We start from the raw sequence: 57,671 nt of genomic DNA, 5'->3' as shown, positions 1-57,671 counted from the left end.
GCGAAAGTGAGCTTGATGTCATTTTCCTGGTGGCGCCAACCACCACCGACAAGAGGCTCAGTGGCATTTGCGAGCATAGCTCAGGCTACATTTACTATGTTTCCCTGAAAGGGGTAACCGGTGCCGCGTTAAGTGATCATGGTGATATCGAACAGCGCGTTACCAGTCTTCGTGGCAACACAGAGCTGCCAGTTGTGGTCGGCTTTGGCATTAAAGATCCTGACAGTGCCTGTGCCATGGCAGCGATTTCCGATGGTGTGATCGTTGGCAGTGCCCTGGTTGAGCGGATCGCCGGGTTGAGCAAGAGCGGGCAGACACTCCCCACATACGCAGAATGTACGGCGTTGATCGCTGATATCAGGGCTGGTCTGGATCAGACAGCCCGTTGACGAACATGTTATAGTGACGCAGCAATAGCGTCGATCAGACAGGAATAGATTATGAGCTGGATTAACAAGATCCTTCCTTCCATCCGTAGTAACAGCGCTGCCGACGAGGGCAACAAGCAGAAGTCCAGTGTCCCGGAAGGGCTGTGGAAGAAGTGTCCGCGCTGTGAGGCCGTGCTGTATCGCCCGGACCTGGAGCGTAACCTGGAAGTATGTCCCAAGTGTGACCACCACATGCGAATCACGGCACGTCGTCGCCTTGAGCTGTTTTTGGATACCGATGAGCAGCAGGAACTGTTCAGCGATATTGAGCCAGTGGACATCCTCAAATTCAAGGACCTGAAGAAATACAAGGACCGGCTTGCAGCCGCTCAACGCTCTACCGGCGAGAAAGATGCGTTGATTGTGATGCAGGGCAAGGTAAACACAGTGGACCTGGTGGTTGCCGCATTTGAGTTTGGCTTCATTGGTGGCTCAATGGGTGCTGTGGTGGGTGAAAAGTTTGTTCAGGCGATCAATACCTGTATTGAACACCGTCAGCCTTTTGTCTGCTTCTCCACCAGTGGTGGTGCGCGTATGCAGGAAGCGCTGGTGTCCCTGATGCAAATGGCAAAAACCTCAGCCGCACTGGAGCGTCTGCGCAGTGAAGGCCTGCCGTTTATCTCGGTCATGGTTGATCCGGTTTACGGTGGTGTGTCTGCCAGTCTGGCCATGCTGGGTGATATCAACATTGCCGAGCCGCGCGCTCTGGTCGGATTTACCGGTCCGGATGTGATTCGTCAGACCGTACGGGTCAAATTGCCGGAAGGTTTCCAGCGCAGCGAGTTCCTGCTGGAGCATGGTGCTATCGATATGATTGTTCATCGTAAGGAAATGCGCGACACGGTTACCAGACTGGTTTCCAAGCTGTTGCAAAATAAACCGGCAGCATAACCTGATGGCACAACCTGCCAACCTGGCGCAGTGGCTTGATTACATTCAGCAACTGCATCCCAGGGAAATTGACATGGGACTGGATCGGCTGCGTCAGGTAGCTGATCGCCTGTCATTGGACAGGCCTGCCCCGATTGTCATTACCGTCAGCGGTACGAACGGCAAAGGCAGTCACGTTGCGATTCTGGACAAGCTGTTTCGTGAACTTGGCTACCGATGTGCCAGCTACACCTCACCTCACTTGCTGCAATTCAATGAACGGATTTCCCTGGATGGTCAGCCAGCCAGCGATGAAGCCATTTGTGAAGCCCTGTCTGTGGTCGAGGCTGCCCGTCAGGGCACTTCCCTCAGTTTTTTTGAGTTCACCACACTGGCTGCTTTCTGGCTCATGGCCCGTCAGCCGCTGGATGTGGCTGTGCTCGAAGTAGGGCTGGGTGGCAGGCTGGATGCTGTCAATCTGATTGATGCCGATGTCGCGGTAATCTCAAGCATTGAGCTGGATCATCAGGAATGGCTGGGAGATACGCGCGATGCAGTGGCCAGGGAAAAAGCCGGTATCTTCAGGGCAGGCAAACCTGCGGTTTGTGCTGACCGCGATCCTCCGGTTGCGTTAATAGTGACTGCTGATGAACTATCCGTGCCCCTGTACCGGATTGGCCAGGATTTTCATTGCCAGGCACATCCCGGGGCGCCTGGTCAGAGCCGAATCTGGCAGGGCAGAGCCATTGCCCGCCAGGTCATGGCTGCGGGGCAGGACAACAATAGCTCGCATGGCCAGGCCCTGCCGGGAGCATTGAGCCCGCAGGCGCTGGAATCCTGGCAGGTTGAAGTGCCGCCTTGTTCGCTACACCCGGATAATGTCGCTTCGGCTATCCAGGCTGCCTGCCTGAGTGGACTTGTGCCCAGCCAGGCTACGCTGGCGGAAGCGTTGCTACGCTGTCTGCCCGCGATAACATTGCCTGGTCGTTTGCAAAAGGCGGTGGCGAGTAAATCTGACATGAACATTGCAGTACTGCTGGATGTATCGCACAATCCGCATGCAGCAGCTGTATTGGCTGACGAAATCCGGACTTGGCGAGAAAGAGGTCGGCGAGAAAAACTAAGCCACCCGGGCTCTCAGCATACCGGCCAGCCGTTCACAGGGCAGGTTAGAGTCGTCCTGGCCATGATGGCAGATAAAGATCACCTGGGTTATGTTTCCTGCTTAGAAAACCAGGTGGATTTCTGGTATATTGGCGATCTCGAAATGCAGCGTTGCATGAAGGCTAGCGAGTTGTCCGACAAGCTCAAATCCAGGCTGGAAAATATTGTTCCAGCTGTTCCATCAGACAGGCCTGATACAGGTTGTGATGTTTCTGACAGGTTCGGACAGGCACTCAGTGATGCTGGTGCTGAAGATTTGATTGTCGTTTGTGGCTCATTTTTTACCGTTGCACGCATACTGCCAGAGGCCTGCTTGCATTGAACCAGAATACCCGCCAACGCATTATCGGCACTGTCGTCCTTGCGATTGTCGCCATCATTTTGCTGCCCGCCATCTTTGATGGTGAGAGCAGTTATCAATCCTCTCTGCAAACCAATATACCGGATCGCCCTGAGCGCCCGTTAGCGAATCGCGAATTACCGCAACGCCCGACGATCCAGGCCGATAGTGAAGCTATCCAGGTCAGAGACCCGCTGTCGGATGATTCCCCGGACAGTGATAACTTAGCACCTGGGGCTCAGAATCCAACGTCTGTGGCCTCTGATGCATCCTCCGATTCGGTGGATGCTGATAACAATGCAGAAACGACATCCGAGCCAGTCGTCGAAACGGTCAGTTCTGCTGAGCAACCCGCAGCCCCCTCTGAGTCAGCTTCGGGCAGCTCGGCGGCAAATGATTCCGCTGAACCTGACACTGAAGTGGCTGATGCCGCTAGCAATGACGAACCAGGTCTGGATGTCAGTGGCTTACCCGAAGCGTGGAGTGTTCGGGTCGGCGCTTTCGGTAATGCCAGCAATGCAGCCAACCTGTTGCAGCGTCTGACAGACGGCGGACACCGCGCTTATACCCGGCCGGTCAGTTCTTCCGGCCGACAGCTGACAGCAGTTTTCGTAGGTCCCCTGATTTCCCGTCAGGAAGCACAGGGTGTACTGGCACAGGTTAAAACAGATTACGACCTCAGTGGCATGATTGTTCGTTACGAGATCGAGGGACCCTAAGTGTTGAACTTCGTCGATATCGCGATATTGGCAGTTATTGCCCTGTCCTCGCTTTTTGGTATCGCCCGTGGTTTGGTCAAGGAAGTATTGTCACTGCTGGTATGGATAGCAGCCATCGTTATCGCTTACCAGTACAGTGATTCGCTTAGCCCAATGTTGGGTTCAGTCACCAGTAATGCAACGGCGCAATATGCACTGGCATTCGCAATCATAGTGATTGCAGTACTGATAGGTGGCTCAATCGTTAATGCGTTTATGAGCAGACTGGTGAACTTTGCCGGTTTGCAGGCCTCTGACAGAATTCTTGGGGCCGCTTTTGGTATGGTCCGAGGTGTGGTTATTTGTGCCATCGTCGTTTATTTCGCCGCCAGCGTTTATTCACAGGAACCCTGGTGGCAGGAATCCCTAACCCTCCCTTATATAGAAGGGGTGATTGATTGGGTACAGGTCAAATCTGGTACGCAACCCGTATCCGCTGCGACCTGATCGTTCGCTAGTCTTTTGGAGTTATTTGCATGTGTGGTTTAGTTGGCGTTGTTGCCAAATCTGATGTTGCTGTCACGCTTTACGATACGTTGACCGTGTTACAGCACCGGGGACAGGATGCTGCCGGTATCGCGACTTCCGATCAAGGAAAGTTGAATCTTCGCAAGGATAACGGTCTGGTCAAGGATGTATTCCGTACCCGGCACATGCGCCGCCTGACGGGTAATATGGGAATAGGTCATGTTCGTTATCCAACTGCAGGCAGTTCCAGTCCCGCACTGGCCCAGCCTTTCTATGTTAACTCCCCCTACGGTCTGTCCCTGGCTCATAATGGCAACCTGACCAACTCGGCGCAACTTGCCAAAGAACTCTACTCCGAAGATCTTCGTCACATTAATACCGACTCCGACTCTGAAGTGTTGCTTAACATTTTTGCTCATGAGCTGGTGCAGGTAGGCCGGGAAGTTCCGACGCCGGATGATGTCTTCAAAGCTATGGAGGGGCTGCATCGACGCTGTCGCGGTGGTTATGTCGCGCTGGTGATGATCAGCGGGTATGGTATTGTCGGTTTTCGTGACCCCCATGGTATTCGTCCGCTGGTTTATGGCAAGCGCATAAACAAACAGGGCGACGCCGAGTATATGCTGGCTTCGGAAAGCGTTGCACTTGATTCGCAGGGCTTCACTGTTGTACGCGACGTGGCGCCTGGTGAAGCTGTCTTTATTGATGTCAATGGTGGTTTGCATACCCGTGTCTGCGCGGAACCGAAAACGATCACGCCGTGTATTTTTGAACATGTTTATTTTGCGCGACCTGACTCCATGATGGACAGTATCTCTGTTTACAAAGCGCGTTTGCGTATGGGGGAGCGTCTGGCTGATAAGGTAAAACGTCTTCGGCCTGACCATGATATTGATGTGGTTATCCCGATTCCTGATACCAGTCGGACCTCAGCGCTGGAACTGGCCAATTGCCTGGGCGTGAAGTACCGCGAAGGCTTCGTAAAAAACCGTTATATTGGCCGGACATTTATCATGCCTGGGCAAAGTGAACGACGAAAATCCGTGCGCCAGAAACTTAACGCCATTGAGCTGGAGTTCCGGGGCAAGAACGTACTGCTGGTTGATGACTCTATTGTGCGCGGCACTACCTGTAAGCAGATTATTCAGATGGCCCGTGATGTGGGTGCCAAGAATGTCTATTTTGCATCAGCATCACCGCCTGTGCGCTACCCTAATGTTTACGGTATTGATATGCCGTCGGCCAATGAACTGATTGCCCACGGACGCACGGAAGAGGAAGTTCAGACGCTGATTGGCGCTGACTGGCTGATTTTTCAGGACCTGGAGGATCTGGTGGCAGCGGCGCGTGAAGGTAACCCGGAAATCTCTCAGTTCGACTGTGCGGTTTTTGATGGTCACTACATCACGGGTGATGTTGATGAGGCTTACCTGAAAGCGTTGGAAGAAGCGCGTAATGATGCGGCCAAAAAACAGCGCGAGAAGAGCCGTAAACAGAAACATGATGACGATGAGCGTGATAGCGACGCGGCCTGATTCTGTTGCTGGCGAAAGGGCAGGTGGTTGATCTAGCCACCTGCCAGCTTGGCCTTGATACCGCGCTGGGCCAGAAAGGCTTGTGCAGCTTCGCGCTTATCACCCTGAATTTCAATAACGCCTGCTTTTACCGCACCGCCACAGCCGCAGTGTGTTTTCAGGGCCTTGGCCAGCGTTTTCAATTCATCTGCATTCATGGCCAGCCCTTCTACCAGGGTCACACCTTTGCCTTTACGGCCTTTGCTTTCGCGGCGTATTTTTACGTTGCCATCACCCAGGACTGTCTCCGCTTTGCGCTGCTGACAGACACACTCAGACTCACCACATTCCGGGCAAAGTCGTCCCTTTTCGGTGCTGTATACCAGACTGGAAAGTTGATCTTTTAAGGATTGGCTCATGGTATTGGTTGGGTTGCTGCCACTGAATCGCTATCAGTGGCGATACAGTGGCGGTAACGAATATTTGGCATTGTACTGTTGCTGTTTACTGCGCTGGCTGTCACGCAGGGCGATTAATGCTTCCTGCAAAGCCAGCCATTGATTGGCGCTGCTGGCAGCATTGTCTTCTCCACCTTTCGCGCTGAGGTCATCTGTTGCCTTCGGACTGGCGTAGAGGCTGGCCTGCAACTTTCTGAACTCGCGTTGTAAGGTCTCGGAATTCAACCGCTGTGAAAGCGCATCAAGGTTGTACAGACCAGGATCCTGGTAATACTGGCGCCCCCAGGCAATCAGACGAATACGGATTTGCTGTGCATCCCCTTGTTTGATCGCCGTGAGTAGCTCATTAAAGGCTTCGCTTTCGGCTTCAATGTCAATCTGGCGCTGGTATGCAGGCTGGCGTGGCGGCTCCGGATTGGCTGCCAGCATCGCCAGCTGTTGCAGGCGTCGACGCCATAGCCACCACATGCCGAGCAAAATAGCAGCGATAACAGCGGTCAAGCTGTACAGAATCCAGCCCTCAGTCTGTCGTGGCGTGATGAGCGGGTCGATCGCGTTGGCGTTACCTTGTCGTCCCATTTGCGACAGCAATTCTTCCGGGTCAGTGGCTTCAGGGCTGCCTGTCGCATGCACACGGAACGTCGTTGATGGCAGGGTGGCATATTGCATGGAATCTGTGTCCGTATCCCACCAGGGGATTTCCAGGGCAGGAACAGTCACCTGGCCGGCTTCTGTTACGACCATTTCGTAGCTTTCCACACGGGTACCGACCACATTGCCATCCTGTATACGTCGGTCGACATCGCCGGGGTTGGGGTAGACATTAACGGTGTCAATTTCACCGATATTAAAGGGAGGCAAAGCGGGGCCATCCAGGCCATTGGCGGTTACCGTGACTTCGCGCTGGATGGAATCGCCCGGCTCCAGTGAATCAATATCGCCGTCCCAGGTTTCTTCGACAATCAGGTTGCTGGCTGGCAACCAGGTCGTATCCGCAGGGAATGCTGCCGGACGTTCCTTGACATCAATATTATAGCCAGTGGCAAAGGCAGTGACCGGGCGCACATTTCGCTGCCGGAAGACAAAGCTGCTGGAACCGTCGGTTATTTCGCCACGGAAGACAATATCAGGGATGCTCAGGCTGCCGCTGCGCTGGGGAAAGATCACGTAATTCTTTTCATAAACACCGTAACGCACACCGTCTATCAGGCGCTCATACTGGTGGGGCTGGCCGAGTTGCTGAATAACCGCATTTTCAGGGTCAATTTCTGTAAAGTGCGGGTTTCTGATACCGGCAATGGTGTAGTAGAGCCGAATGGTAAACAGTACCTGTTCCTGCACATATACCGATTCTTTATTGACCACGGCTTCCAGGTAGACTTCCTGGCCAGGCTCTAGGCCATTGTTGGGCATCTCGCCAACATTAATGGCAAACGAAGGGGTTTGCTGGTTGCCGACTGAAACGGAAGGCACTTCCAGTTCACCAAGTTCGCGCGGAAACAGTATCAGGATATAGTCCGTCCAGGACTCGATCTGACCATTAACCGAACGCAGGTGGCTGGATGAGCGACTGGAAATGATATCAAACTGTTCACGCAAAGGATCCAGGTCAATGGTGACACCGCTTTGCTGACCAAATGAACGGATGGTCAGCGTGGTGGTTTCGCCACGGACCAATTCTTTGGGGGTCAGGGTGGCTTCAATATCACCCGTCTGGGCCAGGGCGACTGGGCTGACAACACTGACGATCAAAGCAGTGGCGCTAAGCAGCAGGGCAAGCACACTTTGTCTGGTTTTTTGCCCGGGCCGTTTGCTGACCAATGCCTGTCCCATACGCGTGAAGATCCTGTTGAAGCTGACAGTATTCAGGCAATCCATTAGCGTGCCCCCTGTTCTGCAGCACGACGTTCCATCATGCGACGACGCGATTCAAATTGGAATTTGCGTTGCAAGAGCTCACCGGGCTCATCTTCGATGCGGCGCAGGAATTGCTCAAGTGTTTCCTGGTCTTCTTCAAATTCAGAGTTCTGGCTGCGCTGGTTTTTCTGGGAGTTGTCAGTCTCCGCATCTTGCTGTTCTTCCTGTTCAGGCGCTTCCTGATCCTGTGGATCCTGGTCCTGATCCTGTTCCTGCTGCTCTTGATCCTGTTCCAGCTGCGGCTCGTTTTCGTCCTGGTTCTCTTCGCTTTCAGCTTCGGCGGATTCCTGCTGTTCCTGTTCTTCCTGCTGCTCTTGTTCTTCCTGCTCCTGTTGCTCCTGCTGTTCCAGCAGGTCCTCAACAATGGCTTTGTTGTGAGCCGCGTCCTGGTGTTGCGGGTTCAGTTCCAGCACACGGGTATAAGCGGCGATGGATTCCTGCAGGCGTTCAGCAAAGGCGAGCGCGTTGCCCAGGTTATAGAGTGAGTCAATGTCGTTCGACTCACTGAAATCAGCAATGGCCGCGGCATAGTTGCCTGCCCGGTAGTGAGCCGTACCGCGCCATTCAGGGTCTTCAAACAATTGGGAGGCCTGAACCGGGCGCTCTTCCTGCAATGCTTCCATGGCACGTTGCTCACGGTTCAGAAACAGGTCGCGCAAACGGAAGCCAGGATCAGTTTCCTCAGCGCCGCCTTGTGCTTCAGGCGTGTTACCGATGGTCTGTATCTGCATGCCTTCGCCAGCTTCCAGGTTGTTCGGTGAATACTGTTCGCGCAGTTCCGGGTTAGCCAGGGGGTCAGTCAGGTCAATCTCTTCTGGACTGCCATCCTGTGACTGCTGGGCACTGTTTTCATTGCTGGCTTCCTGGGCATGGAGTGGTTGGCCAGGTAACACGGCCATGGCCAGCCAGGTAGCGCCGCAGGTCAGGGCCAACTGCATCACCCAGCCACGGCGGAAGCACAGCGCTGCCAGCGGCAGTACGAGCAGAATCAGCCAGGGGCCGGCATCTTCCCAGAGTGCGACCTCATCATCAGCGGCCTGGTAGTCGTCCGCGGAATCAGTCATGCGGTTTTCCGCCAGCACATGGTTGAGGTCTTCGTCATCCAGGGTAATATCGTGATACAGGCCGCGAGCTGACTCAGCAATGCGTTGCAGGTTGTCGCGGTTCATCTGAACAATCACGGGCTGACCGCTGTTATTGCGCAGTACCTGCCCGTTTGATGTTGGAATGGTGGCGCCTTCCTCGGTGCCAACACCGATGACGTGCAGCGGGTAGGGGACGCCATTCATGACATCGTTGATAGCCTGGTTGCCATCTGCCGGAATACCTGAAGAGAGCAGCAGGATACGACCATAATTGACACTGGACTCATTCAGCAGGTTAACGGCCATTTGTAATGCCTGGGCCGGATTATTGCCGCGTACTGGCATGATGTTGGGGGTCAGGGCCGGCACCATGGCGCGAATGCTGACACTGTCATCGGTCAACGGCGTTACCATGTGAGCTTCACCGGCATAGACCACCAGTCCGGTTTGACCTTCAACCCGCTGGTTAAGCAGATCAAGCACCTTGCGCCTGGCGACCGTGATACGGTTGGGTTCTTCATCGGTGGCAAACATTGGTACTGACAGGTCCAGCACGATAACCAGCGCATCCTGGCGCTGCTGCACAGGTGCTGGCTGCTGTTTCCAGGTCGGACCGGCCAGTGCAATGATGCTGGCCACCCATACGCCTAATAACAGATAAAGAGGAAGTCGTTTGCTCGCCTGTCGACTGGCTTTCAGCAGGTAAGGCAGCAGGGACTGGTCAATGACTTTTTGCCAGGCTGTGCTGCTGGATTCCAGAATCCACAGGCGGCGGAAAAAGAAAAAGGCAGGGATCAGGGCCAGCAGCCATAGCGGTCGCAGAAAGTGAAAGTTGGACAGGGCCTGCATCAGGGTCATGGATTCATTCATGCAGTTTCACCCCCGCGACCAAAGGACAGGGCAGACGGGATGGCCAGGAAGGCCACGGCAAAACTCAACAGCAATGCCAGCGACAGTGGCCAGTGGAACAGCACTGTAATTGGGCGATAGGTTTGTTCGTCCTGCTCAATGGGCTCCATCTGATCCAGTTCGTCGTAGATATCGACCATATCCTCCAGCGTCCGGGCACGGAAATAGAGGCCGCCGGTCATGGCGGCCGCGTCACGCATGGCTTCATCATCAATCTCTGAAACCGCACCGCCAGTGCGGGCAACAAAAGGCGAGCGTTGTCCAAACTGATCCGAGGCAACGCCGACAATATGCATTTTGATGCCTTCTGTCTGGGCCAGTTGCGCCGCCTGGATTGGCGTCAATGAGCCGGCATTGTTAATACCGTCGGTTAACAGAATCAGGATCCGGTTGTTTTCAGGTTGCTGTCGCAAGTGTTTGATACTCAAACCGATTGCGTCACCAATGGCAGTTGCAGACTCATCAATCATGCCGATTTCCAGCTCTTCCACCATGGTTTGAACGCTGTTCAGGTCAAACGTCATCGGGGTGAGCATATAGGCGTGCGCGGCAAACAGCGTCAGACCCAGTCGGTCACCATTGCGTTTTTCCACAAAATCACTGATCACGGCCTGCATCACCTGGAAACGCGATAGTTGTGTGTTATTCAGGTACATGTCACGGGCCTCCATACTGCCTGACATGTCCAGGGTCAGCATCATGTCGCGACCGGTAGTGGGGATCTGTATGGGCTCACCGACCCACTGCGGGCGGGCGCTGGCAATAACGACCAGTACCCAGATAATACTGCACAGAATCAGGTTAAGCTTGGCGCGATCAATTTTATGGGCAGCATCTGTATGCAACTGCTGCAATTGCTGGAAAAAAGGCACGCGCAGGGCGGCATCCTGGCGTGGTGCCCGTGGCAGCATCCAGTAAACCAGAAATGGCAGTGGCAGAACCACAAATATCCAGGGCCAGGAAAATTCAAGCATGTTGTTGGGCTACCGCACTTGGTGGATTCGCTTTGTCTTTGATTCTAGCGACATACAGATCGTTTATCCAATGTCGGGCTGTGTTGTAAAGCGCCTCGCAATCGATATCGATCTGGCGCGCAAAACGGCCATGAGCCAGGGCTTTGGACTGTTCTTCGCTGAGGTTATTGCGTCTGTCCTGAGCGGCAATGAAGTTGGCCCAGGCCTTGCCATTTAAACTGGCCACAGTGCTGGCCGGAAAGTGCAGCAGGGCGACACGGCGCAGCACAGCATTCACACCATTAACATAGTCCAGGCGTGCGGCATTCTGGTCTGTTGCAGGACTGCCTTTGGCTGCCAGTGCTGCTTGCTGCAACCATGTTTCACGGCAGCGGTCCAGCTCCTTCAGGGCAGCATTAATATGTCGTTGCAGCTGCTGTTTTTTAATGTAACGCCACAATAGCCAGCCCATTAATGCCAGTAGCAGCACGATCAATGCCCACCAGCCCGGGGCCAGTGGCCAGAAGCCTGTGGTATCCGCAGGCATATGTATGTCTCTAAGTTGGCTCAGAGCGTCTGCGAGGTCCATTGATGTATCCGTTCGACGACAGGTTCGTCTGTGCGTAGTGAAATGAGTGGTATTTTCATTTTATTCAGTTCGCCTTGCAGAAAGGCCAGACGCTGATGGAAAACGTCCCGGTAACTCTCTCTTGCCTTGCGATTGAAGGTGTTCAATGTGCCTTTGTCGCGGCCGTCAGTAATACTATAGTAACCGGGAATGGGCAGATTCTCTTCCAGCGGGTCATTGACGAAGCAGCAGACCACATTGTTATGCCGTGAAATCTGTTGCAGATACTGGAAACCGGCATCATCGATGCTGCTGAAATCGCTGATGATATAGATAGTGCTGCCGGGCTTGGTAATGCGCCGGATACGTCCCAGGGTGGAAGCCAGGCTGCCTGCCTCAGGATCGTGATTGGCTGGATTGGCAGCCTGCTCAGCCAGTGCCGTATTAAAATTCTCCAGCTGATTCAGCAGGTGCAGAGCGGAGCGGCGGCTTCGCTTGGGGCGGACCAGAGCGAAGTCTTCATCGCCATAGACCAGACCGCCAACACGGTCACCGTTATCAATGGCCAGCCAGCAGAATATTGCTGCTGCCTGAGCGGCGATAACGGATTTGAAGGCAGTGTGGCTGCCAAAAAACATGGAGCTGGACTGGTCAACGGCTACCAGGACCGGTCTCTCGCGCTCTTCCCGAAATACCTTGGTAAACGGTTTGCCGATTCGGGCAGTGACACGCCAGTCAATGGTGCGGATATCATCGCCCGCCTGATAAGGGCGGAATTCTTCAAAATCGATGCCGCGGCCGCGCATTTTCGATAAATGCAGCCCGGATATGCCCGCCACGGATCGCTTGTGGTTGGCATAGGCTATCGTCCGTGCGGCATAGCGCTGCAGCAGCAAGTCCTGCAGCGTGACAACAGCACCGCGGGTTCGGTATAGCGCCTGATGAGGTAGCGGTTTCAGCGTGGCGTCCATGATTACTCCTGCGCCAGCCTTAAGCCGATGGGACCCGCTCCAGAATGGTTGCCAGGACTTTGTCGGCAGTTACCCCGCTGGCTTCGGCTTCAAAGCTGAGGAGCACCCGATGGCGCAGTACGTCAAACAGTACAGCCTGGACATCATCCGGGCTGACAAAGTCATTGCCGGCTATCCAGGCATGGGCGCGAGCACAGCGATCCAGGGCGATTGTGCCTCGTGGGCTGGCACCGAAATCAATCCAGTTTTCCAGATCGTCACCATAAGTTTCCGGGTTTCGGGTAGCCATGATCAATTGAATAATGTATTCCTCGACTTCAGGTGCCATGTGCATGCTGAGGATTTCCTGGCGTGCGGCAAAGAGGTCTTCCTGGCTGACGACCGAAGGTGCTTCAGGGGCGACATGGCGCGCTTCATCGCGAACCAGGTGCAAAATATTGCGTTCCGCTTCGGCTTTCGGATAATCAATGGCGACATGCATCAGGAAACGGTCAAGCTGTGCTTCCGGCAGCGGGTAGGTACCTTCTTGCTCAATCGGGTTTTGAGTTGCCATGACCAGGAACAGTGGTGGCAACTGAAATGATTCGCGACCGACAGACACCTGATGTTCCGCCATGGCTTCCAAAAGGGCAGATTGCACTTTGGCCGGTGCCCGGTTGATCTCATCAGCCAGCACCAGGTTGTGGAATATCGGGCCAGGCTGAAAACGGAAAGAGCCGTCTTCGGGGCGGAAGATTTCGGTACCGGTGATATCGCTGGGCAGCAGGTCAGGGGTGAACTGGATACGGTGAAAATCACCTTCAACAGCTCTGGACAAATCCTTGATGGCCTTGGTCTTGGCCAGGCCGGGAGCACCTTCCACCAGCAGGTGGCCATCAGCAAGCAGCGCGATAAGAAGTCGGTCGACCAACCTTTCCTGCCCGATAATCTGAGTCGTTAACCAATTCTTTAGTGCGCTTATTGTGTTGTGATGGCTCATAAAATTCCCTGTGTTTTCGGGCTGGTATTTTCAATGTAGTCAGCGATTGTAACCAATTTGCAACTTATGTCTAGCAAGGTGAGAGGGCAGTTTGTCTCAGATTGTGCCAGCGCCATCGATAGCCATGGTTTATAATGGGATATTAACCCCGCAATATATGGAGAACCGCCTGACATGATGTATGGTCTGTTACGCTCGGCATTGTTTAGTCTGCCTGAAGAAACATCCCACAAAATTGCTTTGGACGGTATGGATCTCGCCAGACAACTGGGAGTTTCAGGCATGCTTGGCGGGGCGCGCCAGGATCGTCAGTCGCCAGTCAAGGTCATGGGGCTGGACTTTCCCAATGCACTGGGCCTGGCAGCCGGCCTGGATAAGAATGCGGATCACATCGATGGTCTGGCTGCGCTGGGTTTTGGTTTTATTGAAGTGGGTACGCTGACACCGCGGCCGCAATCGGGCAATCCTAAGCCCCGGCTGTTCCGTTTACCTGAGCACGAAGCCATCATCAATCGCATGGGGTTTAATAACAAAGGCATTGATCACGCCCTGGAACAGATTAAAAAAAGTCGTTTTCGCGGTGTGCTGGGCATCAATATTGGTAAAAACGCTGATACCCCCGTGGAGAAAGCCGCTGATGACTATCTCATTGGCTTGCAAAAGGCCTGGTCCCTGGCCAGCTATATTGTGGTCAATCTCTCATCGCCGAACACGCCCGGGTTGCGAACGCTGCAATACGGGGATGATTTGCGCGCCTTGCTGGCAACCCTGAAAACAGAGCATAAACGCCTGGCTGAAGCAGATGGGCGCTATGTCCCGCTGGTGGTGAAAATTGCTCCGGATATGACCCAGGCCGAATTGGAAACAGTCGCTGCCGCCTTAAAAGAGTATGAAATTGATGCGGTTGCGGCGACCAACACAACCCTGTCCCGTGATGCAGTGGCCGGTCACCGCCATGGCGAACAGGCTGGTGGTTTGAGTGGCAAGCCGCTAAGCGAAGCGTCTACCGATGTGATTCGCCATCTGCACGAGTTGCTCGGTGATGCTATTCCCATCATTGGTATTGGTGGTATCAGTTCCCTGGCCGATGCTGAAGCTAAACTGGCGGCCGGTGCCAGCCTGATACAGATTTACAGTGGTTTTATCTACCGTGGCCCGGCACTGGTCCGTGAAATCGTGGAGGGGTTGTACAGCCTTGAGCGAGAAAACAGCCTTGAGCGCAGGAACAGTCCTGAGCGCGGAAACAGTCCTGAGCGCGGAAACAGCCCTGAGCCAGGTGATAGCCATGAGCGATAACGCGCCACCAATCCTGCTTTACACCACAGCCGGCTGTCACCTCTGCGAACAGGCTGAAGCTATTCTCGAGCCCGTGGCCAGGCTGAACCAGTTAACCTGGCAGCCTGTCGATATTTCTACATCAGAAGCGCTGGTGGAAGCCTACGGCATCCGTATCCCGGTTATCAAAGTTGAAGGGGCGGCAGAAGATATCGGCTGGCCGTTCGACGAACCGGCCCTGCTGGATTATCTGTCCCGTCACCTGCCTGCCTGACTTTTGGCTGATTCCTGTTTATCTGAGGCGCAGCATGGATTCATCCGGAATGTCAAAAAAGCGGATGGCATTGGCCGTGGTTTGTTCAGCCAAAACAGTTGCCGGTTTGCCACAGTGCTCAGCAACTACGCTTAACACCTCAGTCAGGTAGGCAGGTTCGTTGCGTCGGGATTTCGGTTTAGGGCGCAGTGAACGTGGCATCAGGTAGGGGGCGTCCGTTTCTATCATCAGCCGGTTTGCCGGAATGTCCCCCACGATGGCGTGCAGATGGCTGCCCCGTCGTTCATCACAGATCCAGCCCGTGATGCCGATATACAGATCAAGATCAAGGTAATCGTAAAGCGCTTCTTTGCTATCAGTGAAACAGTGCACCACCGCAGCCGAGAGATGATCGCGGTAGTGTTTCAGGATGGGTAAGAAGCGTGAGTGAGCATCTCGCTGGTGCAGAAAGGCGGGCAGGCCGGTTTCAACCGCCATCTGTAAATGGGCTTCAAAAGACTCTTCCTGAGCCGGTCTCGGGGAATAGTCCCGGTTGAAGTCCAGGCCGGTTTCGCCTACCGCCCTGACCAACGGGTCGTCCAGTAGTTCACGGATACCGCCCAGCACGGCCGGTGTGGCCTGGCTGGCTTCATGAGGGTGGATGCCGGCCGTGGCAGAAAGTGCCGGATACTTTTGGCAGATCTGTAGCGCTTTTTGCGAAGCCGCCAGCGTCGTGCCGGTCACCATTTGATGAACCAGCCCGGCCGCCCGGGCACGGTCCAGCACTGCTTCCAGATCATGGTCAAAAGAGTCGTGGCCCAGGTTGGCGCCGATGTCGATAAGAGGATGTGTTGAATTCATGGCGCGCGATTATAGCAGCCTCTGGCAGATTGCGCTGTTATCAACGATAATAGTTTGTTTTGACCCGATCCTCAGGGCCGGTTAACTGTCACTTGATTGGCAGTTGTCTGGATAACAGAAGGTCGGAGAACGTCAAAAGTACGCGCATACACAAGAAATAACTGGATTGCAGCCGATGACACAAGCACCGAATCAGGGGACATCCCCCAAAGAGAAGAAATCCCTAAACTGGGCCGAGCTCGGGTTTTCATACCACGCCACGGATTACCGATTTCGAGCAGTACATCGGAACGGTCAGTGGTCGGAAGGTGAGCTGATTACCGAGAATACGATTGTGGCCCATGAAGGCGCACCAGCGTTGCACTATGCCCAGCAGTGTTTTGAAGGACTGAAAGCACAGACAGCACCTGATGGTCGTGTGCTTTTGTTTCGTCCGGAACTGAACGCCGAGCGTATGCGCCAGGCGGCAGGACGGTTGTTGATGCCAGAAGTGCCTGAATCGCTGTTTATCCGTGGTGTTGAAGAGGCGGTGCGGGCCAACTATGCCTGGATTCCTCCACATGGCTCCGGGGCGGCACTGTACATTCGACCAATGCTGATTGGCCTGGGTGAGAACCTGGGTTTGAAAACCGCTAACGAGTTTGAATTCCGTGTTTTTGTTTCTCCTGTGGGGCCGTATTACAAAAGTGCCGGGCTGGCAGTGATCTCACTGGCAGTCTCTGAACTGGATCGGGCTGCACCATCGGGTACCGGCAACTACAAGATCGGTGCCAACTATGCTGGTGGGCTGCTGGCCACCCGCATGGCACAGCAGCTAGGTGCCAACGAGGCCTTGTACCTGGATGCACGTGAGCGCAAATACATTGACGAGGCTGGCTCTGCCAACATTGTCGTGAGTATGAAGAATGGCAGTTTCGTCACCCCTGGGTCCAATGCTGTGTTGCCCAGTGTGACTCGACGTTCAATCATGACCCTGGCAGAACAGGAACTGGATCTCAGTATTGAACAGCGTGCGATCAATCTGCGCGAAGAACTGCCAGATTTTGAAGAAGTGGCTGCCTGTGGTACAGCTGCTGTTATTTCACCTGTTGGCAAAATCTGGGTGGATGATCAGTGGCATCGTTTTTACGGCAATGGCGAAGAAGCCGGACCGGTCATGAAACGTCTCTATGAACTGCTGGTAGGTATCCAGCGGGGTGAAACTGACGATAAATTTGGCTGGACGCACGAAGTTAACTGTTCAGTCTGATTCATCCCTACCTCTTATAAATCAATCATATACATGATAGTTTCCGGCCTGCAGTGTCAGGCCGGTGTGATTGGCTACTTGAATGCAGTAGTCCGGTTGCGGTAGCTTGTTGCCCGTCACGCAAGGCTTGACCCGCTTTGGCGGAATCTATATATATGTCGGCCTTTTACGGTAAAACCGGTTTGTCATCCGGCGCCAACCATCAGGAATCAGTTAATTTAATGAGCAAATCCCTAGTTATCGTCGAGTCTCCCGCAAAAGCGAAGACGATCAACAAATACCTTGGCCAGGATTTCGTCGTCAAATCCAGTGTCGGTCATATTCGTGATCTGCCGACATCTGGCAGTGGCAGTACCACGGATCCGGCAACTCGCGCCAAAGAGGCCGCCAAGACCCGAAAAATGGATCCGGAGGAGAAAGCGGCTCACAAGGCTCGTAAAGCCAAACAGCAGCTGGTTGCCCGCATGGGCGTCGATCCTGAGCACGACTGGAAAGCCCGTTATGAAATTCTGCCGGGCAAGGAAAAAGTCGTTGCGGAACTCAAAAAACTCGCCAAAAGTGCTGACACCATTTATCTGGCGACGGACTTGGACCGCGAAGGGGAGGCCATTGCCTGGCATTTGAAAGAGGCAATTGGTGGCGATGACCAGCGGTTCCGCCGCGTTGTCTTTAACGAAATTACTAAAAAAGCCATCCAGGAAGCATTCTCCGAACCGGGAGAGCTGGATATGCGCTATGTAGAAGCCCAGCAGGCGCGTCGATTCCTCGACCGGGTCGTGGGCTTTATGGTTTCTCCGCTGTTGTGGAATAAAGTGGCACGTGGCCTGTCAGCTGGCCGTGTTCAGTCAGTGGCACTGCGACTGATTGTTGAGCGTGAAAGAGAGATTCGCAGTTTTATCCCGGAAGAGTTCTGGGAACTGTATGCTGACACCGTGACCGAAGCGCGCGAAGCGCTGCGCTTGCAAGTCACCAAGCAGGACGGAAAAGCATTCCGGCCCGGTAGCGGGGACGTCTGTCAGGCAGCTCAGGACGCCCTGGCTGCACAGGCATTACTGGTTAAAGGACGTGAGGACAAACCCACCAGTTCCAAGCCAAAGCCGCCGCTGATCACTTCAACCTTGCAGCAGGCTGCCAGTACGCGCCTGGGCTTCGGTGTTAAGAAAACGATGATGATGGCCCAGCGTCTCTATGAAGCGGGTTACATTACTTACATGCGTACCGATTCCACGCACCTGAGTAATGATGCGCTGGAAATGTGTCGCAATTACATTGACGAAAATTTCGGCGCCAAATACCTGACCGAGAAACCGGTTCAGTACTCTGCACGCGAAGGTGCGCAGGAAGCTCACGAAGCGATACGGCCAACTGATGTCAGCAAGTCGCCGACTCAGCTGGTTGGTATGGAGCGTGATGCGGAGCGGCTGTATGCATTGATCTGGGCGTATTTTGTGGCCTGTCAAATGCCACCAGCGCGTTATCTGAGTTCTTCCATCACAGTGACCGCTGGCGATTTTGAACTGCGCACCAAGGGTCGGATTATGCAGTTTGACGGTTACCTGAAAGTGTTGCCGTCCAAAGAGGAAGACACGGTACTGCCGGATGTAAAAACCGGTGAGACGCTTGATCTGAAAAAACTCGACCCGAAACAGCATTTCACCAAACCGGTCTCGCGATACACCGAAGCGAGTCTGGTCAAGGAACTGGAAAAGCGGGGCATTGGTCGTCCTTCTACCTATGCAGCCATTATTTCCACCATTCAGGATCGTGGTTACGTCAAAGTTGAGAACCGTCGTTTCTACGCTCAGAAAATGGGCGACATCGTTGCCGAGCGCCTGGTGGAAAGCTTCACAGACCTGATGGACTATGACTTCACCGCCAAAATGGAAGATCTGCTGGACCAGGTAGCGGCGGGTGAAAAGAAATGGAAGCAGTTGCTCAATGAATTCTATGAAGGGTTCACCGATCAACTGGAAAAAGCTTCTTCATCAACCGATGAAGGTATGCGTGCAAATTCGCCAACAGAGACAGATATTCCCTGTCCGGATTGTGGTCGTCCCATGCAGATTCGTACGGCATCTACCGGTGTATTCCTGGGATGTTCGGGCTATGCGCTGCCGCCAAAAGAGCGCTGTAAATGCACGATTAACCTGACACCGGGTGAAGAGGCAATCCGCACTGACAGTGAGGAAGAGGCTGAAGAAGTTGAAAACAAACGACTTCGCGAAAGCCGTCGTTGCAAGATATGTAACGCGACCATGGACAGTTACCTGATCGATGAAAAGCGCAAGTTGCATGTTTGTGGTAACAACCCGGACTGCAGCGGCTTTGAAGTGGAAGCTGGCACCTTTAAGATAAAAGGTTATGATGGTCCCATTATCCAGTGTGATAAATGTGGCGCCGACATGCAGCTGAAAAACGGTCGCTTTGGCAAGTATTTTGGCTGTACAGCTGAAGAGTGCAAGAACACACGCAAGCTGCTCAGAAGCGGCGAGCCGGCGCCACCCAAAATGGATCCGGTGCCCATGCCTGAGCTGGTATGTGAAAAAGTGGACGATACTTATGTGTTGCGTGATGGCGCGGCCGGGCTGTTCCTGGCTGCCAGCAAATTCCCGAAAAACCGGGAAACACGGGCGCCGCTGCTGGCCGAGTTAGTGCCCCACAAAAACGAGATCGACAGCAAGTATCACTACCTGTTCTCAGCACCGCTGGAAGATGATGAGGGTAACCCCACGATCGTCCGTTTCAGTCGCAAGGCCAAGCAGCATTACCTGCTGACCGAGATTGACAAGAAAGCGACGGGCTGGAAAGCCTTGTATGAACACGGTAAATGGCAGGTCGAGCAGAAGAAGACGAAAGCCAAGGCTAAAACCAAGGCGAAGACAACAAAGCGTAAGACAAAAAGTTAGGGGCTGTTAACAGGCCCTAACAACAGGCCCTCACAAAAGGTCCTTACAACAGACCATAGCGGTTAAGCAGCTGTGCCCGGCAGAGAAGCGGGGCGCAGCTGGCGATGACGCTGGCAGCGTTAGCAGCGCCGAATCACGCCAACGCTGATACCTTCAATCGTGAAAGCGTCGCGCCCCAGATCAACTTCAATGGGGTCGTAATCTGCATTTTCCGGCAACAAGCGGATATGGCGTTTGCCCGGTGCCTGCTCCAGCCGTTTAACTGTCACTTCCTCTTCCAGTCTGGCCACGATGATATCGCCATTACGTGCCTGGGAAGTACGATGCACAGCCAGCAAATCCCCCTCGAATATGCCCGCATCAATCATACTGGTACCTTTGACGGTCAGCAGATAATCAGCGCTGGGGTTGAACATGCCTGCTGGAATACTGACGTACTCATCAATGCATTCTTCGGCCAGAATCGGGCTGCCTGCTGCCACCTGGCCAATAACCGGCAGGCCAGCCGGCACTTCCTCTTCCTGGCCCAGCAGGCGGATACCGCGGGAGGCACCAGGGACAATTTCGATGGCCTGCTTTCTGGCCAGCGCTTTCAGGTGTTCTTCCGCAGCGTTGGGGGAGCGGAACCCCATTTCACGGGCAATTTCGGAGCGTGTCGGCGGGTAACCGGTCTCCTGCTGGTACTGGCGGATAAATTCAAGAATCTGGGCTTGTCTGGCGGTCAGATTTTGCATCAACAGTCTCACTGTTTATGTATTCAGGCTGTGATTATATACAGTAACGATGCGATTGCAAAGTGCTCACACTTTTGTCCGAAATCATATTTTCTGCGATTTAATTCGGCGATAATGAGCCGCATCGTATGGACAGGCCTCATGCCGGTCGTAAATCAAATGGAGTAAAAAGGATGAGTGAACTACCCCCGGGCGTATTGATGCTGGATTTGCAGGGAACCTCGCTAACTGAAGAAGAAACTTCATTATTGCTTCACCCGCAGGTGGGGGGTGTCATCCTTTTTTCCCGAAATATTGATAGTGCCGATCAGGTCGCGGCGTTGACCACCCGGATGCGTACCATCCGTCCGGGGCTGCTGATTGCCGTGGATCAGGAGGGTGGTCGTGTGCAGCGGCTGCGGGAAGGGTTTACCAGAATTCCTCCTATGTATCAGTTGGGTAAATTGCGTCGCCGTGACCCGGCGCTGGCCACACAACTGGCGGGAGAGCTGGGCTGGTTGCTGGCTTCGGAGGTGTTGGCGGTCGGTATCGATTTCAGTTTCGCCCCGGTGCTGGATCTGCGTTCAGATATCAGTGAAGTGATTGGCGACCGTGGTTTTGATGATGAGCCTGACGATGTCATTACTCTGGCATCTGCATTTTTGCGCGGCATGCGAGAGGCCGGTATGGCAACGACTGGCAAGCATTTTCCCGGCCACGGATCCGTTGTGGCTGACTCTCACCTGGAGCTACCGGTCGATAATCGCGACTTAACTGAAATCTGTGGGCGTGATTTGCAGCCTTTCCGCCAATGCATGCCATTACTGGATGGCATTATGCCGGCACACGTCCAATACGTTCAGGCCGACGCCCATTGCGCCGGTTTCTCCCGCTTCTGGCTGCAGAATGTGTTGCGCAAGGAGTTGGAATTTGATGGTGTCATATTCAGTGATGACCTTGATATGGCAGCGGCTGTGCAAGCTGGCAGCGTCGCTGATCGTCTGGCCATGGCACTGGATGCAGGTTGTGATATGGTGCTGGTCTGTAATAATCGCGCAGCAGCCAAAGAAGCCCTTGTTGCGCTGGAACGAAGACAGCAGCCTCTCAATCATCGTTTGCCAGCCATGCGCAGAGCCAGAGAAAACAATGCCACACTGGCAGAATTGGCGAACAATGATCGTGCTGCCAGCATTCGTAACGACATCATGAATCACCTGCAGTAATGCAGGGTATCCGGATATCCGGGTAAATAAATAGCTGCGAAGTATATATTTACCAGGCATATAAGTATCAGGTATAACAGATAATTGCAGTATTGAACCGGCAGGACATTATGACTGACAAGCAGGGACTTAAACAGCATCCCACAGCGCAACTCGCGCAGCATCCCGAACAGCAAGACTCAGATCCATCGGGGGAAGCCTCCGTGCAGCCATCGCCGGGGCAGGGGCTCACCCAGGCGTTCAGGCAGGAACTGCAGCGGGTGATGGCAACAGCAGACTGCCTGTTTTCCCCTGAAGAAATCGATCAGGCCCTGATTGTTGTGGCTGAACAAATCACTACCCGGTTGTCAGACAGCAATCCGGTTTTGCTCTGCGTCATGAACGGCGGACTGGTGCTGACCGGACAATTGGCACCCAAGCTGAGCTTTCCCCTGCAACTGGATTACCTGCATGCTACCCGCTATCGGGAAAAACTCAGTGGCAGTGACCTGCACTGGCGTGCTCTGCCGGCGACTGCGCTGTCAGGGCGAACCGTGCTGATACTGGATGACATACTGGACGAAGGTGAAACGCTGGCCGCAGTGGTCGAGTGGTGTCAGGCCGAAGGTGCCAAAGAGGTGATGACGGCAGTGCTGGTCGACAAGCAGCACGACCGCAAGAGCGCCTGGCTCAAGCAGGCTGACTTCACGGCGTTAGTGGCTGAAGACCGTTACCTGTTCGGGTATGGTATGGACTACAAAGGTTACTGGCGCAATGCGCCGGGTATTTTTGCTGTGGCAGACTGAACATTCGCCGACACGAGAGGTGTGAGTTATGACAAAGCAGGCTTCAGGAACAGAGCACATTCTCAGTCAAATTGGACAGTTTAAAGGTCCGGCTCCGGTCCACGAATGGGATCCGCCCTATTGTGGTGAGATGGACATGCGTATTGCCGCTGACGGGCGCTGGTACCATGAAGGCTCTCCCATTGGTCGTCCGCAACTGGTGCGACTTTTCTCCTCGATACTGCGTAAAGACCCTGACGGTTATCACTACCTGGTGACACCGGCAGAGAAAGTCCGCATTCAGGTGGACGACTGCCCCTTCGTAGCCCAGCTTATGGATGTGGAAGAGGTCGGCGGAGAATCTCAAATCACGTTTACGTTAAATACCGGGGAAACGGTCACGGCAGATGCCAATCATGCGATCGAGGTAACCGTGGATGATGATAATCAGCCCCATCCAACCGTGCATGTGCGCGATGGATTATGGGCACTGATCAGCCGTTCGGTTTTTTATTCTCTGGTGGAGGTGGCCGATCAGGTGAGCCGTGATGATGGGAAAAAAGCTAATAATAACAATCAAATAAAAACAGAGCTGGTGGTCAGTAGCAGCGGTAGCGAATTCGTTCTGGGGACCGTGTAATACGGTGAGTGTGCCGGGTCAATATTGACGCGAGGCGCGAAAAACGGCATTATTGGCGACCTTTCCCGATAGTGAAATCACATCATTCTTGAAATGAAGACAATGGAGAATCCATGAAGATTCTGGTAGCGATCAAACGTGTGCTGGATGCGAACGTAAAAGTTCGGGTCAAGGCAGACAACAGCGGTGTGGATTTGACCAATGCCAAGATGGCAGTCAATCCGTTTTGTGAAATCGCGGTTGAAGAAGCCGTTCGCCTTAAGGAAAAGGGACAGGCAGACGAGATCGTCGTTGTCTCCATTGGCGAGAAAAGCTGTCAGGAACAGATTCGTACCTGTCTGGCTTTAGGTGCCGATCGTGGTATCCACGTAGAAACCGATACAGAGCTGCAGCCATTGGCCGTTGCCAAGCTGCTCAACAAGCTGGTTGAGAAAGAAGAAGCGGGTCTGGTGCTGCTGGGCAAGCAATCTATTGATTCGGACAACAACCAGGCTGGTCAGATGCTGGCGGCACTGAGCGGTATGCCTCAGGGCACGTTTGCCTGCAAACTGGAAATCGCCGATGGCAAAGCCAAGGTAACACGTGAAATTGACGGCGGTGAGCAGACAGTTGAGCTGAACCTGCCAGCTGTTGTGACAACAGACCTGCGTTTGAATGAGCCGCGCTATGCGTCACTGCCAAACATCATGAAGGCCAAGAAGAAGACCATCGACACACTGACACCTGATGAGCTGGGTGTTGATGTCAGTTCGGGTCTGAAAGTGCTGTCAGTCGAGCCACCTCCCGGACGTTCCGCCGGTATCAAGGTTGAGAGCGTGGACGAGTTGATCAGCAAACTGAAATCTGAAGCCAAAGTCATTTAAGGGGTAGTGCAATGAGTATTTTTGTAATCGCAGAACACGATAACGCTGCCCTGAAACCAGCCACACTGAGTGCGGTCACTGCCGCGGTTGCCGCTGGTGATGACGTTCAGGTGCTGGTTGCCGGTTCCGGCTGTGCAGCGGTAGCAGATCAGGCAGCCAAGGTAGCAGGTGTCTCTAAAGTGTTGCTGGCTGACAATGAAGCCTATGCAAACCAGTTGCCGGAAAACCTGGCAGAACTGATTGTGGAAGTTGCCGGTAGTGCATCTCACATCTTTGCTGCAGCCACAACGACGGGCAAAAACCTGATGCCACGCGTCGCTGCGCTGCTGGATGTATCGCAAATCTCTGACATCGTTGATGTGAAATCAGCCGATACCTTTGTTCGTCCGATTTACGCCGGTAACGCATTGGCGACTGTGCAATCCAGTGACAGTGTCAAAGTGGTCACCGTTCGTGCAACGGCATTCGACGAGGCCGCAGCTGAAGGTGGTTCTGCCTCGGTTGAAGCCATTGACGTGGTCAAGACACAGGATATCGCCAGCTTTGTCAGCGAAGAGCTGACCCAGTCTGAGCGTCCTGAGCTGACCGGTGCCAAAGTGGTGATTTCCGGTGGTCGTGGTATGCAGAACGGCGAGAACTTCGCGCTGCTGGAAAAAGTCGCTGACAAACTGGGTGCAGCCATCGGTGCATCGCGTGCAGCAGTTGACGCCGGCTTTGTGCCGAACGACATGCAGGTCGGTCAGACAGGCAAGATTGTCGCGCCTGAGTTGTATATTGCCGTCGGTATTTCTGGTGCGATTCAGCATCTGGCCGGTATGAAAGACAGTAAAGTGATCGTTGCCATCAACAAGGACGAAGAAGCGCCGATTTTCCAGGTGGCTGATTACGGACTGGTTGCTGACCTGTTTGAGGCTGTGCCGGAGCTGGCTGAAAAGCTGTGAAGTCCCTGACATCGGCACAGCATAGTGCCTGATATGAAAAACCCGCTGCCGGGGAACGGTTAGCGGGTTTTTTTTCGGCTACGAAACGACACAAGCGCTGGGCTTTATAGACCCATTTACAGACGACCACAGCCCACAAGGCGTCGTACGGCGGGCGGAAACTCAGCCTGACGGCTTCGGACAGTCCGCCCGCTTTTCGTACGACACCTTGCGGGCTAGGCGTGGTCTGATTGTCTGAAAATTGGGTCTATAAAGCCCAGCGCTTGTGTCTGTGGAGTAGTAAGCTTTGGGCGGGAGTAGTCCCGCCTCAGGTTTGTGAGGCGGGATCCGTTTGGTGGCTGAAGGAAGCGTTAGTCGCCGCTTTTTTCAGCTTCGGCTTTCTGGCGGGCTTCTTCAGCAAGTCGACGTCGTTTGATCTCGCGCGGATCATTCGGTGCACGGCCGCTGGGGCGTGGTTCAGACTTTTCTGCCGCTTCAGTTTTAGCGGGCGCAGGTGCTGATGCCGGCGCAGGGGCGGCGTCGGCTTTAGGTGTGTCGGCTTTCGGTGCGGCAGCTTCCGGTTTCGGGTCAGGCTTGCTGGCTGCCGCTGGCGCCTCTGGTTTTGCTGGTGCCGCCTGAGCCGCCTGGTCAGTCACTGCTGCCGCTTTTGGCTTAGCTTCGGATGCAGGTGCGGCGCTCTCAGTTGTAGCTGGTTTGTCCGCCTTGGCAGGTTTCCCGGCTTTGTCAGCTTTCTGAGGCTTATCCGTGGAATCAGCCTTGTCTGTGCTGTCTGCTTTCTTGGGTTTGTCAGCCTTTTTTCGGGCAGGCTTTTTCGCCTTCGCGGGCTTGGGTTTGTCTTCACCTTCGCTCGATCCAGTCTCTGCAGCGCTTGGCCGGGCCTCTGATTTTACTTCGGCTGTTGCGTCAGCAGAAGAGCCCTCAGATGGAGAAGAACTTTCAGCTGAAGAAGAGGCCTCAGTTGAAGAAGAGCCGTCAGTTGTGGCAGAAGAGCCTTCAGTCGGTGCAGCAGAGCCGTCAGCCGGTTTAGCTTTCGGTTTGCGCGTGCGCTTGGGCTTCCTTGGCTTGTTCTCGTCCTGGGCAGGCTCCTGGGCAGATTGCTGTTTGCTGCCGGCGTCTGTGGTGCCAGTCTCATTGTTAGCTGTCTCTGCTTTATTGGCCGTGTCAGGTTTGTCAGTTTGAGCGTCAGCGTTTTGCTGTTCACTGCCTTCTGTTGCCTGATCAGTTTCGGTTGCTTTGCCGCGTCCGCGGCGCGAACGGCCACCCCGACTGCGACGACGGCGAGGTTTCTCTTCACCGCTGTTGTCAGCACTGTTTTCAGTGGCGTTGTCGATAGCAGTCGTTTCCGATGTGTTCTCGGTATCCGTTGCTGCTTTGGTCACGGACTCATCGGAGGCTTTTGTTTCGCCCTGGCTCTTAACTGCAGCCGGAGCATCTTGCTGTACTGTTTGACTCGAGTCCTGAGTAGCGGCGGCGGTTTGTGCTTCCGGTTTGGCCGCTTCTGTGGCTACCTCGGCAGTCGCGGCTGTTGTTGTTGAGTCAGCATCGGTGCCATCCGGGTGAGGGCCGCGTGTGCGTTTAGTGGTGTTGCGAGGCTTGCGCTCATCTTTCGGACGGCGGTTATCCTGCGTGGCTTCATAACGATCATCGCCTTGCTTGCCACCACGACGGTTACGGCGACGGTTGCTGCGACCTTCGCTGTCTTTATTGTCGTTACTGTCTTTATCGTTCTGCTGATTGCGATCGTTGCTGCGATTATCGTTCTTGTCTGTATCGCGAGACTGATCATCTTTATTGTTGCGTTGACCAGCCTTGCCGCCGCGATTGCGGTTTTCACCGTCGTTGTCGCTGCGGTTATCTTTGTCCTTGCGATTACGGTTCTGGTTCTGGCGGTTGCGATTATTGCCTTCCCCGTTATTGCTGCGGTTACGGTTGCGGTTGCCCTGGCCCTGGCCCTGGCCGCTACGGCTTCTGTTGCCGCGATTGTTGTCCTGGCTGGATTCGTTTGACGCCTTTTCTTCTTCGCCGTCATTAGCAGCACCGGATGACAGGCCGAACAGTGACAGCAAAGAGCCCAGGAATCCTTTGCGAGGGGCAGCCTGGCGTGGCGCAGTTACACTTTCTGTTGCTCGTGCTGTTGGTGTAGGTGCTTGTGGCAGCCTGGGGGCCTGGACGGCAGCCTTGGGAATCTCCGTCGGCTTCTGCATGTCAGCAACCGTTTCCGGTGTCTGATCTTCAGTCTTGATTTCGTAGCTGGGCAGTGCCTGGCCGCCTTCCTGCTCAGTCAGGCTCTGGATCTCGTAGTGAGGTGTTTCCAGCGAGGGGTTCGGGATAATCAGCAGGCGTGTGCGGCTCTGCTGCTCGATTTCAGCCAGTGCATTACGTTTTTCGTTAAGCAGGTAAGCCGCCACTGACAGTGGCACCACGGCACGGATTTCCGTGCTGCGCTTCTTATTGGCTTCTTCCTGAAGTACGCGCAGGATGGACAGGCAAAGTGATTTTACATCCCGGATCGTACCCTGGCCGACACAGCGCGGGCAGACCACGGCGTTCGTTTCTTCCAGTGACGGACGCAGGCGCTGACGCGACATTTCCAGCAGGCCGAAACGTGAGATGCGACCGACCTGAACCCGGGCGCGATCCGCTTCCAGTGCCTGGCGCATGCGATTCTCAACTTCTTTCTGATTGCGCGTCGCTGACATGTCAATAAAGTCGATGACCACCAGGCCGCCCATGTCGCGAAGACGTAACTGGCGGGCAATTTCGTCGGCCGCTTCCAGGTTGGTGTTCAGCGCTGTTTCCTCGATGTCGGCACCACGGGTGGCGCGCGAGGAGTTGATGTCAATGGAAATCAGTGCTTCTGTTGGGTCGATGACGATGGAGCCACCGGAAGGCAGTTTCACTTCACGCTGGAAGGCTGACTCAATCTGGTTTTCAATCTGATAACGGTTGAACAGCGGCAGGGCGTCCTGGTACAGCTTGATGCGGTTTTCATAGTGCGGCATGACCTGTCGTACAAAGTTCAATGCCTCTTCATGGGCGTCGACAGTGTCAAACAGCACTTCACCAATATCCTGGCGCAGGTAGTCACGAATGCAGCGAATGATAACGTTGCTTTCCTGGTAAATCAGGAAAGGGGCTTTTTTCTTCTCGGAAGCCTCTGTGATGGAAGACCACAGTGACAACAAATAATCGAGGTCCCACTGCAGTTCTTCCTGGCTTTTGCCAACGCCTGCGGTGCGAACAATGATACCCATGCCCTCAGGGATGGTCAGCGAGTTGATGGCTTCACGGATTTCCGAGCGCTCATCGCCCTCAATACGGCGGGAAATACCGCCGGCACGAGGGTTGTTGGGCATCAGTACCAGGTAACGGCCAGCCAGGCTGATAAAGGTCGTCAGAGCGGCGCCTTTGTTGCCGCGCTCTTCCTTTTCGACCTGAATGATGACCTCAGTGCCTTCAGCCACGAGCTCTTTGATACTGCGGCCACCGTCAGATGATTTCTTGAGGTACTCCGGGGCGATTTCTTTCAGGGGCAGGAAGCCATGGCGCTCGGCGCCGAAATCAACAAAAGCCGCTTCCAGGCTGGGTTCAACGCGGGTTACGCGACCCTTGAAGATACTGGCTTTTTTCTGGACCCGGGTACGATTTTCGATATCGAGGTCATACAATTTCTGGCCATCGACCAGCGCTACGCGCAACTCTTCTTCCTGAGTTGCATTGATTAGCATTCGCTTCATAGTTTATTCGCTTCTCTGTCACTGGGATCAGAAATAAAGCAGGTGCAGAAAGGCGGAGCAACAAAGTGCTATGGTGGTACCGGGGCAGGACGAACAGGTGGATATGGGACTTGTGGAGGGAGTGGCCAAAGGTGATTGCTGACCTTGATTTCCCGTTTCTACTTTTCGCTTATGATATTAATATCAATACGTTACAGTAAATATAAAGGCTGGGTACTCTTCCCGCCATCAGTCCGTATTCCTACTACCTAGCAGACGGTCCCCGCAGGTCAGTTATCTTGCCGTCTGTGTTCGCGGCAGGCAGGGCTGACATTGGCTACGGAGTGATTTGCGGTTTCGGCGCCTTATGGCAAGGAGTATGTTTCCTGCTGTCAGGGGCGGATCGGGCAAATCTTGTCGTCTTGCTGCATGGCTGCCGGTAAGGCAGTCATGTCTTAAATTCGTTTTCCTGCCGGGGCCAAACCCACGGCGGCTGGTATGTGTGACTATCGGCTGGCATTGCGCAACTAATTTCGTAAATAATCTCGCAAATGTCAGGTTACTTTCATACCAGCAGGCAGAGTCAATGTCACTGTCTGAGACTTTGTTGTCGCTTTCCGGACCTGCATGCCGACGGCGTCGGCGGGCTGATCCTGCATTGTTATTTGGGGCATCCTGGCTGTATCAGCCTGGGAGTCCCCTCTCTTTGATCAATCTTTAATCAATCTTCTGTACTAATCTTGTTGTCGGGGCGCCGGCGTCAGGTGGCCGAACTGACAGCAGTGTTTGATGCTGTCGTGACCCTGGAATTTAAATATCTTTATACCATTGTCTTGCTGCTAAATTTAGACCTGACAAGCAGCTACGCGACTATATCAGCATGAATGACAGTAATCAATGAATTCATTGTGACAGCTTGCGACTGTCCGCATAGTTAATGCTGGTCTGTCGCGAGCAGGTAATTGCTGTGTCACTGTGTTTGTCTTCGGGCAACGGCTCGACTAGAATCCTGCCATGCTTCCCTTCGCCTACAGTCGTCATTCTCACAGTGAGTTCAGTGCATCTGGCCAGGCCGGTATTAATGGCTCGGATAACAGCCAGGGAAATCTGCTGACAGCCACAGTGCTTGATAGCGTGCTTGATAGAGAGTCGGCAGCTGTCGTTCGTTATTGCACCGATCAGGGGTGGGGCAGTCCCCAATGGCAGGTGGAGAAGTCGGCAGACTGGCGCAGCGGATTTTCTGATCGCCTGGACGAACCGGAAGGCGATGAAGAAAGCCGTGCTAACCAGAACCCAGTCGACCACAATTCAGTCGACCACAATTCAGTCGACCACAATCCAGACGACCAGAACCCAGGCAAACAGCGCCCTGGTGAAAATATCCTGGCAGGAAAACCCGTGTGGGTGCCACCGGTGAGCAGCGATATTGTCATTTATTCCTTGCAGCGCATGTTCAATTCAGCCCGGGACCTGGACCTGACCCTGGCCTGGATGCGAGACAGGGACATGACATTGCATGTGGTTGCCCTGAACGCCGAGATCAGTCAGACCCGCACCTTTACCCGGACCAAAGTGGATTTCGATTATATACTCAGGGAAATGCTGGCGCTGGAAGTGCGCCGTGGTGCCGAGCGGATGAAGCGGGTCAAGCAGAAACAGCGGCAAAAAGGCCGTTTTCTGGGTGGCAGCAAACCTTTTGGCTACATGGTGCATAGCAACGGAAAACTGATTGAAAACCCGTTAGAGCAGAAGGTCTTGCGGCAGATTCACCAATTGCGCCAACGCGGCTACTCCCTGCGCGATATCGCACGTCAGGTCAGTACCCCGGTGGCACCTGTCAGTTTCAAAACCGTCCAGCGCATCCTGAAGCGTTCCGGGGAGTCGAATGTATAGGCCGTTAACGCTGTTCGTGGGACTGCGCTTTGTCAGAGCGCGCAAGAAAAGCCATCTGCTGTCCTTTGTGTCGGTCATTTCCATGTTGGGTATTGCCCTGGGGGTACTGGCCTTGATCGCCGTACTGTCGGTGATTAATGCCTCCACCAGTACGATGCGGGACGAGACGCTGAAAGCGGTACCTCATGCCAGTATTCATTGGCCAGATAACGGATTGAGCTGGCAGGAAGGCAGTGCCGGTCTGGAAAATGCTGACGGTATTACTGCAGTGGCGCCCTTCATTGAAGGAGAGTCCTGGCTGCGCTTTGACGGGCAAGGCCAGTTCGCCGCCGTGCGAGGGGTGTCAGCGCTGGATGAGCCCGATGTTCAGCCTGAACCCAACCCGCACCTCAACAGCTTGCTGGAGCGTCTGGCGATTCAGACCGATGGCATCATCCTGGGTAGCCGGCTCGCTTCGCGCCTCGGTATCTTCAATGATGAACAGCTGTCAGTCACCCCGTTGTCTGACCTGCTGGCAGGGCAGCTAAATGGAGCCCGCAGCTTCCAGGTGCTGGGTATTGCTGATTTTGGTTTCTATGACAGCGGTTCCACTGCACTGGTCAATCTGGATGCCGCACGGGAACTTTATGGTGAGCAGCAATCGCCGTTACAGCTTCGGTTCAGAGTCGATGATGTCTTCAGTGCTGAAGCCATTTCCCGGCGAGCACTGTCATCGTTGCCGCCAGCCAACTACCAGCTAGACAGCTGGGAACAAAGTCGCCGTAACCTGTTCGATGCCTTGCGCCTGGAAAAAATCATGACCGGGTTTATGTTGCTGATGATTGTCATCATCGGCGCTGTGAATATCGTTGCCACACTGGTTATGACGGTTGCCGACAAACAGGCCGATATTGCCATTCTCAGAACCATGGGAGCCAGCCGCCGGGCCATCATGTCGGTGTTTATGGTGCAAGGGCTGGCGGCCGGAATCATGGGGACGGTGCTGGGGGTGGTTGGTGGCGTTGTTCTTAGCCAGTACCTGGGTGATCTGACGCGCTGGTTCGAAGGCTGGTTGAACAATTTGCTCGCCCCCGGAGAGGTTTATATGATTGCCCACCTCAATGCCGAATTAAACTGGTCCGATGTCGGCGTCATCGCACTTTGCTCGGTGCTGATCAGCTTACTGGCGACGATTTATCCGGCATGGCGTGCTTCGCGCGTGCAACCAGCTGATGTGCTGCGTTATGAATAGGCGGCAACACGGGCAATACACTTGCAACAACAGGAAAACCAGATATGAGTCATAACGTTGATGCCGGGCAGGCACCGGTTATTGCCTGCTGCCACTTGCGCAAATCCTATACGCAAGGGCCGCAGGAAGTTGATGTGCTGACCGATATTAACCTGTCCGTCTCGGCCGGGGAGTGTGTTGCCATTGTTGGTGCCTCGGGTTCAGGCAAGACCACCTTGCTGAATATGCTGGGCGGCCTGGATCAGCCCAGTGGCGGTGAAGTGCATGTTGCCGGCAAAGTGCTCGGTCAACTCAAGGAAGCTGAACTGGGCCAGTTACGTAACCGGGAACTTGGGTTTGTCTATCAGTTTCACCATCTGCTGGGTGAGTTTACTGCGTTGGAAAATGTGGCGATGCCCTTACTGATCCGTGGTTGCAGCACAGAAGATGCCCGTGCCCAGGCTAAAAAGTTGCTTGAGCAAACCGGGCTGGGTCACCGTCTTGAACATAAACCATCAGAGCTGTCCGGGGGTGAGCGTCAGCGTGTTGCTATTGCCCGTGCACTGGTCGGGGAACCTCGTTGTGTGTTGATGGACGAGCCGACCGGCAACCTGGATCGGCGCACGGCAGAGAGTATTCATGGCCTGATGCGTGAATTGAATGAGCGCCTGCAAACCAGCTTTGTGGTGGTGACCCATGATGATCACCTGGCCTCAATACAGGATCGGCAGTACATGCTGGTCGGCGGTCGATTGACGGAAAAATCACCGGATGATGCGTTGGCGGAGCGGGGCTGATCAGATGACGCAATCGACCGCAACACGAGGGTTGTCCTGGCGTATTGCCCGGCGCTACGTCAGTGTCGGGCGCCGTAGCCAACTCGTTGGCTTTATGTCGATGCTGACCATGATCGGGCTGTCACTCAGCGTTGCGATTCTGATCACAGTGCTTTCGGTCATGAATGGCTTTGACAAGGAAGTTCGGGAGAACGTGCTCGGCGTTCTGCCACACGCGGCGGTCAGTACTCCCGAGGCGACTTCTGCTGAGCAGTGGCAGGCAGTTGATCAGGCGTTACTGGCCTTGCCCAGCGTTATCGCCACCTCACCGGTGTTGCAGACCAACGGAGTGGCAGCGGCCGGTGAGGTCAGCCGAGGCATCCAGGTCAATGGCATCGACCCGGAGCGCGAGCAGCAAATGTCACGGCTGGCTGATTTTATGGTGACCGGTTCCATGTCCGCCCTCTCCGATAGCCGCTTTAATATCGTGCTTGGCCAATCTCTGGCTAATCAGCTCAATGTCGGCATGGGGGATCTGGTTACCCTGTATTCGCTGGATGTGTCTATCAATCCCGTGGCTCCGTTACCCGTGCAACGCCGTTTCAAAGTCGGTGGTATTTACCGGGTGGGTACGCAGGAACTGGATGAGCGCATGGTGCTGATTGCTTTGCCGGATGCGCAGGCGCTGTATCGCGAGCCGGGCCGTTACAATGGTTTGCGGCTGCGCACAGATGATCTGCTGGCAGTATCACGATGGCGTCCACAGGTCGCTGAACAATTGCCGGGCGGCTATTTTCTCGATACCTGGACGCAATGGTTTGGCGCTATTTATGACAATATCCGTCTTTCGCGCAGCGTGGTGGGTTTTTTGCTTTGGCTGCTGGTAGCCGTGGCTGCGTTTAACCTGGTGGTCAGCCTGGTCATGATTGTCAGGGATAAGCATGCCGATATCGCTATCCTGCGCACCATGGGTGCCGGTCCCGGGTTGATTGCGCGTATTTTTGTCTGGCAGGGCTGCCTGATTGGTCTGTTTGGCACCTTGCTGGGAATGCTGGCGGGGGTGCTGCTGTCACTGACTGTCAGTGACCTGTTTCAGTGGATTGAAGGGCTGACCGGCAGTCAATTACTCAGTGCAGATGTTTATCCCATCGACTTTCTCCCCTCTGAGCTGCGCTGGCAAGACATGCTGATGGTCAGTGGCGGTGTCATAGTACTTTGCCTGCTTGCCAGCCTTTATCCTGCCCGTCGCGCTGCCGGGGTGCATGCCGCCGAGGCCTTGCGGCACGACTAATTCCGTCACCGCTAATTTCGTCACGACTAGTGGAGCATGCGGGCGTGTGTAATGTCACAGAACTTTGGGCACAGCCCATCAGCTCTCTGCTATACCTTTAGTGATGAGTCAGTTTGCCCTGGCGTTTCGGCGGGAACGCTTAAGGAGTCGGGCAAGGGAACGGGTGAAAAGCAACGAGTAAAAGGGTGGCAGGGCCATGCGTCTGGTTATGCTGTTACTCAGTGTCTGTCTGGGTATGGCACTGGTCGCATTGTGGCGGGACATTCCTGATACAGTGGCTGCACTGGCTCTGCCTGGTGTCATCTTTGCCATTTGCCTCACCATCGCCAGTGGCGCTTTGCTGAGCGTGAAATGGCGCTGGCTGGCGCTGCTTTTCGCCATGCTGGCCGGTCATTGCTGGGCGCTGGACTGGGCCGCAGGTGTGTTGGCGCAACGTTTACCCGATGCCTGGGTTCGCCAGGATATCTGGGTGCGCGGGCAAGTGAGTTCGCTGATTGAACCAGCCTTGCGTGGCCAGCGATTTACGCTGAAAGTGGATCGGGCCTGTTTACGACTGCTGCCGGAAAACTGTGACTGGCAGTCAGCACAGTTTTCCGGCACAACCATCGAGCTGCGTGACTACAGCATGCTGGCGATATTGCCCGGAGAACGCTGGCGATTACGTGTCCGGCTCCGGCCTGTGCACGGGCAGGCCAACCCTGGTGGTTTTGATCTGGAACAACGACGGTTTGCCCGGGGTATTACCACCCAGGGCTATGTCCGGGATACCGGTTTCAATCAGCCGGTTGAGTATGCATCAGGTCTGCTGGATGACAGCGCTTCCCGGCTTCTGCGCTGGCGAGTGGGTATCGCAGACCGTTTGCGGCAGGGCGAAAAACGACAACACACAGACATTTTAACCGCCTTGATCATTGGTTCGGATCATGGCTTAAGCGATGCAACCTGGGATTTACTGGCCCACACCGGCACCACACATTTGCTGGTGGTATCGGGCTTGCATATTGGTCTGATTGCAACTTTCAGTTACCTGCTGTGCCGACTGATACTTCGCTTTATCCCTTATTGCTGGCCCCGTCTGCTTTTCTGGCAACCCGCTCAGCGACTGGCTGCTATTGGGGCAATATTTTCGGCGTTGTTCTACAGCATGCTGGCCGGCTTTTCATTGCCTACGCAACGGGCTGTGGTGATGATACTGGTTTTATTACTCGGGCGCAGTAGCCGGTATCGCTTGCGTAGTTCGCAATCGCTGGTACTGGCAGCAACGCTGGTGCTGATGCTGAATCCGCTGGCGATATGGCAGGCAGGGTTCTGGATGTCATTTGTGGCCGTCGCTGGCCTGTTGCTGGCAATGACCGGTTATCACCGCCGCAACCCGCGCTGGCAGGGGCTGCGTATTGCCTGTGTGCAGTGGCGCTGTTGGGTATCCTACTGCAGCTGGTACCTGTTGCGGCCGCAGATGGTGGTCAGCATTGCTTTGCTGGTGCCGCTGTTGGCGGGGCCGGGCGCTTTTTCAGTGATATCGCCACTGAGCAACCTGGTCGCCGTTCCGTTAATGGGGTTTTTGATTGTCCCCATGGCATTAACGGGGGCTGCACTGGGTACCATTTCGTCTGTGCTGGGAGCAGCATGCTGGTTTGTTGCCGACCTGGGTATAGAGCTGTTGCTGGGATGGCTGACATGGATGGCATCCACGGCTTCTTCCCTGGGAGAAGTGGGGCAGGGTGGATATCGTGCATCCCTTGGAGTCGTAGCCTGGATGCTGGCTGCGATAGGCAGTCTGGCGCTTCTGCTACCCCGGGGCATGTTGCCACGACTGCCGGCGACATTATTGTTTTTCCCCTTAATCTGGCCCGCTCCACCCCGTTCTGGACTGAATGCCGGCGAGGTTGCCGTGACGGTGATTGATGTCGGACAAGGATTGTCCGTACTGTTGCGAACAGCTCAGCATCAGGTGCTGTTCGATACCGGACCGCCGCGGGGAGAGGGACAGCGTGCTGCGCTGGGTATTTTGCCGGTACTGGCAAGGCATGGTGTCGATCGCCTGGATGCCGTCATTGTCAGCCATTGGCACGACGATCATGCTGGCGCCATACCGGGGCTGCTGGCGCAATTGCCGATAGATACGGTGCATTTCGGTGGGCAGTTGCCAGCGCAATACGGAGAACCCCGGCACTGGTTACCCTGCCAGGGCGGGTCCGGCTGGCGCTTTGATAGTGTCACCTTTGAATTTCTGCACCCATCACCTTCCCAATCTGGTCAGGAGCGGATCAGTGGCAAGGTGAATAATACTTCTTGTGTGCTGCGGGTCAGTAACGGGCGAGAGTCACTGTTGCTGACGGGTGACATAGAAGCCGCAGTGGAACATCATCTGTTGTCCCAGTCACCCCAAAGGCTTAACGCCACCTGGCTGGTCGCGCCCCATCATGGCAGCAATACTTCTTCAACAGGACAGTTTCTGGATGCGGTGGATCCGCAATGCATGCTGATATCGGCTGGCGCTTACAATCGCTTTAACCATCCTCATCCAGATGTCATACAAAGAACGCAGGGGCGCGGTATCTGTTTGATGAATACGGCTGAATCCGGTGCGTTACAGTACCTTATGTCAGCCACTGGCGCTGAGGGCGGTAATAAAGCCCAAAAACAGCACCTGTGGCGGGAGTATCGGCAACAGCAGGCGCGTTTCTGGCGAGCGCCACCATTGCCTTGAATGCAGCTCTGAATGCATGCCGGACAGGCTGTTGCAGCTTATACCTTGGGGGGTGGTTATGTTAAAGTAAGCCCCGAATCCGCGGGAGGCTCACGTTGTGGTAGAAATAGTTCTGGCTGGTGGCTGGTTGATGCTGCCAATTATCATTTGTTCGATTGTCGCAATCGCCATTGTCATTGAGCGATTCTGGTCTCTTAACCAGCGCAGGATTGCACCTAAAGCCACCGTGGGGCAGGTTTGGACCTGGATAAAAAACAGTGAGCTGGATGCCGCCAAACTACGTGAGTTGCGTTTGGCCTCACCATTAGGTCAGGTGCTGGCCGCTGGCTTGCTCAATGCCCGCCAGGGACGTCAGGCCATGTCAGATGCCATCGAGCAGAATGCCGCGGTTGTTATTCATGATCTTGAACGTTATCTCAGTACATTAGGCACTATTGCAGCCATCACGCCGTTACTGGGCCTGCTCGGTACGGTTATTGGCATGATCCGGGTATTTACCGAGATCATGATTCAAGGTACGGGCAATGCCAATGCGCTGGCCGGAGGCATCTCCGAGGCACTGATCACCACCGCTGCCGGCCTGACCGTAGCGATTCCGTCTTATGCATTCCACCGGTATTTTGTCCGCACGGTTGATTCACTGGTTCTGACTCTGGAACAGGAATCCGCCAAACTGGTAGAAGCGCTGTTCAGTGACCGGCGCGTTGAATGGCAGGATATTGCTGTCAGCACTTCACGCACTGATGCTGCTGAAGATAACCAGCCCGCCGGAAAAGAAGCCGCGCCCGGCAAAAAAGCAGATCACAGGACTGGCAAAGATGATAGTGCTGCCAAAGATAGCAGTGTCGCCAACGAGAAAAGGGTCGCCAACGATAAAAGTGTCGCCAGCGATGACACTGTTGCCAACGATAAAAGTGATGATCTGACTGACACACGGGCGGAAGCGACATCGTGAAATTTCCCCGGCGTACCCTTGAGGATCCGGCTATCAATCTGACGCCATTGATTGATGTCGTTTTCCTACTGCTGATCTTTTTTATGGTGACAACGACTTTTACCCGGGAAACCCGGCTGGCGGTAGATTTGCCCGAAGCAGAAGCGGGTCAGGCTGAACAGGTAAACCAGCCTTTGGAAGTGCTGGTCAGCGAAAATGGCAGTTTCAGTATCAATAATGAGCGGCTGATGGATAACGATAGTGCTTCGTTGCGACTGGCACTCCTCAATGCGGCTGAACAGGATACGTCACGGGCAGTGTTGTTGATTGCTGATGCCGAGGCCACACATCAGAGTGTTGTGACCGCAATGGATGCGATCGGCCAGGCCGGTTTTTCCCAGTTGAGTATTGCCACGCGTCAGCCAGTGGATAGCGATACCGAAGCAGCATCAGGTGATGCGTTATGAGCCAACCTAAAGAAGATCCCGTTGTGGACCCTGCTGACGCAAATGCAGCACCGGCTTCTGCCAGTGAGATGACCGCGACCCAGATCTACAAACGATTGCTGGGTTATGTGCGTCCCTTTGTGCCGGCGTTTGTGGTCAGTATGCTGGGCTACCTGATTTTCGCCGTGACGACACCGGCAACGGCAGCCTGGCTGGGTTGGACCATCGATCAGATTGAAGCGCAAAACGACGCCGCGCGCATCCTGGCACCATTGCTGTGTGTATTGATTGTGCTGGCCAGGGGTGTGGGCGGTTTTATGGGCCATTATGCTCTGGAATATGTGGCCAACCACGTGGTACACAGACTGCGTTGTCAGGTGCTTGACCAGTTAATGAGTGTGCCGCTGGGTTATTACGATCAAAGCAGCATGGGGCGGCTGGTATCCAAGGTCACTTATGACGTGCTGCAAATCAAAGGAGCGGCTACCAATGCGGTGACAGTGGTGTTGCGCGAAGGCATGACTGTGATTGGACTGCTGGGCTGGTTGTTCTGGGTTAACTGGCGCCTTAGCATGGTGTTTTTACTGGTTGCGCCCTGCATGGCATTTATCGTGCATCTGGCGACCAAACGTTACCGCCGCTACAGCAAGCAGATGCAGGATTCGATGGGCGATGTTACCCAACTGGCCAATGAAACCATCAAAGGCCAGCGTGTGATCCGTACCTTCAATGCCACGGATTTTGTTTCCGGTCGCTTCAGTGATTCCAGTGAGCGCAACCGCCGACAGAACATGAAAATGGTAGCTACGCAGGCAACAGCCACACCACTGATTCAGATCATCGTCAGCGTTGCCATGGCGATCCTTATCTGGCTGGCGCTGGGGCCAGAGTTCCTGGGTAATGCCTCGGCAGGTGACGTGGTGACGTTCCTGACACTGGCCGGGATGCTAAGCAAACCGTTGCGCCAGTTATCCGGCGTCAATGCGATTATTCAACGTGGTATTTCAGCGTCATACAGTATCTTCGAATTACTTGATGCGGAGCAGGAAAAGAATCTGGGGCAGCATCGCGCGGATCGTGTCCAAGGTAACCTGGTACTGAGCGATGTGTCGTTTGCCTATGACCCTGAGTCACCGGTATTGCAGACGATTAATCTCGATGTCAAAGCGGGGACCACGCTGGCGCTGGTGGGGCGCTCGGGAAGTGGCAAGTCCACATTAGTCAACCTGCTGCCACGATTCTACGATATTACCGCTGGCAATATTACACTGGATGCAGTGGAACTGTCGGAGTACGAACTGGGCAATTTGCGTGAGCAGATTGCAATCGTCAGTCAGGACGTGGTGCTCTTCGAAGGTTCCGTGGCAGATAATATTGCCTATGGTATTGCTGATAAGGTCAGCCATGAGCAGATTCTGGAGGCGGCCAAAAACGCGCATGCAGATGAGTTTATTCAATCGCTGCCCCAGGGCTATGATTCGCCGGTCGGTGACGGTGGCAGCCTGCTGTCCGGTGGTCAGCGGCAGCGCCTGGCCATTGCCCGTGCCTTTCTCAAGGATGCGCCGGTACTGATTCTGGATGAGGCGACATCAGCGCTGGACACGGAATCCGAGCAGCATATCCAGCAGGCGCTGAATCAGTTGATGCGAGGGCGTACTACTTTCGTGATTGCTCACCGGTTGTCGACGATTGAAAATGCCGATGAAATTGTCGTCATGGATCAGGGCAGGGTTGTCGAGCAGGGCAGTCACAAGGCGTTGCTGGAAAAGGATGCTCATTACGCCCGCCTGCACCGGATGCAGTTTAATGATGGCGATGGGGTTTTGTTTGCTGAGGACGCTCGACCGGCTGAGGGCTCTCAACCAGCTGAAGGCTCTCAATCCGCTGAGGGCTCTCAATCCGCTGAGGGCTCTGAACCAGAAGGCTCTCGACCTGCTAAAGGCTCTGATGATGCCGTCACTTCCTGAGGACTGGTATCGCGGGGCTGCCTGGTTGCAGCTGCTGCGGCCCTTGTCTGCGCTTTATCAATGGCTGGCTGCCAGGCGTCGCCTCAGGCATTCGGCGCAGCAACATGCTGGCAGCAAACCGGTCATTGTGGTGGGAAATATTACGGTGGGTGGTACCGGGAAAACCCCCGTGGTGATTGCGCTGGCAAAGTGGCTGGAAGCCAGAGGGTTCCGCGTGGCCGTGCTCAGCAGAGGATATGGTGCCAGCCCGCCGACACTGCCGTATTTAGTAGAAGCCGACTGTGGGCCAGAGCAATGCGGTGATGAAATTGCCATGATGCGCCGGCATTTATCGGGGGTGATCATGATTGACCCGGATCGGCGTCGCGCCCTGGATGCACTGGAGCTGCGGGATGATTGTGATATCGTCGTCAGTGATGATGGTTTACAACATTACCGGTTGCGCAGAGACATCGAATGGGTGGTGATTGATGGCGCCAGAGGACTGGGTAACGGCTATTGCCTGCCTGCCGGTCCATTGCGGGAACCGGTCGAGCGTTTACTGGATGCCGATCAGATTCTGGTCAACGGCAACTGGCAGGCTGACCGCACGCAACAGGAGTCGGGACTGGGCCAGGTCACAGAAAAAATAACGCACTTTGAATTACAGCCAGGCGATTGGGTCAATGTTAAAAATGGCGAGCGCCTTGACCTGGAAACGGGGGTGAAACGTTTTACCGAACAAAGCGCCTCTGGCGATGGTATTCAGGCTATTGCCGGAATAGGCAACCCGCAACGTTTTTTCAATACGCTGAACAGCCTGGAGTTGTCGGTTGAGACACGGGCGTTTTCGGACCACTATCCATACCAGGCAGAAGACCTGTCGACCTGGCAACAGCAGACGTTGCTGATGACAGAGAAAGACGCGGTGAAATGTCAGGCCTTTGCCGGGGATGAGTGGTGGTATTTACATGTGGTCGCCAGTGTTCCTGAAACGGTACAGGAAACATTACTGGCACAGCTGAACATCTTGCTGGCGGATTCGAAAAACGGCCAGGCATAATACGAGGAATAGGACGTGGATAAAAAACTGTTAAGCATTCTGGTATGCCCAGTCTGTAAAGGTCCGCTGGACTACAAGCGCGAAGCATCTGAGTTGCGCTGCTATGCTGATGCGCTTGCCTATCCGATTCGTGATGATATTCCAGTGATGCTGGAGAACGAAGCCAGAACATTGACCCAGGAAGAGCGGGAGCAACGTTAATGGATTTTGTGGTGGTGATTCCGGCACGTTATGCATCGACCCGGTTGCCAGGCAAACCCTTGCTCGATATTGCTGGCAAGCCAATGATTCAGCACGTGTATGAGCGTGCCTGCGACAGTCAGGCGAGCGCGGTTTACATAGCCACTGATGATGAGCGTATTGCCGCAGCGGTTGAGGCGTTCGGAGGAGAGTGCCTGTTGACCCGCGCCGATCATCAGTCTGGTACCGACCGTATTCAGGAAGTGGCGCAGAAGCTGGCACTACCGAACGACAGAATCGTCGTCAATGTGCAGGGGGATGAACCACTGATTCCACCGGCAACCATTCGCCAGGTTGCGACAGCACTGGCAGAAAATAAAGAGGCCGGTATCAGCAGTCTCTATCATCGTATTCATGATGAAACCGAGTGGCGCAACCCCAACGCCGTCAAGGTTGTCACTGACGAAGCCGGTTTTGCACTGTATTTCAGCCGCTCACCAGTTCCCTGGCAGGAAAACCCGGCGTCCAGCGGTCAACAATTACAGGCCAAACGGCACGTTGGCATTTATGGCTACCGGGTATCGACGCTGAATGCATTTGTCAGCTGGAGTCCTGCGCCGCTAGAGCGTTTCGAGCGACTGGAGCAATTGCGTGCCATGTACCATGGCGTGAAAATTATTATGAGTGAAGCAGAGGAAGCACTCCCGGCGGGTATTGATACTCCCGAAGACCTGGAGAGCATCCGTCGCTTCCTGACAGACAGTGAGATGTAAGACGATGACCACAAAAGTGTTGATGGTTTGCCTGGGCAATATTTGCCGTTCGCCAACCGCCCACGGCATTATGGAAACATTGATTGAGAAAGAAGGGCTCAGTGCAGACATCATTGTGGATTCTGCAGGGACAGGCGACTGGCATATTGGTAAAGCGCCTGACCCCAGGACACAGCAGGCTGCGAAACGCCGTGGCTATGATCTCTCCCACCTCAGGGCAAGACAGGTCACCGTGGCAGACCTCGATGACTACGACTGGGTGATTGCCATGGACAGGCAGAACCGGCAAAACCTGCTGAATATGGCAAGTGACGCCAATCGTGATCGTATCACTCTGTTACTGGAGCATGCCGGCCAGATTGATGCCGAAGTACCGGATCCATACTATGGCGGTGAGCAGGGCTTTGAGCAGGTGCTGGATATGGTGGAAACGGCCTGCGCGGCACTGCTGGAACGCATCAAGTTACAGCGTGTCGGCTAATTTGAGCCGAGTTAAATTGAGCCGATTTAAGTTGAGTTAAGTTGAATTGAATAACGGCAGCACGGGGCTATTCGCATGACCTGGCAACCACCCGCTTCCTGGGTTGAGAATTTCGATCTTCGCCAGTGGCATACCTTCCAGCTACCGGTCAAAGCCCGTTATGCCCTGGAAGTACACCGTCCCCGGCAATTGTTATCCGCTGTGGCTGCCGCCCGTGAGGCTGCCTTGCCGGTGCTGGTGCTGGGTGGTGGCAGCAATGTGCTGTTTACCGGAGACTATCCGGGACTGGTAGCGCGCATCGCCATGATAGGCATACACCCGGAAGTTAAACGTAATGGTGATGTACTGGTTACCGCCATGGCAGGTGAGAACTGGCACGAGCTAGTGACTTTCTGCCTGGAACAAGGCTGGTTTGGTCTGGAGAACCTGGCACTGATACCGGGCTCAGTCGGCGCAGCGCCAGTGCAGAATATCGGTGCCTATGGCGTTGAAGTCGGTGAACTGATTGAGTCGGTGACTTACCTGAATTTAGCGCAGGGCGAACTCAACAGTCTGTCTGCTGAACAGTGCAAATTTGCTTATCGTGACAGTATATTCAAGCACGAACTTCGCAACAGCGCCGTCATCATTTCCTGCACGCTGCGTTTGCGCACGACACCAGAAATCAATGTCAGCTACCCAGCCTTGCAGCAAGCGATCAATGCCAGTGCCGAAGCTGGCGACGGGGCAAATGAGGGCACAGGCGGTGATTCCTGTCATACCGCTATCACTGGCCACGCCTCCCGTGTCTCGGATATCACGCCGCAACAAGTTTATGATGCCGTTTGTGCCATTCGTCGCAGCAAATTACCTGACCCCCTAGAACTGGGCAATGCCGGCAGTTTTTTCCGGAATCCGGTCATCAGCCAGGCTCAGTGGCAGTCGTTACAGTCCGAATGGCCAGACATGCCCGCTTTCCCCGTACCGGCTGAGCCAGGCAAGGCGGCAGACTGGGTCTCAGAAAAAGCACCACAGGAAATGAAAGTCCCGGCAGCCTGGTTAATTGAAAGAGCCGGCTGGAAAGGTGTTCGACGTGGCAATATCGGTGTGCATGACCGGCAGGCGCTGGTGCTGGTTCACGATTTTAAATCCGCAGCAATGACGGAAACGTCCGGTCAGGCATTATTAACACTGGCCCGTGATATTGCCGACAGTGTGGCGGAAAAATTCGGTATAGAGCTGGAGCCCGAGGTGGGAATTCAACCGCCAGGATCATGGTCGCGATGACAAAGCAGCGTAATCAGTCTGAAAGTACCGAGCGGATCATGGACGCCGGTAACGCTGACTTTGATCCCAAGGCCATACTGGCTGTCATGAGTCAGGGGCCGGGCGTGTACCGCATGCTGGATAAAGATGGCGAGGTGCTTTATGTCGGCAAGGCCCGAAACCTGCGCAAACGGGTCAGTAATTATTTTCGCGCCAGTGGCCTTGATACCAAAACAATGGCGCTGGTCTCCCACATTACCAATATTGATGTCACCATCACCAATAGTGAAACCGAGGCGCTGCTGCTAGAGCAGAACCTGATTAAAAAGTTTCGCCCGCCTTATAATATTCAGTTGCGGGATGACAAGACTTATCCCTACATCATGCTGACCCACAAAGATGTCTTCCCCAGAATGGCTTTTTATCGGGGCGGACGCCGCCGTGACGCCAAACTGTTTGGTCCTTACCCCAGTGCCAGTGCCGTGCGCGAGAGCCTGGCGTTGTTACAGAAAGTCTTTCGCGTTCGTCAGTGTGAAGACAGCTATTTTCGCAACCGCACACGGCCCTGCCTGCAGCACCAGATAGGGCGCTGTACCGCGCCATGTGTCGGTTATATTTCCCCCAGTGACTATGCTGACGATGTCCGCGATGCCAGCCGCTTTCTCCAGGGGCAAAGCAATGACCTGATTCGCGACATGGGCGAGCGCATGGAACGAAAATCACAGGCACTGGAGTTCGAGCAGGCGGCACGCCTGCGTGACCGGATTTCTGATTTGCGCAAGATTCAGAGCCAGCAGGTGGTTTCCGGCGACGGAGAAGACGCCGATGTGCTGGCCGCTGTGGCGGAGGGCAGTTATCACTGCGTGCATGTGATGATAGTCAGAGGGGGGCGGGTGATCGGCAGTCGCAACCATTTTCCCAAAGACAAACTGGCAGAAAATGCGGAAGCGTTATTGGCCGCGTTTATTGCCCAGTATTATTTGCGCGATGAAACCACATCATCACAGCTGATTCCCAAAGAGGTGATTATCTCGCCCTCGTTACCGGCCAAGAAAACACTGGCAGAAGCCCTGGGCGCTGCCTGCGGCCGCAAGGTCAGGCTCACTGGCAATGTTCGTGGACACCGGGCCAAATGGCGAGACCTGGCGGCAGCAAACGCCGTGCAGGCGCTAAGCAGTCATATCAATAATCGTCAGACGCTGTATCAGCGCTTTGAACGTCTGCAATCAGATCTGGATCTGGAAGCCTTGCCCAAACGCATAGAGTGTTTTGATATCAGCCATACCATGGGGGAGAGCACCGTCGGTGCCTGCGTTGTGTTCGGCCATGAAGGGGCGATGAAAACAGATTACCGTCGTTATAATATCAAAGACATACAAGGCGGTGACGACTACGCTGCCATGGAACAGTCCCTCAAGCGCCGCTACCGGTTTCTCGCGGATAAGGCAGCGGATAGCGGCTCACCGGCCGTAATGCCAGACATTTTGCTGATCGACGGCGGTAAAGGGCAGCTATCCCAGGCAGTTGACGTATTAACTGCCTTACGGGCTGAAGCAGACGCCGAGTCTGAGCGTCAGAACACGGAATTACCCATCCTGATTGGTATCGCCAAAGGCATCAGCCGTCGTGCCGGGCAGGAGACCCTGTTTCTGGCGACTGAACAGGGATTTGAGGAAATCGTGATCCCGGTGCACTCACCCGGTTTGCATTTATTACAGCAGGTTCGTGATGAAGCCCACCGTTTTGCCATTACCGGTCATCGTCAGCAACGGGCTAAAACCCGCAAGAAGTCAGCGCTGGAAGAAATCCCGGGGCTGGGGCCTGTGCGGCGGCGGGAACTGCTGCGTTACTTTGGTGGTCAACAGGAAATTCAGCGTGCCAGCGAATCCGATCTGTCCCGGGCGCCCGGAATCAGCAAAAAGCTGGCAGCGGTTATTTATGACGCGCTGCATAATGAGTAGAATTCGCCTGGAAATTCGCCTACCGTGATAAACAGCGTACTGATTTGCTGTATTGACTTGCTTGACTAAGGAGAACGCTCTGAACATGAATGCTGCCAACCTGGCCACTATTGCACGCGTCTTGATGGTGCCGGTAATCGTAATGGTCTATTACAGTGGTCAACCCTGGAGCCAACTGGCAGCAGCGGTCATTTTCACCATCGCCAGTATTACTGACTGGCTGGATGGTTACCTGGCGCGGCGCCTTAACCAGGCATCAGCGTTTGGTGCCTTTCTCGACCCCGTGGCAGACAAGTTACTGGTAGTGATGGCACTGGTGCTGCTAACCGCCAATTTCCCCAGCCCCTGGTTTGTGGTGCCCACCGCCATCATTATTGGCAGGGAAGTGTTCATTTCCGCACTGCGAGAGTGGATGGCCAGTCAGAATCAGCGCGACAAGGTCGCTGTTGGCTATATTGGCAAGGTGAAAACCACCGTTCAGATGATCGCAATCATTGCGTTATTGGCACATTCACCCGCATTACCAAATTTCCTCTTGCCACTGGGCTATGTCTTGCTATATATTTCCGCCGCTCTCAGCGTCTGGTCCATGGTGACCTACCTGAAAAGCGCGCTACCCTCCATGCGATAGTCATTAATGGGGGAGTGGGTTAGAGGAATATTTCACGGCAGATAAAGTGTGAAAAATGCGTAAAAAAACTGCCATGAATGCTTGACAAAAATCTCTATCTCATTAGAATAAGCGCCTCTTTTGCAGTGATCCAAACGGCACGCTGCAAAGGGTTGAAAAACCAGTGTTACGCGGGAATAGCTCAGTTGGTAGAGCACGACCTTGCCAAGGTCGGGGTCGCGAGTTCGAGTCTCGTTTCCCGCTCCAAATTTTACGGCCACTGGCCAGTCCGGATTGCTTGTCTGCCAGGCAGAATTTGGATACGTTAAGGCTGGATGGCAGAGTGGTCATGCAGCGGACTGCAACTCCGTTAACGCCGGTTCGATTCCGACTCCAGCCTCCATTTTCCCTCATAAAAAGCAGTAACTTGCGATTCATAGTACGCCTGTTTATCCGTATGAAGTCTATAAGTCCGCAAGAGACTATTGTGTTCTCGATGCACTCAAACTTGCGTCTACAATGTAGGCTGACCTTGTTTTTCCGGCGCGACCTGCTGCCCGATCTATTGCTCGCAATGCAATTCGGGGAAGTGAGATATTAACGCGTTCCTTGTCATTAGATAATCCATCAATATCAACATCTATGACTGCGAGCCGGGCGGAACGATCGTCTTGTTCCAAAGCCTCAGGCAACCGACTAATTTTGGGAAGTTCTTCACCATCCAACAACAATCCCTCCAAATGACACTCAATGGCCTCTTTCGTGTTTTGTAAGGCTTCTTCGACTGTTGATCCGGCAGAAAAACAGCCAGCCAGGTCTGGTACGGTGACGCCATAATCACTGTCAGCATCATGATGCACAATCACAGTAAATAACATGTTCATTCCCTCTCACTACTTAGTCCATCCATCAGCCTTGAGTAAGCTGATTATTATTGCGCTTTTCATGTTAAATTATACACACGATACACACTTGATCAATATTGTTGGCCGGCTGACCAGATAGGGCAGGAGTTTTCAAATCCGTCTTGTAGGTTGGCTTCGTAACACGAATTATGAGATTACTAAGCTTCACCTTATTATTAGTATGAAAATGAACATTTTGCTCCCACAGCGGGGACATAAATAAAGGAGACATCGTGGAAGACATGCTCAAAGGCGCACTAAGTCACCTGGACGGCGCCGCCAAGTACACCAAGGTTCACCCGGAAGTGCTGGAGAAACTGCAGTATCCCAAGGAAGTCATGAGCGCCCGTCTTTTCGTGCGCATGGATGACGGGTCCCGGCGTTCATTCCGGGCCTGGCGTTGCCGGTATGACGATACGCGCGGACCCACCAAAGGGGGGATACGTTTTCACCCCGAGGCGACTCAGGATGAGGTGGTCACCCTGGCATTCTGGATGACGTTCAAATGTGCGGTCGCTGGTGTGCCGTTTGGCGGTGGTAAAGGTGCGATTCGCGTTGACCCTCGCAAGTTGTCCAAAACAGAGCTTGAAAGGCTCTCACGTGCCTATGTGCAGGCTTTTGCCCAGATGATCGGCCCTGAGCGAGACATTCCCGCGCCCGATGTTTACACCAATGCCATGATCATGGGCTGGATGGCGGATGAGTATAGTTCACTGGTGGACTACCCCTGTCCCGGGGTGATTACCGGCAAACCGATTGCATTGGGTGGCTCAAAAGGGCGCGACGATGCCACTTCACGAGGCGGTTTCTATGTACTGAAACACCTGCAAAAAGAGCTTGGACTGGATAACGGCAGTGAGCGCCGAGCAGTGGTCCAGGGTTATGGTAACGCAGGTTATCATTTTGCCTGTCTGCTCCATGAAGATGGCTGGAAAGTCGTGGGTATTTCCGACTCCCGGGGCGGAGTTTACGACCCGGAAGGGCTGGACCCCAAAGCCGTGAAAGCCTGCAAGGAAGAGAAGGGCGAGGTCAGCAAGTACGCTGAAGGTCGGGATAACGTTGAAGTGGTGGACAACGACGCGCTGCTTTGCAAATCCTGTGAATTACTGGTGCCGGCTGCATTGGAGGATCAGATTACCGAAAGCATTGCCAAGTGCCTTGATGCCAGGGTCATCCTGGAATTGGCAAATGGCCCTGTAACCGCCGATGGTAATGCCGTGCTGGAGCGTCGGGGTATTACCGTGGTTCCGGATATCCTGGCCAATGCCGGTGGCGTCACGGTGTCTTATTTTGAATGGGTGCAGAACCGCCAGGGGTTCTATTGGACCGAGAGCGAAGTCCGTCAGCGGTTGAAGCAAATTATCCAGGAAGAGGCCATGCATGTCTGGAGCCTGAGCAAGCAAAAAGAGATCTCTTTGCGCACTGCCGCATACGTTCATGGTCTTGAACGGCTTTCCGAGGCAATTGAGGCGCATGGCACCCAAACTTACTTCCATTGCTGAGCGCATTAGTTTTGTGACAGGAATATCAATTCGTTACATTCGTTCTTATTATTGAGAGCCAGTTGCGATTGTTATGAGATTCTGTTGGAATAAATAAGCAGCCTGGATGTATAACAGTCAGCTGTGGTGCTCAATTTCCGGTGCAGGGCCTCTTGTCCAGGGAAGCAGTATAGGGATGAGGTGAAAGGCCCGGCCTTCTGAAACACATTGTTAGTGAAGGAGAAGTACAATGGCTACGACGAACAAGACAGCGAAGACCACCAGTGAGCTGGACGCTACAAAACAGTCGGCAATGGAAGCACTGGATAAACTGATTGAAGCTCGTGGACACTTTCGAGCTGCGGCTGAAGAAGCCGGGCTGGATCTTCGTGACGAAGCCTTGCAGCGACTGGAGCAGGGCAAAGCCCGTGCTGGTGAGTACAGCGATGAGCTGAGCGAATACTTGCAAGAAAAACCCCTGCAGACCATTGGACTGGCTGTGCTGGGCGGTTTTCTCCTGTCGAAGATATTGTCTAAATCATGAGTGAAGACCCGGCGCGATTACGACGACAGTCTGAAATCGACGCCTGGTTACGCTGGCTGACAGATCTGCGTGAAGCGGGTGCAGCGTTGCTGCGTCTGCTGGCCGCAGAACTGCGACTCGCTTCCAGTGACCTGCGCCGTTTTTTACTGTTATGCCTGCTGGTGTTACCGCTGGTCTTACTGGCCTGGCTGGGCTTTGCCGTATTGTTTTCATGGGCTGTGTATGCCTTGAGCGGTTCACTGGGCGGCGGATTCGCCGGATTCTTTCTTTTGCATGTTGGTATCCTGCTGGTTATTCGCAGACAATTGCGTCGTTACCGAAAACGCATGAGTCTGCCCGCGACCCGCAAGTATATCGGTGTTATCACGGAGGGATTGCGACGTGAACCGCAACGACCAGATTCGCCGGATTGAAAGGTTAGAGGTAGAACTTTCTGCCCGGCTGACACAAGCTTCTGTCACATCCCGGCGCCCGCTGGCCATTATCATGAAGCATAAGCAGTGGTTGTTCCCCGGAGCAGGCCTGGCTTTTGGTGTCATGCTGGCCCGAATACCTTTTCGCAATGTCGTGACAAGAAGTATTTCCGCAACCCTATTGGCCATGCGAGTCCGGCGAATCGCCTCCAGAGCCTTACAGCGAATGTAACGAGGCCCGCTTTATGGAAGATTCAAAAAAGGGCAGTGATGCGCCAGATAGCCTGGACGGGCTGCTGGACAATTTCTCCGATGCCGCCGAAAAAAATGAGGTCTCTCTCGATGACCTAATGGATATGGTGGGGCGCCGTTCTTTTGGTTCCTTATTATTGCTGGCCGGGTTGCTCACACTGGCACCGGTCATTGGTGATGTTCCGGGTGTCCCGACCGTTATCGGCGTGTTTGTCTTTTTGATCGCCGGACAATTACTGTTTGGCATGGAGCATTTCTGGCTGCCGCGCTGGTTATTGAATCGGACAGTGAAAGGTTCACACCTGGAAAAAGCCGTTCAGTGGATGCGTTCCCCGGCCCGGTTTGTGGACAAGATGCTCAAGGCTCGCTATAGCGCTTTTGTAAACGGCACGGCGAAACATGTTATTGCTGCGGTTTGCATCGCCGTTGCCATGTCGATGCCGGTGATGGAGTTTGTACCTTTCAGCGCCAATGCGGCAGGTGTGGTGCTAACAGCATTTGGTCTTGCGCTGATCGCCCGGGATGGCTTGGTTGCATTAGTGGCATTTGTCATTACCGGTCTCAGTTATTTTCTTATTGCGCTGAGCATGTGACAGGTATCATTTTATAAATAACAGAAATAATACAGAATCATGGGAGATAGTACGTGGACGTGAATCGTCAATCAGGGACTGACAAGCCTGCACCCGCAACATCGGCCCGGCCCACCTATCGTGTGCTACAGGGCATACTGGCACTGGCCGTGCTTTACACACTTTACTTCGCCAAAACACTGATTGTCCCTATTGTCATTGCATTGATGCTGACACTGCTGCTTGGTCCACTGGTTTCGTGGCTAAGACGTTATATGGTGCCACGATTCCTCTCAGCCGTGATTTTGCTGGTACTGATAATAGGGCCCCTGGTTTTTCTGTTTACAGAACTACGTGATCCGGTCCAGCGTTGGGTTGAGCGTACGCCAGAATTATCAGAGCGCCTGAATGAGCAGATACAGGCATTTCAGACCACCTGGGGTGGCGGTCAGGAAACTGCAGACGATGCCGCACAGGATGCCGAGGGCTTTTTTGCCAGCCTGTTCGGGGGAGAGCCGGAAGAGCCTGCGGTCGAAAGCCAGGAACCCAGCCCGTTGATGGAAGGGGTGACACGCGGTGGCATAGAGCTTGGTCTTTATGTGTTCGCTGCGGCACCTGTGCTTCTGGCGCAGCTGGTTACCTGTCTGACGCTGACCATTTTTCTGCTGGTGTTTGGGCCACGGCTATTTGAGGCCGCAGTCAACAATCTGCCACAAATTACCGACAGGGATGAAGCCAGAGGCGTCGTGGCTACCGTCCAGGTGGAACTGTCACGGTTCATTCTTTCTCTGAGTGCCATCAATGCACTGTTAGGGTTGTCAGTGGCCGGTGCCCTGACCTTGTTGGGGATGGAGGATGCCATACTCTGGGGGGTGCTGGCTGGCGTGCTGAATTTCGCCCCGTACATTGGCATGTTGATTGGCCTGACGATACTGTCACTGGCAGGGCTGGCCCAGTTCGGCGTGACCGGAGCCGCCTTTTTGCCGGTGCTGATCTATTTTATTCTGAATGGCATTGAAGCACAGTTCATCACACCCACGGTGATGGGAAAGCACATGCGCCTGAATCCTCTGGTATTAATGATCTGGCTGATTTTCTGGGCCTGGTTGTGGGGAATGGTTGGCGTGCTGCTCGCCGTACCGTTGCTGGTGTGTATCAAACTCGCCGCAGCGCAACTGAGTGTGCCCCCTTACTGGGTGCGTATTATTGAGACTCGTGCCTGACCAGGAGCCTCTATCGTACGGAACCTCTATAGCACGATAATCTTTGCAAGGAGAATGCTGACATGATCTTCACAATTGATTTATCGGTTCGCAGGTTACTCGCTACAGCAGCGCTGCTGATTTTTTCGGCCAGTGCATCTGCCCAGCAAACTGACGCCTGGCAGGTGATGGCTCGGGCACTGGAGGCCAAAGTAGCTGAGGCAAGGGAAGAAAATATCCGGCTGTCAATCGGAGTGGCTGGACTGGCTGGAACCCAGGAGGGTCGCATGACTTTCGTAGGGTCACCCGAATCCTACCCGCCTGCATCGACGATAAAGATGTTGTTGATTGCTACGTTGATGCAACAGGTGGATGCCGGAACCCTGTCGCTTGAAGACACAGCCACTGTTGAACAGAGCGACATTGTCGGCGGGTATGGCGAGATCCAGAATGAGCCGGTGCCGAATGAGGTGACGCTGGGCAGGCTGGCAGAGCTGACCGTTACTATTAGCGACAACACAGCGACCAACGTACTGGTAGACGTGGTTGGCTATGAGGCCATGCAGGCACTGGCGGATGAACTGGAGCTGGAGACCATGCAGTTTGGCCGCAAGATGTTCGAGTCGCCGATGCCTCCGCAAAAACAGAACTACATCAATGCCGAAGATACCATCCAACTGCTCAAGCAGATTTATAACGATTCATTTCTGACATCGCAGTCACGACGTCAAATCATTGCCTGGATGTCGGCGCAAACGGTGACAACAAAAATTGCTGCCGGTGTTCCCGAAGGTATGCCCATTGCCCATAAAACCGGTGAGAATGCTTCCGTCACCCACGACCTGGGCTATCTGCTGTGGCCCGAGAATGAGGTGGCCGTTGCCATCTTCGCCGAATCAGAAGTATCTGATGATTTTGATACCGTGCAGGCTGCCGTAAACCCGGTGGTGGCAGCAGTGGCTGGCATCATCTATGAACATTTGAATGTGGTGGTTTCACAGTGAAAACCAGACAGTTGCACCGTGGGTTATGCATTGGGATTTTGTCGCTGTTAATGATGCTGTTGCTGCCATGGCAGTTGCAAGCACAGCCACCGGAACAAGAGACACAGGCTGAGACGGATACGCAAATCCGGCAACGGCTGACGGGTATCTATGAGGTACTTGAGCCCTTGTCAGCGGTTGAAGTGGATGTCCGTGATGGTGTGGTGCTGCTATCCGGGGCGGTCTCCAATGAAACCCAGGCGGAGCGTGCCTTGTCACTGGCCGAGCAGTTGCCTGGTGTGATTCTGGTGGATGACGGCATTCAGCGTCGACTGGATGTTCAGGGCAACCTGTCACCGTTGTTGCAGCAACTGGAAAACAATGTGATGCAGTGGTTGAGGGCGTTGCCACTGTTCGCCATCGCACTGCTGATTTTTGCTGTGATTGTCTATCTTGGCTATGCACTGGCACGGTGGTCTGCCTTATGGCAACGTTTGACTCCAAATGCCTTTTTATCGGAACTAGTGGCGCAAACCGTTCGCACCATAGCGATCATGCTAGGACTGATCGTTGCGCTTAGCTTGATGGGGGCGACGACGCTGATGGCGACCATCCTCGGTAGTGCCGGTGTTGTTGGTCTGGCGATCGGCTTCGCTGTGCGTGATACCATCGAAAACTATATATCGAGCATCATGCTCAGCCTGCGTCAGCCCTTTCGCGCCAATGATCATGTGGTGATTAACGAGCACGAAGGCAAGGTGGTTCGGCTCACTTCCCGCGCCACTGTGCTGATGACCCTGGATGGTAACCAGTTGCGCATCCCCAATTCGACGGTGTTCAAGGCTGTCATCCTCAACTACAGCAGCAATCCGCAACGTCGCTTTGCCTTTGAACTGGGCGTCGATGCCGCAGATGATCCGGTTGCGGCCATGAAAGTTGGTACGGATGCGATTAAAGCGCTGTCATTTATCCTCACCGAACCGGAACCCAATGCTCTGATTCAAACGGTGGGTGATTCCAATATCGTGCTCTGTTTTACGGGCTGGATCGACCAGGAAAAAACCAACTTTGGTCGCGCGCGCAGTCTGGCTATTCGAGTTGTCACCAGTATGCTGGATGAACAAGGTTTCACCATGCCAGAACCGATTTACCGCCTGCGTTTTGATAACACGGATCCGATTGCTACTGCATTGGAAGCGGGTAGCAATGATTCCGTTAACAAAAACGACATGCATCACAGCAACCGCGGTCAGTCCGCCGTAGCTGAGATGGGTAGCAAGCGTCAGATGATCGATTCAGACCGTGCTGTTGCGGCTGACAAATTGCTGGATGTGAGCCCTGATACTCACCTGGAAGCGATGGTGAATGACGAGCGAGCCCAGAAGCATGACGATGACTTGCTGGATCCGCAGCGCCCGGTGGAGTAACAGTAATCAGCTACTCCTGAGTTTTCAATGGTGTTATATGTATGGTAAGTAAGTATTAATTCGGATACACCGTTCTCTTTGGTATAAAGAGTTGCTCACGCTGGCTAGCGTCTAGCAATAATCCACACGGCATGAACGATACCAGGTATATAGCCGCATAGTGTCAGCAGAATATTAAGCCAGAAGGCACCGCCCAACCCGACTTGTAGAAAAACACCCAAGGGAGGTACTAATATTGAAAGCAACACTCTCAAAAAATCCATAAAGATCTCCTTGATTGATAATTAGGTTTACGAAATTTTTTATGTTTCATAACTTGCACTTCAGTGGATACTATTCAGTGTCATAAATCAAGACTAGTATGCAGTCATAACACCATGATAAGCAAAAGGTTATGAATTTCCTTTTTGTTGATATATAATGCGCGTCCTCCGCAGCATAGCGGGGCTTTCCCTCCCGGCCCGGGTGGCGAAATTGGTAGACGCAAGGGACTTAAAAGCAAATCAAAGTCGTTAACTGCGGTTTACTAACTCAATGAATTTCTAGATCTTTTCCTTGCTTTCGGTTTATGCAAATGTCGAAACCGATCGAATACTGAACCGTCTCACTGACTATCGTTTCGATATATTTCTTAAGTGCAAGATCGGAAAGGTCTTTTCTCAAACCGATCTCTGAACTTTTCCCGAACTACGGGACCGATTACCGTTTCTATTCATTAATGATGTCTTCCGAATGCAAGTCAGATTCAATCTTTTGACGTTCGCTTAGTACATAATTTATATCTGTTCAGACTGTTCCACTTGCCATTCTCGCAATCTGTACATAAGAAACACGTATCCCTTAATTTCCTAATGTAATTATGATGGAGAAATTGAATCCATACGCAATGATTTGTTCCCTGTTACACCTTCATCTAATTATGGGTATAACTGATCAAGTTAGATTCGTTCGTTTGGCTGTGTTGTCAATTAGCCAAAAGTCTATTCCGCTTAAAAACAAGGAGTATGTCACAGATTGATAATTAAATTCAGTAAAAAAATAGAGATGATGACGATATGTGATATATCCATTAATAAGATATATGATCCAATGATCTATTACTGATGAATATTATAAAGGAGTTGAAAATAATGAAATGTATGAGATACATGGCACTATTGATTTGTTTGTCAATAAATTATGCAAATGCGCAGAGCACAATAGAGACAGCAAGCATTGTTGCAGTTTCTCCAATTCAATATTCAGGCAACGCGATGTCTGTAAAAGTTGTACTAAGTACTCCAGTTACTTGCGGATCTGTAAGTAGTGATACGGTTTGGCATAGTGCTGGTTCGTTGAACTCTAATGATGCACAAGCTGCCGCTATAGCACTTTACACTAGCCTGGTAAATGCAGCTCAAAAAGGATTGATGATAGAGGTTGATACATCAAGACTTTCCTATAGCACATCTTATAGTTCTGCCTTGGGATGCATGGCTAATATTCATGTAAGTAATACAGCGTTAAACAGTGCTTTTACTATCTATTATCAATAAGTGGTTTCGATACAAGCATCATAACAATTTCAAAAATATTGTAAGAGCTTTCCATGCATACTCATAAAATTACTCGTTATTTTTTTCTGGTTGTATTAGTTTTAGTTGCTACATTAGTTTTGTTAGCTAATTTTATTACATCTGCTTCACCAGCAGTAACCATTGAGTACGCAAAAACCATTTTCGAAGAAGGAAACCCACCTCAAGATACTGATAATGATGGTATCCAAAATGGGCTTGATGATGACGACGATGGGGATGGTATGCCTGACCATATAGAAAATATATATGGTTTTGATCCGCTTGACCCATTGAGCGGTCCTGGCGATGACGATGGCGATGGTGCGACAAACTACGAAGAAATCCTAGCTGGCAGTAATTATAATGATTTTTTCGAGTGTACGGCTGCTACATGTAAGTTTGAAACTCCAGTTTCACCTTCCCAGGTTTCAGTTCCTCCTACAAATGTTGCTAGTGATCTTGTTGGTGCAACAACTGGCTCGCACACAGTAGATCAATCTGGGGCATTTCAGTACAGAGTTCCTTTGTTAACTTTACCTGGTGTTGCTGGTCTACAACCAGATTTAGCTTTAACTTATAACAGTGGGGCAGGAAATGGTTCATTTGGTATTGGTTGGAGTTTTAATCAATTATCAGTAATAACACGCTGTGAGCAAACTGAGCAGATTGATGGAAATGTCACGGGTGTTAGTTACACAAGTAGTGATAGATACTGTCTTGATGGGCAAAGACTTATTAATATCAGCAATTTAAATTATGGAGCGAATGGAGCTGAGTATCGATTAGAAGATGGCTCCAATAAGAAAATTGTTAGTTATGGAAATTTTGGCGGTGCTCCTCATTATTTCAAAGTGTGGAATTGTAGTGGTCAAGTCATTTTGGCCACGGGTTTATAGCTATCCCAGTACCTCTGTTCTTTCTCATTTGGTGTTAATCCACCGTTGAATGAGTGCGGTCTGAGCTGACTGTAATAGCCATGGATATAATCACCAATACGCTGTTTGGCTTCCGTAAAATACCGGTAACCTGTGACCGGTACCCATTCTGTTTTTAAACTCCTGAAAAACCTTTCCATTGGACTATTGTCCCAACAGTTTCCGCGACGGCTCATACTTTGTTTCATCCGGTATCGCCATACTCTTTGCCTGAATTGACGACTGGTATAATGACTGCCCTGATCGCTGTGGAACATGATGTTCTGCGGCCGCCCGCGACTTTCATAAGCCATTGTCAGGGCCTGACACGTTAAATAGCTGTCCGGTGAATAGCTCATAGCCCAGCCAATTGGCTTTCGGGCAAACAAGTCAATAACAACTGCTAAATATGCCCAACGACTCCCCGCCCAAATAAAACTGACATCACCGCACCACACCTGGTTGGGATGCGAAACGGTAAATTCCCTAGCCAGTAGGTTAGGTATGGCAACATGTTCCTGCGCCGCCTTCTTGTATGCATGTTTGGGCAACTGGCAGCTGACTAAACTGAGTTTTTTCATAATACGCCCGGCACGATATCGAGATAAACTGACTGGGTGCGACTCGTCGTTGGTGACTATATCAGCGATAGTTCTGGCACCAGCTGAGCCTTGACTCAACCGGTGGGCAGTTCGCACTAAACTATGCAATTTGACGGTTTCCGGGTTGATACGTTTATCCCGCTTTTGCCAATACTTGAACGTGCTGCGGTGGACATCCAATACCTCGCACAATATTTTTACCGTATAACGGCGCTTATCGCTCTGACTCAGTCTCTCAACTATCGAGAGTGTTTCATGGAGTCCGACATCAACAGAGCTGAAGCCTTTTTTAAAATATCCTTTTCTAATTCAAGCCGTTCAACCCGTTTCTTTAGCTCTCGTATTTCTCTTTGCTCATCACTGATCGGGGTGCACTGAGCAGTGGTGCCTGAGCGCTCTGCGCGAAGTTGCCTTACCCACTTACCAATCGTTGAGTAACCCACTCCCATCGCATCAGCAGCTTCCTGATGACTGTAACCTTGATCGATAACCAACTGTGCTGTTTCGAGCCTGAA

Annotated in this window: 52 protein-coding genes, 2 tRNA genes and 1 pseudogene (1 of these 55 running past the window's edge); 42 read left to right on the top strand and 13 right to left on the bottom strand. The window is 53.5% G+C overall.

The genetic code is table 11. The features are described from left to right. The 6 genes in view from trpA to purF are tightly spaced (at most 48 nt apart) and all read left to right on the top strand, a layout consistent with a single transcriptional unit that may run on beyond the window. On the top strand, nt 1-389 hold the final stretch of the coding sequence (gene trpA, locus PSCS_RS14270; RefSeq protein WP_068812885.1) for a tryptophan synthase subunit alpha. It extends 430 nt beyond the left edge of the window; the window shows 389 of its 819 coding nt (coding positions 431-819); its start codon lies beyond the left edge, outside the window; its stop codon occupies nt 387-389. Nucleotides 390-437: 48 nt separating this feature from the next. Beyond that, nucleotides 438-1,319, top strand: a complete 882-nt coding sequence (gene accD / locus PSCS_RS14265; protein WP_068812884.1) for an acetyl-CoA carboxylase, carboxyltransferase subunit beta — start codon at nt 438-440, stop codon at nt 1,317-1,319. Between the two features lie 4 nt (nt 1,320-1,323). Next, entirely contained in the window at nt 1,324-2,784 is a 1,461-nt protein-coding gene (locus tag PSCS_RS14260; RefSeq protein WP_068812881.1) for a bifunctional folylpolyglutamate synthase/dihydrofolate synthase, read from the top strand. Beyond that, on the top strand, nt 2,781-3,521 hold the full coding sequence (locus PSCS_RS14255; RefSeq protein WP_068812880.1) for an SPOR domain-containing protein: 741 nt from the start codon (nt 2,781-2,783) through the stop codon (nt 3,519-3,521). The genes PSCS_RS14260 and PSCS_RS14255 overlap by 4 nt, the downstream gene beginning before the upstream one ends. After that, the gene (locus PSCS_RS14250) at nt 3,522-4,007 is read left to right on the top strand and encodes a CvpA family protein (protein WP_082866748.1); all 486 of its coding nucleotides are present in this window, start codon (nt 3,522-3,524) and stop codon (nt 4,005-4,007) included. Between the two features lie 29 nt (nt 4,008-4,036). Continuing rightward, nucleotides 4,037-5,563 carry an amidophosphoribosyltransferase gene (gene purF / locus PSCS_RS14245; protein ID WP_068812878.1) on the top strand — a complete coding sequence of 509 codons (1,527 nt, stop codon included), beginning with the start codon at nt 4,037-4,039 and terminating at the stop codon, nt 5,561-5,563. A gap of 32 nt (nt 5,564-5,595) precedes the next feature. Here purF and PSCS_RS14240 read toward each other — a convergent pair whose 3' ends face one another. From PSCS_RS14240 to PSCS_RS14210, 7 genes are read right to left on the bottom strand one after another with little or no spacing between them, the layout of a single operon-like run. Continuing rightward, entirely contained in the window at nt 5,596-5,961 is a 366-nt protein-coding gene (locus PSCS_RS14240) for a translation initiation factor (protein WP_068812876.1), read from the bottom strand. 33 nt (nt 5,962-5,994) lie between these two features. Continuing rightward, nucleotides 5,995-7,833: a protein BatD gene (locus tag PSCS_RS14235; RefSeq protein ID WP_157885732.1), complete on the bottom strand. Its 1,839-nt coding sequence runs from the start codon at nt 7,831-7,833 to the stop codon at nt 5,995-5,997. A gap of 44 nt (nt 7,834-7,877) precedes the next feature. After that, nucleotides 7,878-9,872 carry a VWA domain-containing protein gene (locus PSCS_RS14230; protein WP_068812873.1) on the bottom strand — a complete coding sequence of 665 codons (1,995 nt, stop codon included), beginning with the start codon at nt 9,870-9,872 and terminating at the stop codon, nt 7,878-7,880. Next, on the bottom strand, nt 9,869-10,885 hold the full coding sequence (locus tag PSCS_RS14225) for a VWA domain-containing protein (RefSeq protein ID WP_068812871.1): 1,017 nt from the start codon (nt 10,883-10,885) through the stop codon (nt 9,869-9,871). The genes PSCS_RS14230 and PSCS_RS14225 overlap by 4 nt, the downstream gene beginning before the upstream one ends. Next, complete coding sequence (locus PSCS_RS14220) at nt 10,878-11,453, bottom strand: DUF4381 domain-containing protein (RefSeq protein ID WP_082866747.1); 576 nt, start codon at nt 11,451-11,453, stop codon at nt 10,878-10,880. Before PSCS_RS14220 ends, PSCS_RS14225 begins: the two co-directional genes overlap by 8 nt. Then, nucleotides 11,432-12,403: a DUF58 domain-containing protein gene (locus tag PSCS_RS14215; protein WP_068812867.1), complete on the bottom strand. Its 972-nt coding sequence runs from the start codon at nt 12,401-12,403 to the stop codon at nt 11,432-11,434. Before PSCS_RS14215 ends, PSCS_RS14220 begins: the two co-directional genes overlap by 22 nt. A 19-nt stretch (nt 12,404-12,422) precedes the next feature. Further along, nucleotides 12,423-13,382, bottom strand: a complete 960-nt coding sequence (locus PSCS_RS14210) for an AAA family ATPase (protein WP_068812865.1) — start codon at nt 13,380-13,382, stop codon at nt 12,423-12,425. 177 nt (nt 13,383-13,559) lie between these two features. Here PSCS_RS14210 and PSCS_RS14205 point away from each other — a divergent pair, with 177 nt between their 5' ends. Both PSCS_RS14205 and PSCS_RS14200 read left to right on the top strand, forming a co-directional pair. Beyond that, nucleotides 13,560-14,678: a quinone-dependent dihydroorotate dehydrogenase gene (locus tag PSCS_RS14205; protein ID WP_317621818.1), complete on the top strand. Its 1,119-nt coding sequence runs from the start codon at nt 13,560-13,562 to the stop codon at nt 14,676-14,678. Beyond that, nucleotides 14,668-14,931, top strand: a complete 264-nt coding sequence (locus tag PSCS_RS14200) for a glutaredoxin family protein (RefSeq protein WP_068812863.1) — start codon at nt 14,668-14,670, stop codon at nt 14,929-14,931. The genes PSCS_RS14205 and PSCS_RS14200 overlap by 11 nt, the downstream gene beginning before the upstream one ends. 18 nt (nt 14,932-14,949) lie before the next feature. Here PSCS_RS14200 and PSCS_RS14195 read toward each other — a convergent pair whose 3' ends face one another. Continuing rightward, nucleotides 14,950-15,771 (bottom strand): TatD family hydrolase, encoded by an 822-nt coding sequence (locus PSCS_RS14195; protein ID WP_068812862.1) that lies wholly within the window; start codon nt 15,769-15,771, stop codon nt 14,950-14,952. A 175-nt stretch (nt 15,772-15,946) separates the two neighbouring features. On the opposite strand from PSCS_RS14195, the gene PSCS_RS14190 reads away from it, so the two are divergent. Next, nucleotides 15,947-17,020, top strand: a complete 1,074-nt coding sequence (locus PSCS_RS14190) for a branched-chain amino acid aminotransferase (RefSeq protein ID WP_068812861.1) — start codon at nt 15,947-15,949, stop codon at nt 17,018-17,020. Between the two features lie 221 nt (nt 17,021-17,241). Next, entirely contained in the window at nt 17,242-19,926 is a 2,685-nt protein-coding gene (gene topA, locus PSCS_RS14185; RefSeq protein WP_068813248.1) for a type I DNA topoisomerase, read from the top strand. Between the two features lie 119 nt (nt 19,927-20,045). On the opposite strand, the gene lexA is transcribed toward topA, so the two are convergent. Beyond that, nucleotides 20,046-20,660 (bottom strand): transcriptional repressor LexA, encoded by a 615-nt coding sequence (gene lexA, locus PSCS_RS14180; protein WP_068812859.1) that lies wholly within the window; start codon nt 20,658-20,660, stop codon nt 20,046-20,048. Between the two features lie 173 nt (nt 20,661-20,833). Here lexA and nagZ point away from each other — a divergent pair, with 173 nt between their 5' ends. The 5 genes from nagZ to PSCS_RS14155 all read left to right on the top strand — a co-directional run bounded on the left by nagZ (nt 20,834) and on the right by PSCS_RS14155 (nt 25,070). Beyond that, nucleotides 20,834-21,862, top strand: coding sequence for a beta-N-acetylhexosaminidase (nagZ, locus tag PSCS_RS14175; protein WP_068812857.1), 1,029 nt, complete (start codon nt 20,834-20,836; stop codon nt 21,860-21,862). A gap of 110 nt (nt 21,863-21,972) precedes the next feature. Further along, on the top strand, nt 21,973-22,647 hold the full coding sequence (locus PSCS_RS14170) for a hypoxanthine-guanine phosphoribosyltransferase (RefSeq protein WP_082866746.1): 675 nt from the start codon (nt 21,973-21,975) through the stop codon (nt 22,645-22,647). 28 nt (nt 22,648-22,675) lie between these two features. Further along, a complete protein-coding gene (locus PSCS_RS14165; RefSeq protein WP_068812855.1) occupies nt 22,676-23,266 on the top strand; it encodes a DUF1285 domain-containing protein in 591 nt (196 codons plus the stop codon). Nucleotides 23,267-23,379: 113 nt separating this feature from the next. Next, entirely contained in the window at nt 23,380-24,129 is a 750-nt protein-coding gene (locus PSCS_RS14160; RefSeq protein WP_068812853.1) for an electron transfer flavoprotein subunit beta/FixA family protein, read from the top strand. Nucleotides 24,130-24,140: 11 nt separating this feature from the next. Continuing rightward, nucleotides 24,141-25,070, top strand: coding sequence for an electron transfer flavoprotein subunit alpha/FixB family protein (locus PSCS_RS14155; protein WP_068812851.1), 930 nt, complete (start codon nt 24,141-24,143; stop codon nt 25,068-25,070). 350 nt (nt 25,071-25,420) lie between these two features. On the opposite strand, the gene PSCS_RS14150 is transcribed toward PSCS_RS14155, so the two are convergent. Next, on the bottom strand, nt 25,421-28,807 hold the full coding sequence (locus tag PSCS_RS14150) for an Rne/Rng family ribonuclease (RefSeq protein ID WP_068812849.1): 3,387 nt from the start codon (nt 28,805-28,807) through the stop codon (nt 25,421-25,423). Between the two features lie 993 nt (nt 28,808-29,800). On the opposite strand from PSCS_RS14150, the gene PSCS_RS14145 reads away from it, so the two are divergent. The 17 genes and pseudogenes from PSCS_RS14145 to PSCS_RS14065 all read left to right on the top strand — a co-directional run bounded on the left by PSCS_RS14145 (nt 29,801) and on the right by PSCS_RS14065 (nt 46,708). After that, the gene (locus PSCS_RS14145; protein ID WP_068812848.1) at nt 29,801-30,679 is read left to right on the top strand and encodes a serine integrase family protein; all 879 of its coding nucleotides are present in this window, start codon (nt 29,801-29,803) and stop codon (nt 30,677-30,679) included. Continuing rightward, the gene (locus PSCS_RS14140; RefSeq protein WP_068812846.1) at nt 30,672-31,910 is read left to right on the top strand and encodes an FtsX-like permease family protein; all 1,239 of its coding nucleotides are present in this window, start codon (nt 30,672-30,674) and stop codon (nt 31,908-31,910) included. The genes PSCS_RS14145 and PSCS_RS14140 overlap by 8 nt, the downstream gene beginning before the upstream one ends. Nucleotides 31,911-31,954: 44 nt before the next feature. Beyond that, a complete protein-coding gene (lolD, locus tag PSCS_RS14135; RefSeq protein ID WP_068812845.1) occupies nt 31,955-32,686 on the top strand; it encodes a lipoprotein-releasing ABC transporter ATP-binding protein LolD in 732 nt (243 codons plus the stop codon). 4 nt (nt 32,687-32,690) lie between these two features. Then, nucleotides 32,691-33,956 (top strand): lipoprotein-releasing ABC transporter permease subunit, encoded by a 1,266-nt coding sequence (locus PSCS_RS14130; protein WP_068813244.1) that lies wholly within the window; start codon nt 32,691-32,693, stop codon nt 33,954-33,956. 196 nt (nt 33,957-34,152) lie between these two features. Beyond that, a complete protein-coding gene (locus PSCS_RS14125; RefSeq protein WP_068812843.1) occupies nt 34,153-36,666 on the top strand; it encodes a DNA internalization-related competence protein ComEC/Rec2 in 2,514 nt (837 codons plus the stop codon). 97 nt (nt 36,667-36,763) lie between these two features. Further along, nucleotides 36,764-37,375: pseudogene (locus PSCS_RS14120) on the top strand (MotA/TolQ/ExbB proton channel family protein); the annotation flags it as partial. Nucleotides 37,376-37,617: 242 nt separating this feature from the next. Beyond that, nucleotides 37,618-38,067 (top strand): ExbD/TolR family protein, encoded by a 450-nt coding sequence (locus PSCS_RS14115; RefSeq protein ID WP_068812839.1) that lies wholly within the window; start codon nt 37,618-37,620, stop codon nt 38,065-38,067. Further along, complete coding sequence (gene msbA, locus PSCS_RS14110; RefSeq protein WP_068812837.1) at nt 38,064-40,013, top strand: lipid A export permease/ATP-binding protein MsbA; 1,950 nt, start codon at nt 38,064-38,066, stop codon at nt 40,011-40,013. Before PSCS_RS14115 ends, msbA begins: the two co-directional genes overlap by 4 nt. After that, nucleotides 39,997-41,055: a tetraacyldisaccharide 4'-kinase gene (lpxK, locus tag PSCS_RS14105; protein ID WP_397387573.1), complete on the top strand. Its 1,059-nt coding sequence runs from the start codon at nt 39,997-39,999 to the stop codon at nt 41,053-41,055. The genes msbA and lpxK overlap by 17 nt, the downstream gene beginning before the upstream one ends. A gap of 15 nt (nt 41,056-41,070) precedes the next feature. Continuing rightward, entirely contained in the window at nt 41,071-41,256 is a 186-nt protein-coding gene (locus PSCS_RS14100; RefSeq protein WP_068812833.1) for a Trm112 family protein, read from the top strand. Continuing rightward, a complete protein-coding gene (gene kdsB, locus PSCS_RS14095; RefSeq protein ID WP_068812831.1) occupies nt 41,256-42,008 on the top strand; it encodes a 3-deoxy-manno-octulosonate cytidylyltransferase in 753 nt (250 codons plus the stop codon). The genes PSCS_RS14100 and kdsB overlap by 1 nt, the downstream gene beginning before the upstream one ends. Nucleotides 42,009-42,012: 4 nt before the next feature. Beyond that, on the top strand, nt 42,013-42,489 hold the full coding sequence (locus PSCS_RS14090; protein WP_068812829.1) for a low molecular weight protein-tyrosine-phosphatase: 477 nt from the start codon (nt 42,013-42,015) through the stop codon (nt 42,487-42,489). 75 nt (nt 42,490-42,564) lie between these two features. After that, nucleotides 42,565-43,755 (top strand): UDP-N-acetylmuramate dehydrogenase, encoded by a 1,191-nt coding sequence (gene murB, locus PSCS_RS14085; RefSeq protein ID WP_068812827.1) that lies wholly within the window; start codon nt 42,565-42,567, stop codon nt 43,753-43,755. Nucleotides 43,756-43,793: 38 nt separating this feature from the next. Then, complete coding sequence (gene uvrC, locus PSCS_RS14080; protein ID WP_068813242.1) at nt 43,794-45,695, top strand: excinuclease ABC subunit UvrC; 1,902 nt, start codon at nt 43,794-43,796, stop codon at nt 45,693-45,695. Between the two features lie 85 nt (nt 45,696-45,780). Then, entirely contained in the window at nt 45,781-46,326 is a 546-nt protein-coding gene (gene pgsA / locus PSCS_RS14075) for a CDP-diacylglycerol--glycerol-3-phosphate 3-phosphatidyltransferase (RefSeq protein ID WP_068812825.1), read from the top strand. 170 nt (nt 46,327-46,496) lie between these two features. Further along, nucleotides 46,497-46,572 (top strand) — tRNA-Gly (locus PSCS_RS14070). A gap of 62 nt (nt 46,573-46,634) precedes the next feature. Continuing rightward, nucleotides 46,635-46,708 (top strand) — tRNA-Cys (locus tag PSCS_RS14065). A 79-nt stretch (nt 46,709-46,787) separates the two neighbouring features. Here the strand turns inward: PSCS_RS14065 and PSCS_RS14060 are convergent. After that, the gene (locus PSCS_RS14060; RefSeq protein WP_068812823.1) at nt 46,788-47,183 is read right to left on the bottom strand and encodes a type II toxin-antitoxin system HicB family antitoxin; all 396 of its coding nucleotides are present in this window, start codon (nt 47,181-47,183) and stop codon (nt 46,788-46,790) included. A 269-nt stretch (nt 47,184-47,452) separates the two neighbouring features. Here PSCS_RS14060 and PSCS_RS14055 point away from each other — a divergent pair, with 269 nt between their 5' ends. The 8 genes from PSCS_RS14055 to PSCS_RS14025 all read left to right on the top strand — a co-directional run bounded on the left by PSCS_RS14055 (nt 47,453) and on the right by PSCS_RS14025 (nt 54,084). Next, the gene (locus tag PSCS_RS14055) at nt 47,453-48,712 is read left to right on the top strand and encodes a Glu/Leu/Phe/Val family dehydrogenase (RefSeq protein ID WP_106387135.1); all 1,260 of its coding nucleotides are present in this window, start codon (nt 47,453-47,455) and stop codon (nt 48,710-48,712) included. Nucleotides 48,713-48,941: 229 nt separating this feature from the next. Next, entirely contained in the window at nt 48,942-49,235 is a 294-nt protein-coding gene (locus PSCS_RS14050; protein ID WP_068812819.1) for a hypothetical protein, read from the top strand. Next, nucleotides 49,232-49,648, top strand: a complete 417-nt coding sequence (locus tag PSCS_RS14045; RefSeq protein WP_068812817.1) for a hypothetical protein — start codon at nt 49,232-49,234, stop codon at nt 49,646-49,648. The genes PSCS_RS14050 and PSCS_RS14045 overlap by 4 nt, the downstream gene beginning before the upstream one ends. Further along, nucleotides 49,617-49,880 (top strand): hypothetical protein, encoded by a 264-nt coding sequence (locus tag PSCS_RS15935; RefSeq protein WP_068893814.1) that lies wholly within the window; start codon nt 49,617-49,619, stop codon nt 49,878-49,880. Before PSCS_RS14045 ends, PSCS_RS15935 begins: the two co-directional genes overlap by 32 nt. Nucleotides 49,881-49,893: 13 nt before the next feature. After that, nucleotides 49,894-50,493, top strand: a complete 600-nt coding sequence (locus PSCS_RS14040) for an exopolysaccharide biosynthesis protein (protein ID WP_068812815.1) — start codon at nt 49,894-49,896, stop codon at nt 50,491-50,493. A 53-nt stretch (nt 50,494-50,546) separates the two neighbouring features. Further along, nucleotides 50,547-51,695: an AI-2E family transporter gene (locus PSCS_RS14035; protein WP_229694617.1), complete on the top strand. Its 1,149-nt coding sequence runs from the start codon at nt 50,547-50,549 to the stop codon at nt 51,693-51,695. A gap of 62 nt (nt 51,696-51,757) precedes the next feature. Next, nucleotides 51,758-52,678: a serine hydrolase gene (locus tag PSCS_RS14030; protein WP_068812813.1), complete on the top strand. Its 921-nt coding sequence runs from the start codon at nt 51,758-51,760 to the stop codon at nt 52,676-52,678. Then, complete coding sequence (locus tag PSCS_RS14025; protein WP_068812811.1) at nt 52,675-54,084, top strand: mechanosensitive ion channel family protein; 1,410 nt, start codon at nt 52,675-52,677, stop codon at nt 54,082-54,084. Before PSCS_RS14030 ends, PSCS_RS14025 begins: the two co-directional genes overlap by 4 nt. Nucleotides 54,085-54,188: 104 nt before the next feature. Here the strand turns inward: PSCS_RS14025 and PSCS_RS15700 are convergent, their stop codons facing one another. Continuing rightward, nucleotides 54,189-54,347 (bottom strand): YqaE/Pmp3 family membrane protein, encoded by a 159-nt coding sequence (locus PSCS_RS15700; RefSeq protein ID WP_082866744.1) that lies wholly within the window; start codon nt 54,345-54,347, stop codon nt 54,189-54,191. Nucleotides 54,348-55,214: 867 nt separating this feature from the next. On the opposite strand from PSCS_RS15700, the gene PSCS_RS15930 reads away from it, so the two are divergent. Continuing rightward, entirely contained in the window at nt 55,215-55,619 is a 405-nt protein-coding gene (locus PSCS_RS15930) for a hypothetical protein (protein ID WP_232790087.1), read from the top strand. Between the two features lie 53 nt (nt 55,620-55,672). After that, complete coding sequence (locus PSCS_RS14020; RefSeq protein ID WP_068812809.1) at nt 55,673-56,536, top strand: SpvB/TcaC N-terminal domain-containing protein; 864 nt, start codon at nt 55,673-55,675, stop codon at nt 56,534-56,536. Here the strand turns inward: PSCS_RS14020 and PSCS_RS14015 are convergent. After that, a protein-coding gene (locus PSCS_RS14015) for an IS3 family transposase (RefSeq protein ID WP_232790082.1) occupies nt 56,509-57,671 on the bottom strand; the annotation gives its coding sequence in 2 pieces (ribosomal slippage) (nt 56,509-57,437 and nt 57,437-57,671; 1,164 coding nt annotated over the 2 pieces). This gene is flagged as partial in the annotation. The genes PSCS_RS14020 and PSCS_RS14015 overlap by 28 nt on opposite strands.

This window comes from Pseudohongiella nitratireducens, from assembly GCF_001642735.1.
GTDB classification, from domain to species: domain Bacteria; phylum Pseudomonadota; class Gammaproteobacteria; order Pseudomonadales; family Pseudohongiellaceae; genus Pseudohongiella; species Pseudohongiella nitratireducens.
This window is presented reverse-complemented; position numbering and strand designations above follow the sequence as displayed.

Excerpts from the sequence above, each read along its gene's own strand:
- PSCS_RS14260 (WP_068812881.1), top strand. The coding sequence starts at position 1,324 with ATGGCACAACCTGCCAACCTGGCGCAGTGGCTTGATTACATTCAGCAA.
- purF (WP_068812878.1), top strand. The coding sequence starts at position 4,037 with ATGTGTGGTTTAGTTGGCGTTGTTGCCAAATCTGATGTTGCTGTCACG.
- PSCS_RS14240 (WP_068812876.1), bottom strand. The coding sequence starts at position 5,961 with ATGAGCCAATCCTTAAAAGATCAACTTTCCAGTCTGGTATACAGCACC.
- PSCS_RS14235 (WP_157885732.1), bottom strand. The coding sequence starts at position 7,833 with ATGGGACAGGCATTGGTCAGCAAACGGCCCGGGCAAAAAACCAGACAA.
- PSCS_RS14230 (WP_068812873.1), bottom strand. The coding sequence starts at position 9,872 with ATGAATGAATCCATGACCCTGATGCAGGCCCTGTCCAACTTTCACTTT.
- PSCS_RS14225 (WP_068812871.1), bottom strand. The coding sequence starts at position 10,885 with ATGCTTGAATTTTCCTGGCCCTGGATATTTGTGGTTCTGCCACTGCCA.
- PSCS_RS14220 (WP_082866747.1), bottom strand. The coding sequence starts at position 11,453 with ATGGACCTCGCAGACGCTCTGAGCCAACTTAGAGACATACATATGCCT.
- PSCS_RS14215 (WP_068812867.1), bottom strand. The coding sequence starts at position 12,403 with ATGGACGCCACGCTGAAACCGCTACCTCATCAGGCGCTATACCGAACC.
- PSCS_RS14210 (WP_068812865.1), bottom strand. The coding sequence starts at position 13,382 with ATGAGCCATCACAACACAATAAGCGCACTAAAGAATTGGTTAACGACT.
- PSCS_RS14205 (WP_317621818.1), top strand. The coding sequence starts at position 13,560 with ATGTATGGTCTGTTACGCTCGGCATTGTTTAGTCTGCCTGAAGAAACA.
- PSCS_RS14200 (WP_068812863.1), top strand. The coding sequence starts at position 14,668 with ATGAGCGATAACGCGCCACCAATCCTGCTTTACACCACAGCCGGCTGT.
- PSCS_RS14195 (WP_068812862.1), bottom strand. The coding sequence starts at position 15,771 with ATGAATTCAACACATCCTCTTATCGACATCGGCGCCAACCTGGGCCAC.
- PSCS_RS14190 (WP_068812861.1), top strand. The coding sequence starts at position 15,947 with ATGACACAAGCACCGAATCAGGGGACATCCCCCAAAGAGAAGAAATCC.
- topA (WP_068813248.1), top strand. The coding sequence starts at position 17,242 with ATGAGCAAATCCCTAGTTATCGTCGAGTCTCCCGCAAAAGCGAAGACG.
- lexA (WP_068812859.1), bottom strand. The coding sequence starts at position 20,660 with ATGCAAAATCTGACCGCCAGACAAGCCCAGATTCTTGAATTTATCCGC.
- nagZ (WP_068812857.1), top strand. The coding sequence starts at position 20,834 with ATGAGTGAACTACCCCCGGGCGTATTGATGCTGGATTTGCAGGGAACC.
- PSCS_RS14170 (WP_082866746.1), top strand. The coding sequence starts at position 21,973 with ATGACTGACAAGCAGGGACTTAAACAGCATCCCACAGCGCAACTCGCG.
- PSCS_RS14165 (WP_068812855.1), top strand. The coding sequence starts at position 22,676 with ATGACAAAGCAGGCTTCAGGAACAGAGCACATTCTCAGTCAAATTGGA.
- PSCS_RS14160 (WP_068812853.1), top strand. The coding sequence starts at position 23,380 with ATGAAGATTCTGGTAGCGATCAAACGTGTGCTGGATGCGAACGTAAAA.
- PSCS_RS14155 (WP_068812851.1), top strand. The coding sequence starts at position 24,141 with ATGAGTATTTTTGTAATCGCAGAACACGATAACGCTGCCCTGAAACCA.
- PSCS_RS14150 (WP_068812849.1), bottom strand. The coding sequence starts at position 28,807 with ATGAAGCGAATGCTAATCAATGCAACTCAGGAAGAAGAGTTGCGCGTA.
- PSCS_RS14145 (WP_068812848.1), top strand. The coding sequence starts at position 29,801 with ATGCTTCCCTTCGCCTACAGTCGTCATTCTCACAGTGAGTTCAGTGCA.
- PSCS_RS14140 (WP_068812846.1), top strand. The coding sequence starts at position 30,672 with ATGTATAGGCCGTTAACGCTGTTCGTGGGACTGCGCTTTGTCAGAGCG.
- lolD (WP_068812845.1), top strand. The coding sequence starts at position 31,955 with ATGAGTCATAACGTTGATGCCGGGCAGGCACCGGTTATTGCCTGCTGC.
- PSCS_RS14130 (WP_068813244.1), top strand. The coding sequence starts at position 32,691 with ATGACGCAATCGACCGCAACACGAGGGTTGTCCTGGCGTATTGCCCGG.
- PSCS_RS14125 (WP_068812843.1), top strand. The coding sequence starts at position 34,153 with ATGCGTCTGGTTATGCTGTTACTCAGTGTCTGTCTGGGTATGGCACTG.
- msbA (WP_068812837.1), top strand. The coding sequence starts at position 38,064 with ATGAGCCAACCTAAAGAAGATCCCGTTGTGGACCCTGCTGACGCAAAT.
- lpxK (WP_397387573.1), top strand. The coding sequence starts at position 39,997 with ATGCCGTCACTTCCTGAGGACTGGTATCGCGGGGCTGCCTGGTTGCAG.
- kdsB (WP_068812831.1), top strand. The coding sequence starts at position 41,256 with ATGGATTTTGTGGTGGTGATTCCGGCACGTTATGCATCGACCCGGTTG.
- PSCS_RS14090 (WP_068812829.1), top strand. The coding sequence starts at position 42,013 with ATGACCACAAAAGTGTTGATGGTTTGCCTGGGCAATATTTGCCGTTCG.
- murB (WP_068812827.1), top strand. The coding sequence starts at position 42,565 with ATGACCTGGCAACCACCCGCTTCCTGGGTTGAGAATTTCGATCTTCGC.
- uvrC (WP_068813242.1), top strand. The coding sequence starts at position 43,794 with ATGGACGCCGGTAACGCTGACTTTGATCCCAAGGCCATACTGGCTGTC.
- pgsA (WP_068812825.1), top strand. The coding sequence starts at position 45,781 with ATGAATGCTGCCAACCTGGCCACTATTGCACGCGTCTTGATGGTGCCG.
- PSCS_RS14060 (WP_068812823.1), bottom strand. The coding sequence starts at position 47,183 with ATGTTATTTACTGTGATTGTGCATCATGATGCTGACAGTGATTATGGC.
- PSCS_RS14055 (WP_106387135.1), top strand. The coding sequence starts at position 47,453 with ATGCTCAAAGGCGCACTAAGTCACCTGGACGGCGCCGCCAAGTACACC.
- PSCS_RS14050 (WP_068812819.1), top strand. The coding sequence starts at position 48,942 with ATGGCTACGACGAACAAGACAGCGAAGACCACCAGTGAGCTGGACGCT.
- PSCS_RS14045 (WP_068812817.1), top strand. The coding sequence starts at position 49,232 with ATGAGTGAAGACCCGGCGCGATTACGACGACAGTCTGAAATCGACGCC.
- PSCS_RS14040 (WP_068812815.1), top strand. The coding sequence starts at position 49,894 with ATGGAAGATTCAAAAAAGGGCAGTGATGCGCCAGATAGCCTGGACGGG.
- PSCS_RS14030 (WP_068812813.1), top strand. The coding sequence starts at position 51,758 with ATGATCTTCACAATTGATTTATCGGTTCGCAGGTTACTCGCTACAGCA.
- PSCS_RS15700 (WP_082866744.1), bottom strand. The coding sequence starts at position 54,347 with ATGGATTTTTTGAGAGTGTTGCTTTCAATATTAGTACCTCCCTTGGGT.
- PSCS_RS15930 (WP_232790087.1), top strand. The coding sequence starts at position 55,215 with ATGAAATGTATGAGATACATGGCACTATTGATTTGTTTGTCAATAAAT.
- PSCS_RS14020 (WP_068812809.1), top strand. The coding sequence starts at position 55,673 with ATGCATACTCATAAAATTACTCGTTATTTTTTTCTGGTTGTATTAGTT.